At 58.2% G+C, this 54,434-nt stretch carries 62 protein-coding genes, 1 tRNA gene and 1 riboswitch (2 of these 64 cut by a window edge); of the genes, 42 read left to right on the top strand and 21 right to left on the bottom strand.

The annotated features are described in order from the left end of the window. Positions 1-36: the 3' portion of an NYN domain-containing protein gene (locus BM316_RS02070; RefSeq protein WP_090203367.1), read on the top strand. Its footprint begins 462 nt before the window's first position; 36 of the gene's 498 nt are visible here — the last part of the coding sequence; its start codon lies beyond the left edge, outside the window; the stop codon is at positions 34-36. Here the strand turns inward: BM316_RS02070 and BM316_RS02075 are convergent. From BM316_RS02075 to uvrB, 3 genes are all read right to left on the bottom strand, one after another. After that, positions 31-495 (bottom strand): pyridoxamine 5'-phosphate oxidase family protein, encoded by a 465-nt coding sequence (locus BM316_RS02075; protein ID WP_090203370.1) that lies wholly within the window; start codon positions 493-495, stop codon positions 31-33. The genes BM316_RS02070 and BM316_RS02075 overlap by 6 nt on opposite strands. A gap of 11 nt (positions 496-506) precedes the next feature. Next, positions 507-935 carry an excinuclease ABC subunit B gene (locus tag BM316_RS02080; RefSeq protein WP_090203373.1) on the bottom strand — a complete coding sequence of 143 codons (429 nt, stop codon included), beginning with the start codon at positions 933-935 and terminating at the stop codon, positions 507-509. A gap of 82 nt (positions 936-1,017) precedes the next feature. Further along, the gene (gene uvrB, locus BM316_RS02085; protein ID WP_090203374.1) at positions 1,018-3,222 is read right to left on the bottom strand and encodes an excinuclease ABC subunit UvrB; all 2,205 of its coding nucleotides are present in this window, start codon (positions 3,220-3,222) and stop codon (positions 1,018-1,020) included. Between the two features lie 133 nt (positions 3,223-3,355). Between uvrB and BM316_RS02090 the strand changes: the two genes are divergently transcribed. The 6 genes from BM316_RS02090 to BM316_RS02115 all read left to right on the top strand — a co-directional run bounded on the left by BM316_RS02090 (position 3,356) and on the right by BM316_RS02115 (position 8,288). Then, positions 3,356-3,808, top strand: a complete 453-nt coding sequence (locus BM316_RS02090; protein WP_090203377.1) for a DUF6636 domain-containing protein — start codon at positions 3,356-3,358, stop codon at positions 3,806-3,808. Positions 3,809-4,030: 222 nt separating this feature from the next. After that, on the top strand, positions 4,031-5,614 hold the full coding sequence (locus tag BM316_RS02095) for a phosphate ABC transporter substrate-binding/OmpA family protein (RefSeq protein ID WP_165606525.1): 1,584 nt from the start codon (positions 4,031-4,033) through the stop codon (positions 5,612-5,614). Between the two features lie 127 nt (positions 5,615-5,741). Then, positions 5,742-6,977, top strand: coding sequence for an aminopeptidase (locus BM316_RS02100; RefSeq protein ID WP_090203382.1), 1,236 nt, complete (start codon positions 5,742-5,744; stop codon positions 6,975-6,977). Between the two features lie 126 nt (positions 6,978-7,103). Beyond that, a complete protein-coding gene (locus tag BM316_RS02105; protein ID WP_090203385.1) occupies positions 7,104-7,415 on the top strand; it encodes an ETC complex I subunit in 312 nt (103 codons plus the stop codon). Positions 7,416-7,463: 48 nt separating this feature from the next. Beyond that, positions 7,464-7,540: transfer RNA gene (locus tag BM316_RS02110), tRNA-Arg, on the top strand. 100 nt (positions 7,541-7,640) lie between these two features. After that, positions 7,641-8,288, top strand: coding sequence for a sugar transferase (locus BM316_RS02115; RefSeq protein WP_242649714.1), 648 nt, complete (start codon positions 7,641-7,643; stop codon positions 8,286-8,288). On the opposite strand, the gene BM316_RS02120 is transcribed toward BM316_RS02115, so the two are convergent. Further along, positions 8,285-9,019, bottom strand: a complete 735-nt coding sequence (locus BM316_RS02120) for a metallophosphoesterase (RefSeq protein ID WP_090203388.1) — start codon at positions 9,017-9,019, stop codon at positions 8,285-8,287. The two genes, BM316_RS02115 and BM316_RS02120, sit on opposite strands and share 4 nt — an antisense overlap. 130 nt (positions 9,020-9,149) lie before the next feature. On the opposite strand from BM316_RS02120, the gene BM316_RS02125 reads away from it, so the two are divergent. Both BM316_RS02125 and BM316_RS02130 read left to right on the top strand, forming a co-directional pair. Next, on the top strand, positions 9,150-9,407 hold the full coding sequence (locus BM316_RS02125; RefSeq protein ID WP_090203390.1) for a spike base protein, RCAP_Rcc01079 family: 258 nt from the start codon (positions 9,150-9,152) through the stop codon (positions 9,405-9,407). A 3-nt stretch (positions 9,408-9,410) separates the two neighbouring features. Further along, entirely contained in the window at positions 9,411-10,997 is a 1,587-nt protein-coding gene (locus BM316_RS02130; protein ID WP_090203394.1) for a hypothetical protein, read from the top strand. Here BM316_RS02130 and BM316_RS02135 read toward each other — a convergent pair. Then, on the bottom strand, positions 10,978-12,771 hold the full coding sequence (locus tag BM316_RS02135; RefSeq protein ID WP_165606526.1) for a GumC family protein: 1,794 nt from the start codon (positions 12,769-12,771) through the stop codon (positions 10,978-10,980). The two genes, BM316_RS02130 and BM316_RS02135, sit on opposite strands and share 20 nt — an antisense overlap. Before the next feature lie 106 nt (positions 12,772-12,877). Here BM316_RS02135 and BM316_RS02140 point away from each other — a divergent pair, with 106 nt between their 5' ends. Genes BM316_RS02140 through BM316_RS02170 form a run of 7 tightly spaced genes read left to right on the top strand, consistent with a single transcriptional unit; the run spans position 12,878 to position 19,302 of the window. Beyond that, the gene (locus tag BM316_RS02140; RefSeq protein ID WP_090203400.1) at positions 12,878-14,122 is read left to right on the top strand and encodes a lipopolysaccharide biosynthesis protein; all 1,245 of its coding nucleotides are present in this window, start codon (positions 12,878-12,880) and stop codon (positions 14,120-14,122) included. Then, on the top strand, positions 14,107-15,438 hold the full coding sequence (locus BM316_RS02145) for an oligosaccharide repeat unit polymerase (protein ID WP_090203402.1): 1,332 nt from the start codon (positions 14,107-14,109) through the stop codon (positions 15,436-15,438). The genes BM316_RS02140 and BM316_RS02145 overlap by 16 nt, the downstream gene beginning before the upstream one ends. Continuing rightward, a complete protein-coding gene (locus BM316_RS02150; RefSeq protein ID WP_090203405.1) occupies positions 15,428-15,991 on the top strand; it encodes an acyltransferase in 564 nt (187 codons plus the stop codon). The genes BM316_RS02145 and BM316_RS02150 overlap by 11 nt, the downstream gene beginning before the upstream one ends. After that, positions 15,988-17,121: a glycosyltransferase gene (locus BM316_RS02155; RefSeq protein WP_090203407.1), complete on the top strand. Its 1,134-nt coding sequence runs from the start codon at positions 15,988-15,990 to the stop codon at positions 17,119-17,121. Before BM316_RS02150 ends, BM316_RS02155 begins: the two co-directional genes overlap by 4 nt. After that, on the top strand, positions 17,118-17,660 hold the full coding sequence (locus BM316_RS02160) for an LbetaH domain-containing protein (protein ID WP_090203410.1): 543 nt from the start codon (positions 17,118-17,120) through the stop codon (positions 17,658-17,660). The genes BM316_RS02155 and BM316_RS02160 overlap by 4 nt, the downstream gene beginning before the upstream one ends. Continuing rightward, positions 17,657-18,544, top strand: coding sequence for a glycosyltransferase family 2 protein (locus tag BM316_RS02165; RefSeq protein WP_090203412.1), 888 nt, complete (start codon positions 17,657-17,659; stop codon positions 18,542-18,544). Before BM316_RS02160 ends, BM316_RS02165 begins: the two co-directional genes overlap by 4 nt. Further along, a complete protein-coding gene (locus BM316_RS02170; protein WP_090203415.1) occupies positions 18,541-19,302 on the top strand; it encodes a glycosyltransferase family 2 protein in 762 nt (253 codons plus the stop codon). The genes BM316_RS02165 and BM316_RS02170 overlap by 4 nt, the downstream gene beginning before the upstream one ends. 42 nt (positions 19,303-19,344) lie before the next feature. Here the strand turns inward: BM316_RS02170 and BM316_RS02175 are convergent, their stop codons facing one another. The 3 genes from BM316_RS02175 to BM316_RS02185 all read right to left on the bottom strand — a co-directional run bounded on the left by BM316_RS02175 (position 19,345) and on the right by BM316_RS02185 (position 22,259). After that, entirely contained in the window at positions 19,345-20,286 is a 942-nt protein-coding gene (locus tag BM316_RS02175; RefSeq protein WP_090203417.1) for a phosphatidate cytidylyltransferase, read from the bottom strand. After that, positions 20,283-20,927 (bottom strand): lysophospholipid acyltransferase family protein, encoded by a 645-nt coding sequence (locus BM316_RS02180; protein WP_090203420.1) that lies wholly within the window; start codon positions 20,925-20,927, stop codon positions 20,283-20,285. Before BM316_RS02180 ends, BM316_RS02175 begins: the two co-directional genes overlap by 4 nt. A gap of 90 nt (positions 20,928-21,017) precedes the next feature. Beyond that, positions 21,018-22,259, bottom strand: a complete 1,242-nt coding sequence (locus tag BM316_RS02185) for a mandelate racemase/muconate lactonizing enzyme family protein (protein WP_090203423.1) — start codon at positions 22,257-22,259, stop codon at positions 21,018-21,020. A gap of 25 nt (positions 22,260-22,284) precedes the next feature. Here BM316_RS02185 and BM316_RS02190 point away from each other — a divergent pair, with 25 nt between their 5' ends. Then, a complete protein-coding gene (locus BM316_RS02190) occupies positions 22,285-22,725 on the top strand; it encodes a GNAT family N-acetyltransferase (RefSeq protein ID WP_165606527.1) in 441 nt (146 codons plus the stop codon). 97 nt (positions 22,726-22,822) lie between these two features. Here the strand turns inward: BM316_RS02190 and BM316_RS02195 are convergent, their stop codons facing one another. Further along, a complete protein-coding gene (locus tag BM316_RS02195) occupies positions 22,823-23,746 on the bottom strand; it encodes an NAD(P)/FAD-dependent oxidoreductase (protein ID WP_090203428.1) in 924 nt (307 codons plus the stop codon). 45 nt (positions 23,747-23,791) lie between these two features. Between BM316_RS02195 and BM316_RS02200 the strand changes: the two genes are divergently transcribed. Beyond that, positions 23,792-24,211 carry an Rrf2 family transcriptional regulator gene (locus tag BM316_RS02200; RefSeq protein WP_090203431.1) on the top strand — a complete coding sequence of 140 codons (420 nt, stop codon included), beginning with the start codon at positions 23,792-23,794 and terminating at the stop codon, positions 24,209-24,211. 107 nt (positions 24,212-24,318) lie between these two features. On the opposite strand, the gene BM316_RS02205 is transcribed toward BM316_RS02200, so the two are convergent. The 6 genes from BM316_RS02205 to BM316_RS02230 form a co-directional block, all read right to left on the bottom strand. Then, positions 24,319-25,398 (bottom strand): zinc-binding dehydrogenase, encoded by a 1,080-nt coding sequence (locus tag BM316_RS02205; RefSeq protein ID WP_090203434.1) that lies wholly within the window; start codon positions 25,396-25,398, stop codon positions 24,319-24,321. A 75-nt stretch (positions 25,399-25,473) separates the two neighbouring features. Next, on the bottom strand, positions 25,474-26,691 hold the full coding sequence (locus tag BM316_RS02210; RefSeq protein WP_090203436.1) for a TCR/Tet family MFS transporter: 1,218 nt from the start codon (positions 26,689-26,691) through the stop codon (positions 25,474-25,476). Positions 26,692-26,763: 72 nt separating this feature from the next. Then, a complete protein-coding gene (pcaD, locus tag BM316_RS02215) occupies positions 26,764-27,573 on the bottom strand; it encodes a 3-oxoadipate enol-lactonase (protein WP_090203439.1) in 810 nt (269 codons plus the stop codon). Then, on the bottom strand, positions 27,570-28,544 hold the full coding sequence (locus BM316_RS02220) for a threonine ammonia-lyase (protein ID WP_090203442.1): 975 nt from the start codon (positions 28,542-28,544) through the stop codon (positions 27,570-27,572). The genes pcaD and BM316_RS02220 overlap by 4 nt, the downstream gene beginning before the upstream one ends. Continuing rightward, complete coding sequence (locus BM316_RS02225) at positions 28,541-29,359, bottom strand: alpha/beta fold hydrolase (protein WP_090203445.1); 819 nt, start codon at positions 29,357-29,359, stop codon at positions 28,541-28,543. The genes BM316_RS02220 and BM316_RS02225 overlap by 4 nt, the downstream gene beginning before the upstream one ends. After that, complete coding sequence (locus BM316_RS02230) at positions 29,359-30,036, bottom strand: haloacid dehalogenase type II (protein ID WP_090207385.1); 678 nt, start codon at positions 30,034-30,036, stop codon at positions 29,359-29,361. Before BM316_RS02230 ends, BM316_RS02225 begins: the two co-directional genes overlap by 1 nt. Before the next feature lie 128 nt (positions 30,037-30,164). On the opposite strand from BM316_RS02230, the gene BM316_RS02235 reads away from it, so the two are divergent. Next, positions 30,165-30,599, top strand: coding sequence for an FKBP-type peptidyl-prolyl cis-trans isomerase (locus BM316_RS02235; RefSeq protein WP_090207387.1), 435 nt, complete (start codon positions 30,165-30,167; stop codon positions 30,597-30,599). A 36-nt stretch (positions 30,600-30,635) separates the two neighbouring features. On the opposite strand, the gene BM316_RS02240 is transcribed toward BM316_RS02235, so the two are convergent. Next, entirely contained in the window at positions 30,636-30,929 is a 294-nt protein-coding gene (locus BM316_RS02240; RefSeq protein ID WP_090207389.1) for an HNH endonuclease, read from the bottom strand. 135 nt (positions 30,930-31,064) lie between these two features. On the opposite strand from BM316_RS02240, the gene BM316_RS02245 reads away from it, so the two are divergent. Further along, a complete protein-coding gene (locus BM316_RS02245; protein WP_090203446.1) occupies positions 31,065-31,430 on the top strand; it encodes a cupin domain-containing protein in 366 nt (121 codons plus the stop codon). A 132-nt stretch (positions 31,431-31,562) separates the two neighbouring features. On the opposite strand, the gene BM316_RS02250 is transcribed toward BM316_RS02245, so the two are convergent. From BM316_RS02250 to fabA, 3 genes are read right to left on the bottom strand one after another with little or no spacing between them, the layout of a single operon-like run. Beyond that, positions 31,563-32,354: an enoyl-ACP reductase FabI gene (locus BM316_RS02250; RefSeq protein ID WP_090203449.1), complete on the bottom strand. Its 792-nt coding sequence runs from the start codon at positions 32,352-32,354 to the stop codon at positions 31,563-31,565. Between the two features lie 4 nt (positions 32,355-32,358). Beyond that, on the bottom strand, positions 32,359-33,588 hold the full coding sequence (locus tag BM316_RS02255; protein WP_090203451.1) for a beta-ketoacyl synthase N-terminal-like domain-containing protein: 1,230 nt from the start codon (positions 33,586-33,588) through the stop codon (positions 32,359-32,361). Between the two features lie 30 nt (positions 33,589-33,618). Further along, on the bottom strand, positions 33,619-34,128 hold the full coding sequence (gene fabA, locus BM316_RS02260) for a bifunctional 3-hydroxydecanoyl-ACP dehydratase/trans-2-decenoyl-ACP isomerase (protein ID WP_090203454.1): 510 nt from the start codon (positions 34,126-34,128) through the stop codon (positions 33,619-33,621). A gap of 150 nt (positions 34,129-34,278) precedes the next feature. Between fabA and irrA the strand changes: the two genes are divergently transcribed. Both irrA and BM316_RS02270 read left to right on the top strand, forming a co-directional pair. Further along, positions 34,279-34,695 carry an iron response transcriptional regulator IrrA gene (irrA, locus tag BM316_RS02265; RefSeq protein WP_090203457.1) on the top strand — a complete coding sequence of 139 codons (417 nt, stop codon included), beginning with the start codon at positions 34,279-34,281 and terminating at the stop codon, positions 34,693-34,695. Positions 34,696-34,739: 44 nt separating this feature from the next. Further along, positions 34,740-35,306 carry an REP-associated tyrosine transposase gene (locus tag BM316_RS02270; RefSeq protein ID WP_090203458.1) on the top strand — a complete coding sequence of 189 codons (567 nt, stop codon included), beginning with the start codon at positions 34,740-34,742 and terminating at the stop codon, positions 35,304-35,306. Here BM316_RS02270 and BM316_RS02275 read toward each other — a convergent pair. Beyond that, positions 35,212-36,072: a hypothetical protein gene (locus tag BM316_RS02275; protein WP_090203463.1), complete on the bottom strand. Its 861-nt coding sequence runs from the start codon at positions 36,070-36,072 to the stop codon at positions 35,212-35,214. The two genes, BM316_RS02270 and BM316_RS02275, sit on opposite strands and share 95 nt — an antisense overlap. Positions 36,073-36,187: 115 nt before the next feature. Here BM316_RS02275 and miaB point away from each other — a divergent pair, with 115 nt between their 5' ends. From miaB to BM316_RS02375, 20 genes are all read left to right on the top strand, one after another. Beyond that, positions 36,188-37,495 carry a tRNA (N6-isopentenyl adenosine(37)-C2)-methylthiotransferase MiaB gene (miaB, locus tag BM316_RS02280; protein WP_090203465.1) on the top strand — a complete coding sequence of 436 codons (1,308 nt, stop codon included), beginning with the start codon at positions 36,188-36,190 and terminating at the stop codon, positions 37,493-37,495. Positions 37,496-37,667: 172 nt separating this feature from the next. After that, positions 37,668-38,684, top strand: a complete 1,017-nt coding sequence (locus BM316_RS02285; RefSeq protein WP_090203468.1) for a PhoH family protein — start codon at positions 37,668-37,670, stop codon at positions 38,682-38,684. A gap of 6 nt (positions 38,685-38,690) precedes the next feature. Next, positions 38,691-39,188 carry an rRNA maturation RNase YbeY gene (gene ybeY, locus BM316_RS02290; RefSeq protein WP_090203470.1) on the top strand — a complete coding sequence of 166 codons (498 nt, stop codon included), beginning with the start codon at positions 38,691-38,693 and terminating at the stop codon, positions 39,186-39,188. 24 nt (positions 39,189-39,212) lie between these two features. Beyond that, positions 39,213-40,097 carry a transporter associated domain-containing protein gene (locus BM316_RS02295; RefSeq protein ID WP_090207391.1) on the top strand — a complete coding sequence of 295 codons (885 nt, stop codon included), beginning with the start codon at positions 39,213-39,215 and terminating at the stop codon, positions 40,095-40,097. Beyond that, a complete protein-coding gene (lnt, locus tag BM316_RS02300; RefSeq protein WP_090203473.1) occupies positions 40,090-41,580 on the top strand; it encodes an apolipoprotein N-acyltransferase in 1,491 nt (496 codons plus the stop codon). The genes BM316_RS02295 and lnt overlap by 8 nt, the downstream gene beginning before the upstream one ends. A 32-nt stretch (positions 41,581-41,612) precedes the next feature. Beyond that, a riboswitch (SAM-SAH riboswitch) is annotated at positions 41,613-41,661 on the top strand. A gap of 10 nt (positions 41,662-41,671) precedes the next feature. After that, entirely contained in the window at positions 41,672-42,853 is a 1,182-nt protein-coding gene (metK, locus tag BM316_RS02305) for a methionine adenosyltransferase (RefSeq protein ID WP_090203475.1), read from the top strand. A 53-nt stretch (positions 42,854-42,906) separates the two neighbouring features. Further along, complete coding sequence (trmB, locus tag BM316_RS02310; RefSeq protein WP_090203478.1) at positions 42,907-43,620, top strand: tRNA (guanosine(46)-N7)-methyltransferase TrmB; 714 nt, start codon at positions 42,907-42,909, stop codon at positions 43,618-43,620. A 106-nt stretch (positions 43,621-43,726) separates the two neighbouring features. Continuing rightward, positions 43,727-45,079, top strand: a complete 1,353-nt coding sequence (aroA, locus tag BM316_RS02315) for a 3-phosphoshikimate 1-carboxyvinyltransferase (RefSeq protein ID WP_090203480.1) — start codon at positions 43,727-43,729, stop codon at positions 45,077-45,079. Further along, positions 45,076-45,684, top strand: coding sequence for a (d)CMP kinase (cmk, locus tag BM316_RS02320; protein WP_090203483.1), 609 nt, complete (start codon positions 45,076-45,078; stop codon positions 45,682-45,684). Before aroA ends, cmk begins: the two co-directional genes overlap by 4 nt. Before the next feature lie 46 nt (positions 45,685-45,730). Further along, on the top strand, positions 45,731-46,357 hold the full coding sequence (locus BM316_RS02325; protein ID WP_090203486.1) for a chloramphenicol acetyltransferase: 627 nt from the start codon (positions 45,731-45,733) through the stop codon (positions 46,355-46,357). 42 nt (positions 46,358-46,399) lie between these two features. Then, on the top strand, positions 46,400-46,747 hold the full coding sequence (locus BM316_RS02330) for an ArsR/SmtB family transcription factor (RefSeq protein WP_090203489.1): 348 nt from the start codon (positions 46,400-46,402) through the stop codon (positions 46,745-46,747). After that, the gene (locus BM316_RS02335; RefSeq protein WP_090207394.1) at positions 46,740-47,213 is read left to right on the top strand and encodes an SRPBCC family protein; all 474 of its coding nucleotides are present in this window, start codon (positions 46,740-46,742) and stop codon (positions 47,211-47,213) included. The genes BM316_RS02330 and BM316_RS02335 overlap by 8 nt, the downstream gene beginning before the upstream one ends. 239 nt (positions 47,214-47,452) lie before the next feature. Continuing rightward, a complete protein-coding gene (gene rpsA / locus BM316_RS02340; RefSeq protein ID WP_090203492.1) occupies positions 47,453-49,126 on the top strand; it encodes a 30S ribosomal protein S1 in 1,674 nt (557 codons plus the stop codon). Between the two features lie 124 nt (positions 49,127-49,250). Beyond that, positions 49,251-50,027: an NAD(P)H-dependent oxidoreductase gene (locus tag BM316_RS02345; RefSeq protein ID WP_090203495.1), complete on the top strand. Its 777-nt coding sequence runs from the start codon at positions 49,251-49,253 to the stop codon at positions 50,025-50,027. A 225-nt stretch (positions 50,028-50,252) separates the two neighbouring features. Continuing rightward, a complete protein-coding gene (ihfB, locus tag BM316_RS02350; RefSeq protein WP_090203497.1) occupies positions 50,253-50,534 on the top strand; it encodes an integration host factor subunit beta in 282 nt (93 codons plus the stop codon). Positions 50,535-50,631: 97 nt separating this feature from the next. After that, positions 50,632-50,988 (top strand): lipopolysaccharide assembly protein LapA domain-containing protein, encoded by a 357-nt coding sequence (locus tag BM316_RS02355; protein WP_090203500.1) that lies wholly within the window; start codon positions 50,632-50,634, stop codon positions 50,986-50,988. Then, positions 50,985-51,635 (top strand): phosphoribosylanthranilate isomerase, encoded by a 651-nt coding sequence (locus BM316_RS02360; protein WP_090203502.1) that lies wholly within the window; start codon positions 50,985-50,987, stop codon positions 51,633-51,635. The genes BM316_RS02355 and BM316_RS02360 overlap by 4 nt, the downstream gene beginning before the upstream one ends. A 190-nt stretch (positions 51,636-51,825) precedes the next feature. Continuing rightward, positions 51,826-53,052 (top strand): tryptophan synthase subunit beta, encoded by a 1,227-nt coding sequence (trpB, locus tag BM316_RS02365; protein WP_090203505.1) that lies wholly within the window; start codon positions 51,826-51,828, stop codon positions 53,050-53,052. Between the two features lie 120 nt (positions 53,053-53,172). Further along, positions 53,173-53,694: a PepSY domain-containing protein gene (locus tag BM316_RS16640; protein WP_207493605.1), complete on the top strand. Its 522-nt coding sequence runs from the start codon at positions 53,173-53,175 to the stop codon at positions 53,692-53,694. A 30-nt stretch (positions 53,695-53,724) separates the two neighbouring features. Next, positions 53,725-54,198, top strand: coding sequence for a helix-turn-helix transcriptional regulator (locus BM316_RS02375; RefSeq protein ID WP_090203507.1), 474 nt, complete (start codon positions 53,725-53,727; stop codon positions 54,196-54,198). Here BM316_RS02375 and BM316_RS02380 read toward each other — a convergent pair. After that, positions 54,195-54,434, bottom strand: partial view of a DUF2237 family protein gene (locus BM316_RS02380; RefSeq protein WP_090203510.1) — the 3' portion only. The gene runs 141 nt beyond the window's last position; the window shows 240 of its 381 coding nt (coding positions 142-381); its start codon lies off the right edge, out of view; the stop codon is at positions 54,195-54,197. The genes BM316_RS02375 and BM316_RS02380 overlap by 4 nt on opposite strands.

Here is a 54,434-nt window from a genome sequence, read left to right on the forward strand (position 1 = left end):
AACGAGGGATCGGTCGTCTGGCGGGGCGCGCTATAAATCGTCAGGCGTCAACCGGTAGGCCTTGCCGAAGCCCCCATTGAGATCAACCGAAACGGTTTTCAGACGGAACAGCCGGAAGTCGGTGAAATCATAGTAGAGTTGCGCCTTCGGGATAGCCGTGAGCCACGCATTTTTCATGGCGGTCTTATCGACCTCTTGTGCGACCGCATTGACGGTCATGCGCGGGTGCGTCAGTGGATCGCCCTTGTCACCGGGTTCACCGACAAGGACCGCGCAGGCCGGGTTTTCCAGCAGTCCTTGTGTGTGCGTTGAAAGCGTCGAGATAAGCGTATGGATCGCCCGATCCGTCCAGATCAGGGCGACGCGTGCGACATAAGGGTTTGCTGTCTCCGGATGCGACACCGCAAGTGCACCAAAGCGCGCCTGCTCCAGGATGCCTTGTGCCAAGGCGCGGGCTTCATCGTTCGTTGCATTGATCGGGTCGCGTCTGGTCATGCCCGCCAGTGTCAGGTCATATTGACGGCAGGGCAATCCCTGAAGGCGGCCATCGCTGGCGCAATGCCCTCAAGGTCGAAACCCACTGTCACATCGTCTGCAATGGCATAGGCGCGGGTGTTGAACTCCAACCCGTTGAGCACATTGCCGAACCCCCGATCCCTGACCGTCAGTGTTCGCCCATCGCCCGAGATGATGTGGCGGTTGGTCCCGATACTCAGCGCGTCACCACCAGCAAAAGCCATGCCGAAGGTGAGCGCGTCAGGCCAAGTGGTGTCCGCCAGCGTGATGGTGATGGCGTATTCGGGCAGGGACGCATCATACGTGACCGTCATGGTCCCCTCGTCAGTTGTCTCCGTGAGTGTGCAAACCGGCAAGGGCGTGAACTCCCACGCATAGGCGGGGGTAGTGAGGAGGAGAAGGGCGATGAGGGTGCGCATGAAGGGGATGTAGGTGCGGCGCGAAATGGGGCAAGGTTTGGGGGGCGTAGCAGGTGATTGCGGAACCCCGTGTGAGATTAGTTTACCGTTTCCCCCGTCGCTTCACCCCACCTCGCTGACCCGGTCTCCCTGCTGTGCTCCGCCCCGCCGCTTTCTGCGCGTCACCGACTGCCTTCTCGACTGCCTGTTGTCGCGCCAGAGGATCGTCGCTGACGACCAGATCGACCGTCTCCAGCCGTTTGATCTCATCCCGTAGTCGTGCGGCTTCTTCGAATTCGAGGTTCTCGGCTGCTTTCCGCATGTCGTCGCGCAATCCGTCGAGGACGGTTTGGAGATTTGCGCCCGCTGCCTGTTTGTCGACCTTTGCGGTGACACGGTTCATGTCCACGTCGCCTTTGTAGAGACCTGCGAGGATATCCTCGACGTTCTTCTTGACCGTCTGCGGGGTGATCCCGTGTTCCTCGTTATAGGCCATCTGCTTGGCCCGCCGCCGTTCAGTTTCGCGCATGGCGCGCTCCATCGAACCCGTCACACGGTCGGCGTACATGATCACGCGGCCTTCGGCGTTGCGGGCCGCGCGGCCGACGGTTTGCACGAGGGAGGTTTCCGACCGCAGGAAGCCTTCCTTATCCGCGTCCAAGATCGCCACCAGACCGCATTCGGGGATGTCGAGCCCCTCGCGCAGCAGGTTGATGCCAATCAGCACGTCGAATGCGCCAAGGCGGAGGTCGCGCAGAATCTCGATCCGCTCGATCGTGTCGATGTCGCTGTGCATGTAGCGGACCTTGATGCCCTGTTCGTGCATATATTCGGTCAGGTCCTCCGCCATGCGTTTGGTCAGTGTGGTGACCAGCGTGCGGTAGCCGTTGGCGGCAACCTTGCGCACCTCGTCCAGCAAGTCGTCCACCTGCATGTCCACAGGCCGGATTTCGATCTCGGGGTCGATGAGGCCGGTGGGGCGGATGATCTGTTCGGTGAACACGCCGCCGGCCTGTTCCAGCTCCCATGCGGCGGGGGTGGCCGATACAAAGACCGATTGCGGGCGCATTGCGTCCCATTCCTCGAACTTCAGAGGCCGGTTGTCCATGCAGGAGGGCAGGCGGAACCCGTGTTCGGCCAGCGTGAATTTGCGGCGGTAGTCGCCTTTATACATCCCGCCGATCTGCGGCACCGACACGTGGCTTTCGTCGGCGAAGACGATGGCGTGGTCGGGGATGAATTCGAAAAGCGTAGGCGGCGGTTCGCCCGGTGCGCGGCCCGTCAGATAGCGGGAGTAGTTTTCAATCCCGTTGCAGACGCCTGTCGCTTCGAGCATTTCCAGATCGAAGTTGGTGCGCTGCTCGAGCCGCTGCGCTTCGAGCAGCTTGCCCTCGGCCACCAGCTGATCAAGACGGATGCGGAGTTCCTTTTTGATGCCTTGGATGGCCTGCTGCATCGTGGGCTTGGGCGTCACATAGTGGCTGTTGGCATAGACGCGAATCTTGTCGAAGCTGTCAGTCTTCTCGCCAGTGAGCGGGTCGAATTCTGTGATGTTTTCCAGTTCTTCCCCGAAGAACGACAGCTTCCATGCGCGATCATCAAGGTGGGCGGGCCAGATTTCCAGACTGTCGCCGCGCACGCGGAAGGTGCCGCGCTGGAACGCCTGGTCATTGCGGCGGTACTGCTGGGCGATCAGATCGGCCATGATCTGCCGCTGGTCATAGTCGCGGCCCACATGGATGTCCTGTGTCATCGCGCCGTAGGTTTCGACCGAGCCGATACCGTAGATGCAAGAAACCGAGGCCACGATGATCACATCGTCCCTTTCCAAGAGCGCCCGCGTGGCGGAGTGGCGCATCCGATCGATCTGTTCGTTGATCTGGGATTCTTTCTCGATATAGGTGTCCGACCGCGCGACATAGGCCTCGGGCTGGTAATAGTCGTAGTAACTGACGAAGTATTCGACCGCATTGTCAGGAAAGAAGCCTTTGAACTCGCCGTAAAGCTGGGCCGCGAGCGTCTTATTGGGGGCGAGGATAATCGCGGGGCGCTGGGTTTGCTCGATGATCTTGGCCATCGTGAAGGTCTTGCCGGTCCCCGTCGCGCCAAGAAGGACCTGGCTGCGCTCGCCATCCCGCACGCCTTGCGACAATTCCGCAATCGCCGTGGGTTGGTCGCCCGCTGGGTCGAAGTCTGTGGACAGGACGAATTGTTTGCCACCCTCAAGCTTTTCGCGGGTCTTCACATCGGGGGCAGGGTTGGCAAGAAATTGGTCAGCATCAGACCGGTCGGTTTGCGCGTATGGCATCGGATATCCTTTGGGGGTTGTTCCATAGTTGTGTTGTTTGACAGAGGGATCAAGGGGGCTGCTGACAGGTGATGTCAGGAGGGTGTCGGGAGGTGGCCTCACGGCCCTGTGTCTTTCCCTCAAACCCCGCGTTGTGATAATTCTGGAACCAGTCATCACACCGGAGCCGCCATTGCCGCGCTATCTTTCGATCGTCTTTCTCGTCTCTTGCTTGATTGCGCCGCCTGCTTTCGCGGAGGCGCTGCATTTTCAGTCGCCTTCTGGAAATATCCGTTGCGTGATCGCAGATGGCGACGGAGCATTCGTGCGATGTGATCTGGGGGTAGATGAGCAGACTTACACTGCGCGTCCGGCAGCCTGCGATGGGCAATGGGGCACATCGTTCGGACTTACGATGACAGGTGACGGCTTTTTGAATTGTGTCACGGTTCCCATTGATCCCGATGCGACACCGATTGTGCTCCCCTATGGCACCGGACTGGAGGCCGCAGGGATCACCTGCCAGTCGGAGGTGACGGGCATAACATGCACGAACAACGAAGGCGGTGGGTTTGCCGTGCGTCGGGCTGAGCAGCGCGTGTTCTAAATTTAGGGATGTGGCTTTTGCGGTTTGACGTCAGAGATTGCCCGATTTCAGAACAACTAAATTGAACACGGTTAAGTTTCAGTCTTGCCTTAATTGCAGCACAATTCGCAGTCATCCGTTTTTGCGTCACCGGGGTGTGTTCTCGGTGGGTGTTTGGAAGAAAGTACGAGTATGACGTGTTACCAATCTGCGCTTGGCAGGCGCTTAACTGCCGCATTTTGCGTGTCCGCCGCTTTGCTCAATGTCGTTGCCACACCGGCAACAGCACAGCAAACAGCGATGATCCAGCTTGAATCAATCGACAATTCGACCTCCATTACTGGTCAGCTGATCAGCTATGAAAACGGTCTTTACACTGTCGATGCCGAAGGCTTGGGCATGCTCCAGATCCAAGCAAGTGCTGTGACCTGTACCGGGATCGTCTGCCCGGTACAGGCGCCGGCCCCTATGGATTACGGGCCGGAGTTCGGCATTTACGGATCGCGCACTGTCGGCACAACTTTGATCCCCAACCTGCTGCGCGGTTACGCGGCATCGGTTGGCGCAACCTTCGAGATTGTGGCGACCGATGATGCTGCTGAACGGATCGTCCGTCTGATCAATGCCGACGGCAGTCTGCGTGCTGAAATCGATTTGCAGACGCGCGGTTCCGGTAGCGCCTTTCCAGCACTGGCCGACGGTGTTGCAGCGATCGGCGTTGCTGATCGTCGCATGAAGGACAGCGACGTGGCGAAACTCGCTCTGGGCGGCATTTCTGACCTGCGGGATACGGCCAATGAGACGGTCCTCGGGGTTGATGGCATCGTGATGATCACGCATCCGGACAATCCGGTGCGCAATCTTACCTCATTGGAGGTCGCGCGCATCTGGTCAGGTGAGATCACGAATTGGCGCGAGTTGGGTGGCGGGGATTATCCCATCACGATCAACTCGTTTAGTGAAAGCTCTGGCGATCGCGCTGTCATGATGGACGCCTTGGTACGTCCCAACGGGCGCGATGAGACTGACGATGTCACGCGCTGGAAGGCCTATCAGGATATGGTGGATGCTGTAATGGCCGACCGTGGCGGTATCGGTTTTGTCGGCCGCTGGCTGGCACGCAAAAATGACGTCAACCTGCTGGACATTCGCGAGGAGTGCGGGCTGCTGTCCCCACCGACAGATTTCCGCATGAAGATGGAAGGCTACGCACTGTCCCGTCGCCTTTATGCCTATACAGCACCGGGCGAGATGCACCCAGAAGCGCGCGCATTCCTTGACTGGACGCTGACGGCTGAAGCGCAGCCGTACATCAAGGAAAGCAACTTCATCGACCGCGATCTGGAAAGAATGCGCCTCGAGGACATGGGTATGATGCTGGTCCATACAGCAGCGGTCGAACCCGACTTCAGCGGTGCGCAATATTCCGACATGATGCAACAGCTGCGCGGTGCAGACAGGTTGAGCGTCTCTTTCCGCTTCAACACAGGCTCCAGCTTGCTTGACGTTGAATCCGTGCGCAACATTCAGGAAATCGCCGATCGGATGCAGGCGGGTGAGTTTGACGGTTTCGAAGTTTTTTTGGTTGGTTTTGCAGACTCGGTAGGAACCCGTGAATGCAACACCAGTCTTGCGCAGAGCCGCGCCAACGCTGTCCGCAATGTCCTCGCGCAGTCTGTGTCGGACGCTGATGCCGAACGCTTGCTTGCGGTCAGCTATGGCGAACTTCTGCCTCTGTCGTGCAATGACACCGAAGTGGGACGCGAGCGCAATCGCCGTGTCGAAATCTGGTTGCGTTTGCCCAACTCACGCTCTGATCTGCGCTGACAATGGGAGACATCTGAATGCGAAGAGCGCCAGCGCAATGCTGGCGCCTTTTGTCGTTTGCGCATCTGGTTGACGATGCCACCAAAGATCATAGTGTCAGCGCAAACAGAAAAAGAGGGTAGCTTTCATGTCTGACCATATCGATCCCGCCAAACTGGACCGCCTTGCCGAAGTTGCTGTGCGCACTGGCGTCAATCTGCAACCGGGACAGGATCTGGTCATCACGGCACCGCTGGCCGCGATTGATCTGGTGCGCCGCATCGCTGTGCATGCCTATAAGGCTGGTGGCGGGATCGTGACCCCGTTCTTCAGCGACGATGCGATCACGCTGGCCAGATACGAACATGCCCCCGACGAGAGCTTCAACCGCGCGCCGGAGTGGCTTTACGAAGGCATGGCGGCGGCGTTCAAGTCGGGTGCCGCGCGTATGGCGATTACAGGCGATGATCCGATGCTTCTGGCAGAACAGGACCCTGCAAAGGTCGCCCGCCTCAGCAAAGCCACGTCAATTGCAGCCAAACCTGCGATGAATCCGATTGTCGGGTTCGAGGTAAACTGGAACGTCGTCGCCTATCCCGGTGCCGCATGGGCATCGCGGGTGTTCCCCGACCTTCCCGTGGAAGAAGCGCAGGGCAAATTGATGGATGCAATCTATGACGCCTCGCGGCTTGGTGGTGATGATCCTGTCGCCAACTGGGAGGCGCACTCCAAAAACCTGCGTGAGCGGGTAGACTGGCTCAATGCGCAGAACTTTGCTGCACTGCATTATACGGGGCCGGGCACCGATCTGCACCTTGGGCTTGCGGAAGGGCATATCTGGAAAGGCGGTGCGTCACTGGCGCTCAACGGCGTGGTGTGCCAGCCCAACATCCCGACCGAGGAGGTGTTTACCTGCCCGCACGCCTATAAGGTCGAAGGAACAGTGTCTGCGACCAAGCCGCTTGCCCATCAGGGGAAAGTCATCGAAGACATTCAGGTGCGTTTTGAGGCCGGCAAGATCGTGGAAGCGAAGGCATCAAAAGGGGAAGATATCCTCAATCAGCTTTTGAACACAGACGACGGGGCCAGCAGAATTGGCGAGGTTGCGCTTGTGCCCCATTCCAGCCCGATCAGCCAATCAGGTGTCTTGTTCTACAACACGCTGTTTGATGAAAATGCGTCCTGTCATATCGCGCTTGGTCAATGTTACGCGGATACGATTGAGGGCGGATCGGAGTTGAGCCCAGAGCAACTAAAGCAAAAGGGCGGCAACCAGAGCATCATCCACGTAGACTGGATGATGGGATCGGATGCGGTTGATATCGACGGGATCACAAAAATGGGCGAGCGTGTGCCTGTCATGCGTGGCGGAGAGTGGGCCTAACCTCCAGATGTATGCCTGTTTGTGTCTGACGCACCATCCCCGCGAGAATTGGTGACAGTTACCGCTGCAGACTTGCTTCAGCGCGCGAATTTGCACATATAGGCAGCAGCCAAAAAGGGAACTGCAATGCGTGCACGAATCTACAAACCAGCCAAGACCGCCATGTCCTCAGGCACGGCGAAAACAAAACATTGGGTGCTTGAGTACGTGAACGAAACCGCGCGCGAAGTTGACCCGCTGATGGGCTGGACGTCATCGACCGATACACAGGCTCAGGTCAAGCTCACGTTTGACAGCAAGGAAGCGGCGCTGGATTACGCGAAAGAACACGGCATCGATGCGGTGGTTCGTGAACCAAAACCCCGCCGCGCCAACATTCGCGCCGGCGGTTATGGTGAAAACTTTGCGACCAACCGCCGTGGGGCGTGGACACACTAGTCTTTGGACTTGCAAAGACCGGCAACCTCGCGCCATACCACAGCCAGCGGTCCGATAGCTCAACTGGATAGAGCAGCTGACTTCTAATCAGCAGGTTGAGGGTTCGAGTCCTTCTCGGATCGCCATTTGGTGCCAGTTAGGGTATTCTCCCTCCGGTTGTTAATGCCTCGTTAAGTGTGTATTTGATACGAAGTCTGTTCAGGTGACTGGGCGCTTGGGGGCGCGATGATGTCAGAAACAACCGGCGACGAAACTTTCGTATCAGTCCGGCGCGGCACAGCGCGCTTGGGCCATCCTTACCGGGTCAAACCCGTTCTGGATTATATTCTGGCCGTCTTGTTGCTGCCTGTCTTTGCTGCGGTGTCACTAGCGCTTTTCGTGCTCAATCCGGTGTTCAACCGTGGACCGGTTTTCTTTCGGCAGGTCCGGATGGGGTATCGGGGGGCACCATTTGTCGCCCTGAAATTCCGGTCCATGACAGTTGTCACGCAGACTTCGCGAGGCGCATTCGATGCCCTTGAAGAAGACCGGATCACCACACTCGGCCGCATTCTCAGGGCGAGTCGCATCGACGAACTTCCGCAGATTATCAATGTTTTACGCGGTGAAATGAGCATGATCGGCCCGCGTCCTGACGCCTATGACCATGCTTGCGACTACGAAAAGATGTTCCCAGATTACTTGTGCCGTTATGACGTGAAACCGGGTATTTCGGGTTACGCGCAGACCGAGGTGGGCTACGTCGATACGATGGCTGATGTACGCCGCAAAATTGATGCCGATCTCGTTTACCTGTCCAAAGCGTCTTTCCGTTTCGACTTGTGGATTGTCTGGCGCACGCTCGCTGTCGTTTTCGGGCGTCAGGGGCGCTAGAATAGTTCGATCAAACCAGGCTGCACCCGCACCGCCGAAAGCTGACCGGTGCGATACGCTTGGGTGTCGAGTGCGATTCGCCGTGATTTCACTGTGATGGATTCGACCGGATCATGGCCATGGATGACCCAATGGCCGTCTGAACGCGCTTTCTTCCGGAAAAATGGGTGCCCCCAACAGAATGAGGGTGCGAATTGATCCTCTATTGGTGTCGACGGATCGGCACCTGCATGAAGTGCGATGACATTTCCGGTCTGATGCACATACGGCAGGTTTTTGAGCCAATCTTCCAGTGTTCCGAGTTTTTCGCGCAATTCATTGCGCATACGTGACATTTCACGCGGGCCCGGCACTGGCATCGTCCGTGTGATCCCGTAGCTCGCAAGCGTTGCCTCACCCCCCAGAGCAAAGAAACGCTGGGTCAGCACGCGCGGCTGCACAAGATAGCGCAACAGGAAGTCTTCGTGGTTTCCGCGCAAGGCAATCACCTTGCCGGTCTGTGTGGCCTGATGAACCAGATCGAGCACGCTTGCGCTGTCCGGGCCGTGGTCGATGTAGTCCCCCAAAAGGACGACAGACTCGTTAAAGCTCAGCGCCCGATCGAGGAGGGGAGCGAGCAGGTCGTAGCGGCCATGAACGTCACCAATCGCGATGAATGGCGTAGCCGGTGCGAGATCGGGTGCAGAATACGACCGTTGATCGCCAAATCGGAATGTTGCCTTGAGCGCCATGTGCTGAGTTTACCGCGCAAGGAGCGCGGAGCGCCAGACTAGGTGTTGCGTTCGCACCGTACGGTACTGTGTGAATTTGCCAATCAGTCTTCTGTAGAACTGCTTTCGATAACCTTGATTGGAGAGCTGCATGTCCGACCCGTTCGATACCGACTATGTCAATCTGACCTCACCCGCTGTTTCGCATTACCTTGTCAGTCCGAATGACACCGAGGACCTGCCAGTCAGGCCGCGCGCAATTTACGTCAATTCAGGCGGCACGGCAGTGTTGCAGGACGCGAATGGTGTTGCTGTGACCTATGATGTGCTTGCGGGCTCAACGCTATCGCTTCGGCCTAAGCGGGTCCTTGCATCCGGGACGACCGCGCAACTTGTTGCGTGGTATTGAGTAATGCTTGGATTTTCGCTTTCGCCTGCCCGACAGGTTCCGGCGGCCGATTCGGTCGCCCCGTTTTTTGCCAATGGTGGAGGGGCTGAAGTTGCGATCGGCCAAGGTCCGCAAGGGGCGCTGTCGCTCTGGAGCACAATAGGTGACGGCTATGCTGCTTGGCTGTCACTGGATAATGATGACCCTACGCTGCGGTTGTCGTGGCGCGAGACTGCTGTTGCCAAGCTGCGGAATGTCTATCCGATTGGTGCTTTCAGCCTTTCAGGGTCGTGGAACCAGTTGCAGTCTTCCGGCTCCGGCCTTGCTTCAAGCTATACTGGAAATCGTGCGATTAGCAGTGGCTCGACCAGTGCGACAGCCACGGTGACGGTCAGTCGCGCTGACCCCTATGACGTATGGGTCCACTACACCGGGCGGACCAGTGGAGGTTATGTGCGGGTCCGTATCGATGGTTCGGACGAACTGGTCAACGAGATCGGCGATCCGGCTGCATTGGGCTTCAAGGCGTTCTACTCCTATTCTGAGACAGATCTTGAGCGACGTCAGGTTGTGCGGGTGGCCAGTGGTCTGATCGGGTCTCATACCGTTGAACTGTCTTATGGCGCGGCTGCAAACCCGGGTGGGACAGCCATCTTGCTTGAGGCTGTGTCGATCAGTGCCGATTTGTCCGGCCCACGGATCTTACCGCCGCTTTGGCAACCCCAGACCAGCTATGCCATGGGCGACGAAGTGCAGTGGGATGGAACATACTATGCCGCGCGCGCCAACGGTCAAAGCGGGCTTGTGCCGCCTTCCCATCTCAACGGGATCGGGTCTGACGGGGCCTTGGATTGGCGGGCGGATTACCGGCCTACCTATCCGGAGTTCGTGGCAATTGATTATGCCTCCGAGCGTGAGTATGCGGCGCGTTTCCAAATCGCAGGTGACGAAACTGAAGTTGGCGGCCAGACCCACGGACATGAACCTTTGGTGTCTCGACAGATTGCGATTGACGGGGTGCCATGGACCGCGGAGACATCAGGCAATGGCCTAAGTGTCGGCAACGAGATTGCCATTTCAGAGCAGACAAATTGGCAAACCACCGCAGGCGCATCCATTGCTGATTGCACTTTGCAACGCGTTATTGGGCCGGGTGAGATCAGCCATGATGTGACCCTTGATATGACCGGCAATGTGACTGATGTGGCCTGGTTTTATGCTGGCATGTTGCCTTTCGTTCATTGGGACGGTGAAAGCGAGACTGAAGTTGTGCAGCGTCTCCAGGCACCACGTGAAAGTGTCACCCTTTCTGACTACAGTGGCGGCGTTCCTGCCAATGTCACATTCGCTCCGGCATCACGGCTTGGGCTTGCGGCGCAGATTGGCGTCACCGAGTTGCGCTATGGTCTGGAGGCGGAGCTTTCGAGCAATGGGGTAGCTCAGGACCTGACGGCGTTCCTGCGACCCAACCTTGAGGGTCGGACGGCGAATGGCAACCTTGATTGGCCCTGCAAGGCCTACATCGCTGCCGATGTTGCGAACGGGTTTGGTATCTCTGCCGGCGACAATCTGCGGATCACGAGCCGCCACGTTATGTCGGCGCGGGAGTGACCGGATAGCTGAGAGAGAACTGGCGCATTTTGCGCCGGTTCACACCGGTGAGCACCGGAAGCAGTGGGGCGTCGCTCTCGTGCTTGAGTGCTTTGGCCCGGTCCATGATCATCGCCATCGGCGTAGCGGCCCATGCGATCACGATGAGACTGGCATCGACCTTTGATACGAGAGGGGTGCTCATAAATTCTGCAGGGGCCGCGCTGGCATCTATGAAGACGTGAGACGACATTTGCTGCCAATGCTTGAGGTGCCTCGCAAGAGCCTCTGCATTGAGCAGGTCGGTGGTGGGGACGTTGATTTGGGAAAGGCGATGATCAGTCTCGTTCGTCTGCGTCTGCGTGCCGTCCAATCTGACCAGCAATGTGTCATCATGTACGGCATAGGCTTTTGCAAGCGTCAGGGCAACGTCCATGGTTTCGTGATGGTCTGCCGCTACGATCAGTGTGGTTGTTGTTGGTTTGCCTTGGGTTGCAACCTTGAGAGCGTGTGTCAGGTTAACAATTGATTGCGTGTCGGGTGAGAAGACCGTTTCTTGACCTCCAAAGAGGATCGCGTTTCCCTTGAAAATTGGTTTGAGCATCGCGGGATGCAGAATACCGCGTCTTGAGAGGTGCCGCACTATGACGGCGAGCACACCAACTAGGAAGCCTAAGAACGCTGATGCTTTCAGCATTAAAACGCGGCTGGTTCCAGCGAATGTCCCAATGGTTGCAGGTGCCAACAGGCGGGCATCGGGGGCGTCGAGTCCCCTTTGGACTTGTGTTTCCTGCAAGCGTCCGAGGAAGGTTTCATAGAGGACGCGCGTGGCGTCTGCTTCCCTGCGCGCTTGCTGCAGGCTTGCGAGACCAGCTGATTGAGCTGCCAATTGTGTCGTCAGCCGCGTCGTTTCTTCAGTGATGACGGCGAGCCGCACGGAGAGTTGGTCGCGTTCCGCAGCCTGCCGCGCGGTTAAGGTTTCTTGCGTGCTCAGGTGCGCAAGCGCATCGGATGCCGTTGCTTCTTGTTGGTGCGCATTGAGGATCTGGTTTGCAAGGTCATCCAATGCGCTGTCATCGCGAAGCTGGGCCCGGCCACGCAGATCAGAAACGACAGCTTCTTGTGACAGGAGCTGATCGCGCAGTGCGGCGACCCGGTCGTTGAGCCAGTTGATGTTTTCATCCATCGCCATGTCATGCGCGGTGCGCTGGGCGGATATGTAGGCATCTGCAACGGCGTTTGCCAAGCGGGCGGCTTTCACGGGGTCCGCACTTTGCGCAGTAATTTCAAAAAGATACGTGTCCGGCGTGTGTCTTGCCCAGATCGCCAGGCGCAGATTGCGCACGGTCTTTTTGAGGATGCCATTTTGATCCGGCACCGGGTTTGCGGCTCCGGTCATCAATTGTCGCACCCGGTCACGCAGAGAGGCATTGCTGCCTCGTGACAGGTAGCGATTGAACTCCGGATCGTCCAAGAGCGCCAGCTCGAGGACGACCGCTTCAAGAATGTGATCTGCGGTCAGGATTGCGCGTTCTGTGTTGAGGCTAAACGGATCAGTCGAGGGAGGAGGCCAGTGATCCGATACATCGCGCAAGTCCGTCGGTTGGGCATTCAGTCGGAGAGTCGCTGATGCCGCGTAGCGCGCCTCGTTAACGTAAAACGCGTAGAATCCACCCAAGCCGCTACAAAAGATCACTGAGGCCAAGATGAGCCATTTGCCGAACCAGAACACATAAGCCATCCGCCACAGATCATGTGGCGAGGCTGGGGTGGTTGTCTGCTGTGAGGCCAACATTGCGCAGCACCTTTCGTGGTTACTTAAGGCGTAAGCCACCATAGGAGGGTTAACCCTTCGTTAAGCAGATTGAAGCAACTGTGAATCGCTCGACGCGAGGATCGTGATGTTTCAATTCTGGAATCAGCACTGGAAGTTCGGAAAGGCCGCGAGTTTGCTTGCCCTTCGGGCTGGCATCATCGGCATCAATCTGGCCGTGATGGTTTCGTTGGCGTGGTGGCTGGGGCTCGCGAATTTCGGCGAGCTTGTGCATCTCTGGGCGATAGCGCTCATCGGCACAACGATTGTCGGGGCCGGGGCTCCGCTGATCATCTTAAGGATGGCACCAGACGACCTGCATCAGCAGTTTCTGGCTGTCTGTTTTGTGACCCCGGCATTGCTGTGCATCATCGGATGGGTAGTGATGTCATCGCTCTTTCCCAATACCGATTGGGGTGCGGTGCTGACACTGGCGTTTGCGCTACATCTTCTGCAATGCCTTGCTGCGGCGATGCGCGTAACGGGTGATGCCGTTTTCTCAATGGCTTTACGCGATGGCTTGCCGGTTGTTGTCTTGCTGTTTGCTGCACTGCTGAGCGAAAGTGCTGATATCGCGATTTTGTTCACCGCTCTTATGTTGCTGGGGTTCGGCGTATCGGCTTTGTGCGTCGTATATGGCATCCAGGGAGCGAAAGGTGGGTCCTCGGCCGATCGTGACCCCCGATTTCAGCTTTGGCTTTCGTCCGTACTTGGCATGGCCCAAGGGCAGATCGATCTGGTGCTGGCCGGGGCACTGCTGCCGCCAGAGATCTTTGGGGGGTACGCATTGCTGCGGCGTCTTTCCAATGTTGTTGCCCTTCCCGTGAGCGTGGCGACTTGGGCCACGGCACCTCAGGTGGCCGAGGCTTTGCGACAAGGGGACCGGACAGCTTTGCAGTCGGCGAGTTCGACCGGCAGTCAGATTGCCTGGTTTCCGGCGCTTGGGATTTGCCTTCTGTGTCTTTGTGGCCTGGGTCTTGGATGGGCGGCTGATGTCTCGATCCTGACTGATGGTGGTTGGTTGATGGCCTGCGTGATGCTGCTGGGTGCTGTGATGCACTCTTATTGGGCGGCCAGCTACACTGTCGCAAACCTTGCCCCCAGTCCCTCTGACGGTGTGCGCGCTCGTGCGATGTCTTTGGTCATCTACGGCGGCGGAGTTGCTCTTGGCGGAGCGGCGCTGAGCGCCCTCGGCCACGCGGTGGTTTTTGCGGCTGCGACTGGGCTGAGCAGCCTGTTTCTTTGGCACAGACTGAACCGTCTATATGGGGTCGATACATCAGCAGGGGCGCTTTGGGCGCGCAAGAAAGAGATCGCATGGCGGATGTCCTGATCATCCTCATGGCAGGTCTTGCCACCATGACGCCAATTTGGCTGGCCCGTCGTCACGGGATGCTTCCGCTGGTGTCGCCGCTTCACTTTGTTGGGTATTTTTGTGCGGCGGGGTTTCTCGTAAAGGCGCTGGTTTATCCGCATTTCCCTGACTGGGCGTTCTACCGGCGATTTGTTGAAGACCCGGATGCAGGTTTGATCGGGGCTAGCTACCTGACGGCCTTTGTTCTCGCAATCTGTCTGGGATACCGCATTGCCGTGCCGGTTGTGTCAGGTGGGCCATCGCGCCTCGACTCAGAGGATGCCATTACGGCTGTAAAGAACAGGCACCTGCTGTTCGTGATTGCCATCGCCGTGGCTGCCCTGACCTATGTCGCAATTCTGAGGGCGAGGGGCATCGATGCGCTCACGCCTGACCTCTTGCAGCAACTCAACAAGGACAAGCAAATCAACGTCAATGCTGATGGCGTCGGCGCGACGCTTGCTGGCGTAAAGTCATTCTTCGTCATCCCGAAATGCGCGTTTGTTCTGTTGCTCGGCAACGGGTTGATCCGCTCTGACAAGGTGGCTTTGCTGCAAGCTGTGTTCCTGGGGGCGCTGCTTTTGCTGGTGGCGCTGGTATCCGGAGACCGGTTCGAGCTTGTCGAATTGTTCGCCTATGGCACAATTACATACGTTATCGTCGGGGGCCGGGCGCATGGCGCAGCGTGGGCCACGGTTGTGGTCGCGGCGGGTCTTGTATTTGGACTTTCGGCTTACATGACGACCTTGCGCGGCAGCGAGGCGGGGCTTTTGCATCAACTCGTTGGCTCCACCTACTTTCTTGACCTGAATGCGGCTGTTCTGGTCAACGCACATGTGACACCAGACATGCAGCTCTGGGGGCAAAGCTATGGATGGTGGAGCTTTGGCTGGGTGCCGCGTTCCATCTGGCCGGAAAAGCCAGCGATTGACCTCGGTGTCTATTTGAAGCGGGACGTCCTGGGCGTGATGACGGGCGGCGCGTTTAACGTCACTGGACCGGGTGAGGCGTATATCAACTTTGGCTCTTGGGGCGTGCTGGTCGGCGTGGCCCTCGGTGCGCTTTATCGTTGGCTGGAGGTCGCGCTCCTCTCGTTTGGACCACGCGGTGCGCTGACGCAGTTTTTGGTCTACCCGCTCATTTTCTATCCGTTCGTTCAAGCGACGCTCCAGTCCTCAATGAGCGCATATGTGGTTGGGGCTGCAGCGCAGTTGGTCTTGGTGCTTTTGGTAGTCAGGCTCTGCCGACCTTCGCGAAAGGCCTCAGGCCGATGGGGGTTGCAGCATGCTGTTTAGGGCATTGGGATGGGTCGTTTTTCGCGCGGGCCAAATTGTGCGGCTTGTCCTGAACAGCGCAGCGACAAAGCTGCATCACGCCAGACTGGCGCAGGTCGGACGCGGAACGCGCTTTCAACGCGATGTCAGTTTCAGGAATGCTGCTCAGGTGAGGATCGGAACCGGATGCCTGATTTGTCAGGGCGTGAACGCCTCATCCGAGATCGGGCCGGGGCATTTGATGATCGGCAACGGCGTACAGATCAACCGCGACGTCCATCTGGACATGACCGGCGGGCTGTCGATCGCTGACGATGCGCTGATTTCGGAAGGGGTGCTGATCTACACACATGACCACGGTCGTGATCCGCGATCTGAACCACGCTTGCGCCCTTTACGCGTCGGGTCTGGGGTCTGGATCGGCGCACGCGCGATCATTCTGCCAAGCTGTCATAGCATTGGTGCCGGGGCTTTGGTTGGGGCAGGCGCAGTCGTCACCTCTGACGTGCCTGCCGGAGCAGTCGTGGTCGGCAACCCGGCGCGCGTGGTGTCTGTCGAAAGCCGGGCCGCATGAAGATTTTGCATATCACCCCATCGTTTTTTCCAGCCACATTTTGGGGCGGCCCGATTTGGTCCACGAAAGCGATCTGCGATGGTATCGCGCAGACAGAGGGGTTTGACTTGTCGGTCATGTCCTCGGACGCGGCAGGGTTGCGCGTTTCGGATCGGGTTGTTCCGGTCGGCCTGCCGTATCCGGTCCGCTACTTTCGACGAGTGGCTGGACATGCCTTTGCCCCTGCGATGTTTGCATCGCTTCCCGGTGCGATTGCGGCGGCAGATGTCGTGCATATCACAGGTGTTTTCAGCGCCCCGACGTTGCCCACGCTGGCGCTTTGCAAGGTTTTCGGTAAACCGCTGATCTGGTCGCCACGCGGTGCAATTCAGGCCACTGAAGCATGGGGGGACTGCCCAAGACGTGGGCAGAAGCGCGCGTTTTTGCAATTGGCTCGAATGCTCATGCCGGCGGCTGTCGTGTTGCATGCGACAAGTGCTTCAGAAGCAGAGGCCAACACTGCTGTTTTCCGTCATGCGAGTTCGTGCACGATCCCGAATGCCGTAACTCTTCCGCCTGCTGTGCCGCGTCACGCTGAACAAGATGCATTGCGACTGATGTTTCTTGGCCGCCTGCATCCCAAGAAGGGTCTCGATCTCTTGATCAAGGCGATGGACGCGCTGCCGCGATCAGTCTCCTTGGATATTTATGGTGATGGCAGCCCGGATGATCTTGCCGCACTCCAAACACTCGCAGGCCGGGTGGGTCAGAGAGTGCGGTTTCATGGTCACGTGGAGGGACAGGCGAAGTGGGACGCTTTTGCCCGCGCCGATCTGTTCGTGCTGCCGTCGCATTCAGAAAACTTCGGGATCGCCATCGCCGAGGCGCTGGCTCATTGCGTTCCGGTTCTTACCACTGATGCGACCCCGTGGCAGGACTTGGACCGCCACGGTTGCGGTCGGGCAATCTCGCTACAAACTGATGATCTGGCGACGGTGATCCTGCAGATGGGTCAAGAAGACCTTCCAGCGATGGGACAGCGGGGGAGGGCGTGGATGCAACGCGACTTTGCACCAGAGGCGATGGTCGCACGGTTCGCAGATCTCTATCGCGGTCTCTCACGCCTTGCTTTGGCGGGGCAAGCGGCATGACGGCACGGTTGGATATCAAGGCCAATCGCACGCTCCGCAAGTGGAGCCACCGCGTGCAGGTGGGTCGGGTTCTCTGGGCGCTCGCGACGCCACTGTTCCGGTTCAGTCCCAGACCTTGCTGGGGCTGGCGGCGAGGTCTTTTGCGGTGCTTCGGGGCGCAGGTCGGTCTGGGTGTGCAAATCCATCCCAGCGTGCGGATCACGATGCCATGGAACCTGGAAATCGGACCTGAGGCCGGCATTGGCGACCGGGTCATCCTCTATGCGTTGGGCAGGATAAACATTGGTCCCAGAACCACGATTTCGCAACACGCCCATCTTTGTGCGGGCAGTCATGACTTGGCGCTCGCGTCGCGGCCATTAGTCAAATCACCGATTACCATTGGTGCAGATGCTTGGGTTTGCGCAGATGCATTTGTGGGTCCCGGTGTGCGGATCGGCGATCAGGCTGTTCTTGGCGCGCGCGCGGTGGCCATGAAAGACGTACCAGCGGCCCATCTGGGCGTTGGCAACCCCATCCAACTCCGGAGGCTGCAATGACGACGATCACCGTAATCATCCTGACCCGCGATGAAGCGCTGCACATCAAACGTGCAATTGCCTCGGTCGCGGGGTTTGCGAGCCGCATTGTCGTGGTGGACAGTGGGTCCGCTGACGACACGGTCGCGCAAGCCAGAGCTGCAGGCGCAGAGGTGCTGGAGCATCCATGGCGCAACTATGCCGACCAGTTCAACTGGGCGCTTGATCAGATCGCAGGTTGCGGGGGATGGGTGCTGCGCCTTGATGCGGATGAGATCGTGGAGCCTGATCTGGCCGGTGCGATCCGGGCGGGGTTGCCTGATGTTGCTGGCCTGATCGTGACACGCAGGATCACATTTCAGGGTCAGCCGGTCAGGTTCGGCGGTGTCGGCGCAGTGCCAAGTCTGCGGCTTTTTCGCGAAGGGCAGGGGCGTTGTGAAAACCGCTGGATGGACGAGCATATCGAGGTGACAGGCCGCGTCGCCGCCTTGCATGGATCTATCTGCGATGACAACCGCAAGGGCCTTGATTGGTGGATGGCCAAGCATGTCGGCTATGCCAACCGCGAGGTTGTGGACCTGATGGCGCGTGCGAGCGAGGGATCAGGGCTCTCAGGCAGGCCCGCAGTTGTGCGGTGGATCAAACAGCATTTCTACCGCAAGCTCCCCTCGGGATGGCGTGCCGGTGTCTATTTCGTTTACCGCTATGTGTTGCGTGGCGGGTTTCTCGACCGCGCCGAGGCGCGCCACTTCCACGTGCTGCAAGGCTTTTGGTACCGCTATCTCGTCGATACGAAAATGGCCGAAGTTGTCCGATACATGAAGGAAACCGGGGCACCACGCAGGCGAGCGATCCGCGAAGTGCTCGGCATTGACATCGGCAGTGACCGGGAGGCGCGGCCATGAAGATTTCAGTGATAACGGCTGTGCTGAATGGCGAGGCGACGCTACCCGAGATGCTCGATAGTCTGGCAGTTCAAACTCACACCGACATTGAACATATCGTTCAGGACGGTGCCTCGCAGGACGGCACGATCGCCGTCGTGAAGCAGAAATGCGTCTTTCAAACGCGGATCGCGTCAGCGCCGGACAGCGGTATTTATCAGGCGATCAACCGTGGCATTCAACGGGCAACCGGCGATGTTGTGGGGCTGCTGCATTCTGATGATGTGCTAGCGGATCGTGACGTCCTGTCAGAGGTTGCGACTGCGCTGGCCGATAGCGATTACGACGGGATTTATGGCGATATTGAATATGTCTCGCGCAGCGACCCATCCCGTGTCATCCGCCGCTGGCGGGCAGGTGTTTACAACACTCTGGCTCTGCGTCGTGGCTGGATGCCGCCACATCCGACACTCTACCTGCGGCGCGAGGTGTTTGAGCGTGCGGGTCTGTATGACACGAGCTATCGTATCTCGGGCGACTACGATGCGGTGTTGCGGTTCTTGACCTCTGGTCAGCTCCGCCTTGCCTATTTGCCACGTGTTATGGTGCGCATGAAGATGGGTGGCGTCAGCAACCGATCTTTGGGACATATGCTGCGCAAAAGCCGCGAAGACTACCGCGCCATCAAGCGGCACAGGGTTGGCGGCATCGGAACACTTGTCGCCAAGAACGTCTCAAAGATCGGACAGTTTAGGCCGGCAGCGGGCGACGGTCACTAGCACTGGGTATAGTGACGGATCGGGTCGCAGCGCCGACGTTTTTTAGCCGTAGAAGAACTTTGTCAGCTGATAGAAAACAGGGGCTGCAAAGATCACGCTATCAAGCTGATCGACGAACCCACCCTGACCAGGGATCAGGTGGGACCAGTCTTTCACTCCACGATCACGTTTGATCGCGGCAACGACCAGATTGCCGAACATCCCGACAGCAGAGGCCGCACCGGCCATCAGCGCCGCGCCGAGCGCGCCAAATGGTGTGATCCAATGCAAAACGGCTCCGATTGCCATCGCGCAGACAATCCCGCAAACCATGCCTTCCCATGTTTTCGGGGAAAGCCCCTTGGCGATGCGGTGGCGCCCGAAGCGTCGCCCGAAAAAGAAATCAAGAAGATCGCCGAATTGGACGACCATCACCAGGAAGGCAACCAGCAAAAGCGAGCGGTCTCCGTAGCCTGCGATGTCGATATTCATCAATGCTGGTACGAGGCTCACGCAATAGACGGCGATCATCAGTGCCCATTGGGTCTCAGCCACACGGATCAGAAACCGTTGCGGGTTTCCCCGCAAGGCGCTGACCATTGGCAGAAAGAGAAACGCATAGACAGGAATGAAAACGATGTAGAGCCCCGTCCAACCCAGACCGACAAAAAGATATTGCAGTGGCAAGATCACAAAGAATGCCGTTGCAAGGGCCAGATGATCCGCCTGCGATTTCGTGGTGAGTGTCAGGATTTCGCGCAAGGCGGCAAACGACGCGAAAGCAAAAAGGACCATGACGCCGATTTTGCCCAAAAGCAGGGCGATCCCGACAAAGGCAACCATGCCCCACCAGCTTTGAACGCGGGTCATATACGTGTCGAGGACGGGATTGGGCTCATGGACCGGTTGCCGCGCCCGCAGGATTTCACCCAGAACCGTCAGACCGATCAGGATTCCGAAACTGCCGAACGCGAGCAGGAGAATATCAGCCGTCGTACTGGTCATGTCTTGCGCCCCTCGGGGCGGCAGGCCAGCAGCGCGTCGGCAGCGCGACGCAGGAACGCGTCTTTGCTTTCGCCTTCGGACACATGGATCGGCTCACCGAAAGTCACCGTGCAAATCAATGGCAGTGGGATGACTTCGCCTTTCGGCATAATCTCGGTCAGGTTTGCAACCCATGTGGGCACCAGATCGACGTCAGGTCTGGCCAGACCCATGTTGTAAAGCCCTGCTTTGAACGGCAACAACGGATCGTCTGTCATGTTCCGGTTGCCTTCCGGAAAGATGATCAGGGACGCCCCCTCGTCGAGGGCTTCGATGATCCGGTCAAGTGGTTTGTCGTCCACCTCGGGTCTGCGGTCGATGAGAACGCAATTGAAAACCTCAGGGCCAACAAATGCGCGCAACTTGTTTTTCAGCCAGTAATCTGCCGCGGCCACCGGACGGACGGTCCGCCGCAAGGCTGGGGGCAGAACCGACCAGATCATCGGCATGTCTGCATTGCTGACGTGATTGGCAAAATAGACCCGCTGTTTCGGAACCGGTTCAATCCCTTTCCATTCGGCACGCACGGCGGTGATGGCGCGTGCAAAGATGCGGATGGATTGGCCAACGATACGGGCCGCGAACTGACGCAGAAACTTCATAGGCTGACTTTGGCCAAAGCTTTGGTTTTTGAAAAGGGAAAACCTGCCCATGCGTCAAGTCAGGATGCCGCTGTCTAGACCGCGCGAGATTCAGGTGTCACCATCGCGTTTTACCGGCGCCCCGCCTGCAAAATTGTTGACCCCGTGATAGCTGATCGGGTCCTCTTGCATTTGCAGGTGCAACCCGTCGCCACTGAAAGGATGCGCGCGGGCGAGGTCTTCGTCCACCTCGATCCCCAGACCGGGGGCGGTAGGCACGGGGATGTAGCCGTTCTCAACCGTGATGCTGCGTTTGATCAGGTCAAAATGGAACGGGGTCTCGATAGTCTCGGCCAGAAGGATGTTCGGGATCGCGGCGGCCAGTTGGATGTTCGCCGCCCATTCGATGGGACCGGCATAAAGATGGGGTGCCATCTGTGCATTGAAGACTTCGGCAATCGCGGCGATCTTCTTGGTTTCCCAAATGCCGCCTGACCGCCCGAGTGCCGGTTGCAGGATTGTCGCCGCTCTTGTGCGCAGGACTTCAGCAAATTCGGCCTTTGTTGTCAGTCGCTCACCGGTCGCTACGGGGATGCTGGTTGCATGGGCAACCTTGGCCATCTCAGCCGCATTATCCGGCGGGATCGGCTCTTCGTACCAGAGTGGCGCATAGGGTTCCAAAGCTTGCGCCAGACGGATCGCACCACCCGTACTGAATTGCCCGTGCGTCCCGAAAAGCAAATCGGCGCGATCACCCACAGCGTCGCGAATTGCGCGGCAGAAGGCGACCGAGAGGCTGATGTCATGCATCGACGGCATGTGGCCGCCACGGATCGTGTAGGGGCCTGCGGGATCGAATTTGATCGCCGTGTAGCCCTTTTCGACCATATCCAGGGCGACCTCTGCCGCCATCTCGGGACTAGCCCAGAATTCGGGCAGGGGGTGGCTGTCGCGCGGATAGAGGTAGGTATAGGCCCGGATGCGGTCATTCATCCGCCCGCCGATCAGCGCATGCACGGGGCGGTCGCGGTCCTTGCCGACCATGTCCCAACAGGCCATTTCAAGCCCCGACCACGCGCCGATGACGGTCAGATCGGGCCTTTGGGTGAAGCCTGCGGAATAGACGCGGCGGAACATCAGTTCGATATTCTCGGGGTTCTCACCAGCCATATGGCGTGCGAAAACATCAGTGATCACAGCTTTCATCGCCTCTGGCCCGACAGAGGAAGCATAGCACTCGCCCCAACCGACAACACCGGTGTCCGAGGTCACCTTGACCAGCAGCCAATAGCGCCCGCCCCAACCGGGCGGCGGCGGGGCCGTGACAATGATGTCGAGATCGGCGAGTTTCATAAAGAGATACTCCGAGGGGTTTGCTTTGCCCGACACAATCACGCTTCACCTGATGGGTCCAGATGATCTTGAACGGCTCCTCGCCGTTGAAGAGGGTTTGTTCGACCATGCCATCAGGCCCGATCAGGCAGGGGCCTATCTCAACGATCCTTCGCATTTTCTGGTGCTCGCCTATGACGGCGACCAGGCTGTCGGTATGGCGAGCGGCCAGATTTTGCTGCACCCGGACAAAGCGCCTGCTTTCTTCGTCGCTGAGGTGGGTTTGCGTGAGGCTTGGCTAAGACAGGGGATTGCCACGCAGATGTGCGCAAGGCTGATGCAAGAGGCGCGTGAGGCAGGATGTGAAGGCATCTGGGTGGCGACCGAAGGGGATAATATCGCGGCAAGGGCGCTTTATCGGTCGCTCGATGCGCGCGAGACTGCGGACATCGTCGTCTATGATTGGGACGGGGCGATGGATGGGTGAGGGGCTAGTAGTGCGGCGGTGTTGACGATCGGTCGGGGCGCATGGCGGCTTGGAGCCCAAAGTGCTGGATGCTGCACACTGCGCAATGTCCGCTCCTTTACGCCGCAGGTTTGTGATAGGGGTTGCGTTGACTTAACAGTGACTGATGGCAGAACGCGCCTGCCGCTGATCCGTCAGCCGCCGCCCAGACTGACTGATGTATCGGCCGAGCGATGTCTCCGGCGGCAAAGACACCGGGAATACTCGTCTCTTGCAGGTTGTCCACGCGAATGTATGGCCCGAATGGCCCTTCCTCGAAGGCACACCCCAATTGGCCCGCAAGGTCCGAAGAGTGATGGGTTTTGGTAATGACGAACAAGCCATCAAGGTCGTGGTTGTGTTCCTGCAAGATGATACGTCTCATCCAGCCTTCCTCTAGTTCGAGCCCGATGACACGGTCCGCGACAATCACAACACCTCTGCTTTCGACCGCAGCAATAGCATCGCGATTTATCGCTTGGCCGTTGGTGAACAGCGTCACATCGGCACTCCAATCGGGGATGATCTTGGCCTGATGCAGTGACGCCTCCGACGTGTAGAGCACCCCCAATTTTCGGTCGCGCACCTCATATCCATGACAATAGGGGCACTGCATCACGTTGCGCCCCCACGCCTCGTTAAGCCCCTCAATCATTGGGAGTTCGTCGCGGAGCCCGTAAGCTAGAACGAGGCAACTTGCTTTGATGGGGGCACTGCCTTCCGGATGCACAATGAACCCTTCACCTTCTTGCGCGGCGGTCGCAACGCGCGCTTCCACGACTTCGACGGTCGGGTATTGAGCAAGATTATCCCGACCAAGCTCTCTGATCTCTGCAGGCGTTCTTCCATCATGCCCCAAGAACCCGTGCGCCGTCGGCGCAAAGCGATTCCTCGGTTTCTTCGTGTCGAACACCTTAACCGATTGGCGTGCGCGACCCAGTTGCAAGGCGGCCGACATCCCTGCAAAACTGCCTCCAATGACAACAACGTCCACGTGATCCATGCCCACCACCTTTCCAAATGATCATATTGTAACTATGATAGTTACATGAAAAGGAATAGCAAGCTTTCAATTGCGCTGCATGTCCTGGGGCATATGGCGGTGAAGCCAGAAGAGCCGTTCACGTCTGAGCAGATGGCAGCTTTCGCTGCGACGAACCCAGTGGTGATCCGCAGAACGCTCGGGCAACTTCGGGGTGCTGGGCTCGTTACATCAGAACGAGGCAAATTGGGCGGATGGAAGCTGTCCAAGGCGCCGGACGCTATCTCTATTGCCGATGTCTATCGGGCACTGGATGAGCGTTTGTACGTCGGGAACAAGGGCGGGGATGAAAACCCCCCGCAGTGCGCCATTGAAATCGGCCTTGCCGGCGCAATTAATCAAGGGCTTGAGCGGGCTGAAAATGCGTTTCAACACTCCATTGAGAGCACCACGCTTGAGGACTTGGCAGCAGCGCTTCGTCAATAGGAACAAGGAGGCGGCCAAGTAAGGCAGACCTTTGCGCTCGACAATCGCGTGGCCGCTCTGTCCGCAAAGCGGGCGAGCGCGCCAACATCACGTTGCAAAGCAACCCCTCACCCAAACACAATCACATTCCGCTTGGCGCTGCCTGACTTGGTGTCCTCTATTGCCTCGTTGATCTGCTCGAGGCTCCAGCGGCCCGAGATCAGTTCGTCCAGCTTCAGCCGTCCCTGCTCGTAGAGGTCCACCATCCAGGGGATATCCCTTGCGATGACCACGTCACCCATTTTCGAGCCGATCATGCCTTGGCCGGTTGCGGCGAGCATCACGGGTTCGTAGCTCGACATGGCACCAGAATGCGGCATCCCGACCATGATGACTTTGCCCTTGTTGGCGAGGTATTTGGGGGCAGTGTCATAGGCCGGTATTGCACCTACCGTGACCAAGACCGCATCCGCGCCGCGGCCCATTGCCGCTTTAGCTGCCCGCCAGGGTTTGTCATCAGTGGCCAGCACACCATCAGTTGCGCCGAAAGACTTGGCAATTTCCAGCTTTTCCGGGCTCATATCCACCGCAACAATCCGGCGGGCACCGGCAATGCGTGCCCCTTGGATCGCGTTCAGGCCCACACCACCTGCACCGATGACAACGACATCCTGCCCGGCACGAAGCTCTGCGGCATTGATCACAGCGCCGACGCCGGTAATGACCCCGCAGGCCAGCAGCGCCGCCGAGTCCATCGGGATGTTAGCTGACAGCTTGACCACCTGACTTTGGCTGACAACCACCCTTTCGGCAAAACCGCCCGTGTGCATCGCTTGCAGGACCGGCGCACCTGAGGCATCGGTGATGGGACTAGTGGCCATGTCGTTTTCACATGCAACGGGCATCCCACCAGCGCATGAGGGACACGTGCCGCAGGACCTGATCAATGTGACCACGACAGGATCACCGACGGACACGCCGCGCACTCCGCTGCCGACAGCGCTGACGCGGCCTGCAGCCTCATGTCCGTATATTGCGGGCAAGACACCGCCCCAACCGCCGCCCATGTAGGTGATGTCCGAATGGCAGATCGCGCAGGCTTCCAGTGTGACCTCGACTTCGCCATGATCCGGCGCGGAAAGTGTGACCGTTTCGATGGTCAGCGGGGCGCCGAATTCACGGCAGACGGCGGCTTTGATCTGAGACATGGGATGGCCCTTGCTTATCGGTGTTTCAGGCGACCCTGCTGTGCCACTCGACACCTTGCAAGCCCAAAGACGACACTAGGTGGCAGGGACCCGCTTGGGGCGGGGTGTTTGCATGAAAACAATGATGCAGCCAATCGTCAGCACCGCTGATAAAAGAAACGGCGCACCCGGCGCGTAGATCGGCGCAGAGCCGCTGGTGAAGAACCAGAAGGTCTGTGTCACCAAAAGTGGGGCGAGGATTGTCGCGACGGCATTGATTGACGTCACAGTCCCCTGCAACTCGCCTTGCTGGTCGTCTGATGCGGTGCGCGACATGATCCCCTGCAACGCCGGGCCTGCGATGGAGCCAAGCGCTGTGAGCGGCGTCATCGCCAGCGCGATCCAACCTTCGGTCACAAAGCCGAGTGCGACGAACGCCACGACATCAACGGAGAGCCCTAGAATGACCGCCCGCCGTTCGCCGATCCGCTTCAGAATGGGCCGGATCAAGACCCCTTGAACAATCGCGATCCCGATCCCGAAGATGCCCAGAGACAGGCCGATCATGCCGGGACCCCAGTCGAAACGCTCCGCGCCGAAATAGGCCCACACACCGGGATAGACGAAGAAGGCGATGGTATAGACGAAAGTAATCAGCAGCTGCCGTTTCAGGCCCGGCAGTGATCCGATATTCTTGAACGCGCCAAGGGGATTGGCGCGCCGCCACTCAAATGGACGCCTGATCTTGTCGGTGACAGTCTCTGGTAGAACGAAGTAGCCAAAGAGCGCGTTTGCCGCAGCTAGAAAAGCTGCGGCCCAAAACGGGGCGCGGGTGCCGTATTCGGCAAGCGCTCCACCGACCATTGGTCCCAGAACAAAGCCGACCCCGAACGCCGCACCGATCAGGCCAAAGTTCGCTGCTTTTTCTTCGGGATTTGAGATATCGGCCATATAGGCCGCTGAGGTGGCTTGGGTCGCGGCCGTGATCCCACCGACGATCCGCGCCACGATCAGGAAAGTGATCGTGGATGCAAGCGCCATGACCACATAATCGAGCGCCATCACGACAAGCGACCCGATCAGGATCGGTCGTCTGCCGAAACGGTCAGACAAACTGCCGAGCGTGGGTCCAAAAAGGAACTGCATTGCAGCAAAAATCGTCGCGAGAATTCCGCCCCAGACGGCAGCCGCACCTAAGCCTTCGCCCTCAACCTCCTGAATGAGATCGGGCATGACAGGCATGATCAGGCCGATCCCCATACTGTCGAGCATGACTGAAATAAGGATAAAAGAAATCGCGAGACGTTTATTCATTGCGAAATCGTTAACCCCTTCGGTTGAACATGGAAAGCAAAGAAAGCTTCTACGTGCAATTTCCCTTGGGGCTTACGATGTTTGTCCCGCGTTGAGGTGGCCTGTGTCCGCGATAAAGCGCGACAGCAGCGCGGCATATTCGTCCGGTTTTTCGACGCAAGGGATATGTCCGACCCGTCGGATCAGGGCGAACTGCGACCCCGGGATCAGATCGACAGTCTCGCGCACCAGATCGGGTGGGGTTGAACCATCTTCGCTGCCCGCAATGCCCAACGTGGGGATGCGGAGGCCGCTGGTGGGCGTGTAGAAATCTGTCCCTGCGATCGCCGCGCAGACGCCGCAATACCCTTCTGGAGAGGTGGCTTCGAACATCGCCTTCAGGGGCGCCATCGCCGGTGTGCCGTAGAAATCGCGACCAAACCATCGCTGCATCACGGCATCCGACGCACCTGCCATACCTTGTTCGCGGATCATCGCGATCCGGTCCGTCCACATACCTTGGTTGCCGATCTTGGCGGCTGTGTTTGAAAGAACAAACGCGCGGATCATCTCGGGGCGCTTCACCGCCAGCCCTTGCGCGATCATGCCACCGACAGAAAGGCCGATAAAGAGCGCGTCGCGCACGCCAAATACCTCACAAACGGCCTCCGCGTCGCTGACAAGCTGGCCCATGGTGTAAGGGCCCTCCGGTACGTCTGAGCGTCCATGCCCTCGCAGGTCGAAGCGAATGATCCGCAGTCCCTCAGGCAGCAACGGAAGGATCGCATCCCAAACCGCAAGTGTGCTGCCGAGCGAGTTTGCAAAGATAATCACAGGACTGTCGTCAGGGCCTTCGGATTGCGCATGGATGCGCGTGCCGTCGCGGGAGATGACATCTGTCATGCCGGGAGCGTCGCCAGAGCTTTTTGAAAAACAGTCGCGTCAACATTGCCGCCGGTAGCGACCGCGATGACGGCGTCGCCTTGGAACTCCTGCGGATGAAACAGTACGGCTGCAAGGGCCGCTGCGCCACCGGGTTCAACCACGACTCGGAGACGTTCAAAGGCCAAGCCTACGGCGCGCAAAGCCTCTTCTTCGGTTACCACGATGCCAGGCCCGCAAAGGCGTTGCATCAGCGGAAAGGTGATATTGCCTGGCTGGGGTGTGATGATTGCGTCCATCAACGAGCCTGACAGGCGCTCATTGCGTTTGATTTCGCCCGCCGCCAGTGAGCGGGTGACGTCATCGAAGTTTTCAGGCTCTGCAGGCCGGACGCGCAGAGTTGGGGCCTCGGCCTCCAGCGCAAGCGCGATACCCGAAGTCAGGCCGCCACCACCGCAACAGACCACAACGTCGGCGTTTTCCACCCCAAGCGCATTCATGTCCTCTGCGATTTCAAGCCCTGTGGTGCCTTGCCCTGCGATGACCAGCGGTTCGTCGAATGGCTTGATCAGGGTAAGGCCGCGCTCGGCACTGAGCTTTGCGCCGATTTCATCCCGATCTTCCGTCGCGCGGTCATAAAGAACCACCTCTGCCCCGAGCGCGCGCGTGTTGTCAATTTTCACGTGCGGCGCATCGGCCGGCATAACGATGACCGCTGGCGCACTGTGTTCCCGCGCCGCGAGGGCCACGCCTTGGGCATGGTTGCCGCTTGAGAACGCGATGACCCCTGTTTTAAGTTCATTGTCTGACAACGAAGATACCGCAGACCAGCCACCCCGAAATTTGAACGAACCGGTATGTTGCAGGCACTCTGCCTTCACATACACCTTGCGACCGGCAATTTCGTCAAGGAATGGGGAGGTCAGGATCGGCGTGCGTCGTGCGTGCCCTTTCAAGCGTTCAGCGGCAGCGCGGATCATTTCGATGTTCATTGCATTTGCTCCAGCCAGGCATTGAGGGTCGCGATTGCGTCCGGTTCATCCAGAAAGGGGACATGCCCGCGGCCCGCGATATCGGCGCGCAACATATCGGGGCGGCGACGGGCCATCTCGTCAGCCGTTGCCTTGCTGAGCAAGTCAGAGTTTGCTCCTCGGATCAGCGCCAGTGGCAGACCGCCAAGTGCATCAAAAAGCGGCCAGAGATCCGGCGCAGGTTGAGCGCCTGCCGCCAGCACCGCATCGCGCAACTTCGGGTCATAGCGGATCACCAGCTTGCCGTCTTTCTCTTCGTAGTGCGCTTCGACTTCTTCCCGCCAGCGGGACATCGGCACGTCCTTGAAATGGCTCCACAGCTTCGCGCGTGCTTCGGCTGCCTCCTCATACGTCTTTTGCGCAGGATTGCGTCCGATGTAGTCCTTGATCACGTCGAGGCCGCGATCTTCGATCACCGGCCCGATGTCATTGAGTGCGACACCGGTCAAACGATCCTTCACTGTCGCCGCAAGCACCATCGCAATCAGACCCCCGCGTGAGGTGCCAAGGATTGCGGCCTTCTCAAACCCCAGATGATCCATCAGCGCCACAACATCCGCTGCCTCTTGCGGGATCGTATAGGTTGCGGGATCGGCCCATTCAGACCGCCCACGCCCCCGGTAGTCTGGCCGGATCAGCCGCACAGGCAGATGTGGCGCGACATGATCAAAGTCCGCTCGGTTGCGGGTCAACCCTGCCAGGGCAATCACTGGAAGACCGTCGCCCTCGTCGCTGTAGTAGAGCTTTGTGCTGTCATTGGCCGTGTATTGCGGCATCAGGTGATCTCCGGAATTGTGGTCAGGTCTTGCAGGATATGGTGAGGGCGGGCGTAGAGCCTGTCCACAGGATCGCCCGCGTGGTTCACCCAAGCCGTATGAAAGCCGTAGCCTGACGCGCCAGCGATGTCCCAGCCGTTGGATGAGACAAAGAGGACCTCATCCCGGGCGCAGCCGAAGCGGTTTTGCACCATATCATAAACCTGCGCGTGAGGTTTGAAGACACCGATGGTCTCAACACTGAGCACCGCGTCTAACTGTTCGCTTATTCCTGCTGACTGAACCGCTGCCTCCAGCATGGCAGGCGACCCGTTAGACAGGATTGCCGTCTGCTTGCCGGAGGCCTTGAGCGCCGCCAGCATGGCAGGCACTTCCGCGTAGGCAGCCAGTTCCCAATAAAGCTCAAGCAAGCGTTCGCGGGTCGCGGGGTCATCCAGTCCTTGTGCTTCAAGCGCCCAGTCCAGACCGTCCTCGGTCACTGTCCAGAAATCGCAGTGACGGTTCGCCACGGCACGCAGCCATGTGTATTCCAACTGCTTGCGCCGCCAGTCAAACGCGAGCTTGGGCCAGACCGCCTGCAATGCTGCGTGGTCCGGTTCGGCAGCAGCGGCCTCGGCAGCGGCGTTCACATCGAACAAAGTGCCGTAGGCATCAAAGACATAAGTGGTGAAAGTCATCGTTCCCCCTTGCTTCGCGAGCATGGTGTCACGCGCGTTGGACGACGAAAAGAGGCAATCGGTTTGCAACTTTGGTGCAGGACCAATAGGGTCCGCCCCTCATGCCACGACAAAGGAAAGCAGAAAAAATGACACAAGCCAAAGCAGGCGACACCGTACGGATCCACTACACGGGCACACTCGACAACGGCGACCAGTTCGACAGCTCCGCAGGACGTGACCCGCTGGAGTTCGTGGTTGGCTCGGGTCAGATCATTCCCGGCCTCGACGCCGCCATTCCCGGCATGGCCGTCGGTGACAAGAAAGACGTCAACGTGCCAGCCGCCCAAGCCTATGGCGAGCACAACCCTGACAACCAGCAGGCTGTGCCGCGCGAACAGATCCCTGCGGAGATTCCGCTTGAGGTCGGCACACAGCTACAGATGCAGACACCACAGGGTCAGGTGATCCCTGTTGTTGTGGCCGATGTGACAGAGAGCGAAGTCACGCTCGACGCCAACCACCCGTTGGCAGGCAAGGATTTGAATTTCGCCATCGAGATGATGGAGATCAAGGCCGCCTGATCAACCTGATGAACGAACGACCGAAGGGGGAGCGTGTCACGAGCGTTTCCGCTTCGGGACGCGGCTCATGAAGTCGGGCGGACGCTTGGCGACCCAAGCAAAGAATTTGGCCAACCTGGGATGGGCGCGCAACGCGTCCGTACTGGCATAGTCGCGGGCCAGCTCTGCCTCCGACAGGGTCGCGTGAATTTCCTTATGACAGATGTGGTGGACGAGGATCGTCGGACCACCCTTCCCACCTTTCAGCTTTGGGATCAGATGATGCTGGCTCTGCGGCACATCCGGCGGGATCGGGCGGAGGCAAAGCGGGCATATGGGGTCGGTTGGCATGAGGGGAAGGTAGGGTGACAGGGGAGGGGTGTCGAGGAGGACAGCGGCAGCTCTGAGCCCAGACTTGCGCTTTTCTGCATCGCGGCCCATAGTCCGCTATCGGTAGTTGGCTGGCCATGTGGAAGGGGCACCACGGTGAAATTCAAAAAGTTGTATTCGGATCCCCAAGGTGAAAGCCATTGGTCAGACATCGAAGTTGAACTCGAGGAACAAACGTTCGCGCCACCAGCGAAAGCAATCGAGATTTCAAAGCCAGAGGCCGTCACGCAAACCATGTTCTTGAGGCTCAAAAAGGGCTGGGATGAACCAATTCATCCTACGCCTGTCGCTCAAAAGCTCATTTGTCTTTCTGGTTCGGTACGTGTGACTGCGAGCGATGGAGACTTCAGGGATATTGGACCGGGCGATGTCTGGCATATGGAAGACAAGCACGGCAAGGGTCACCATACCGTTGTAACAAGCGACGAAGACTTTCTTTCCGTGATCGTCCAGTACGAGTAACAGAGATCGCACTCGCCTCCATGGTAAAGCTGAAGTTCAACATCGCCCTGCACAGGTCCGCTCTGTCCGCAAAGCAGTCATCCCCAACAAACCCTTGCGGCAACGCGGGCACTCCCGGCGGGGAAGGTCTGTCTAGCCCAGATTCTCGATCTGCGGCAGGCCCAGCACGTGGTATCCGCCATCCACGCGGATAATCTCGCCTGTCGTAAAGGCCCCCGCATCCGATGCCAGATAGACCGCGGTGCCGCCCACGGCCTCAAGTGTTGCATTGCTACGCAGCGGGGCGTTTTGTTCAGTATGCCGATACGTGCGGCGTGCGCCGCCGATGGCCGCTCCGGCTAGCGTTTTCATTGGACCCGGGCTGACCGCGTTGACGCGGATGCCCTGCGGGCCGAGGTCGTTGGCGAGGTAGCGTGTCGCTGACTCAAGTGCTGCTTTGGCAACGCCCATGACGTTGTAGTAAGGGGTCACGCGGTTCGAGCCTTGGTAGGTCACCGTGATCAGCGACCCGCCATCGGGCATCATTTCCGACGCGCGTTTGGCGACATCGATGAAGGAATAACACGAGATCACCAGCGAGTTTTCGAAGTTCCCGCGTGACGTGTCGATGATCCGGCCCGTCAATTCGTTCTTGTCAGAATAGGCGATGGCGTGGACAAGGAAATCCATCGTGCCCCAGCGCTCTTTCAGCGTGGCAAAGGCTGCGTCCATGCTGGCCGTATCTGTGACGTCCACATCGACCATGATGTCTGAGCCGACCGATTGCGCGAGTGGCTCAAGCCGCTTGCCGAAAGCCTCCCCCTGATAGGTGAAAGCCAGTTCGGCACCTGCTTCGGCCAACGCCTTGGCGATCCCCCAGGCGATCGAGCGTTCATTCGCGACGCCCATAACGAGACCGCGTTTGCCTTGCATCGAATGTGTCATCGCATCAGTCCTTGAACTTGGACAGCAGCATCGAACCGTTCGTGCCACCGAACCCGAAAGAGTTGGTCATCACTGTATCAAGGCCTGCGTTCTCGACCAAGCTGGTCGCGATCTCGTCAGCATTCAGCGCCTGATCGAGTGTTTCGACGTTGATCGATGGCGCGATGAAGTCATGCTCAAGCATCAGCAGGCAGTAGACGGCTTCCTGTGCTCCTGTCGCCCCCTGACTGTGACCTGTCATGGATTTGGTCGAACTGATCGGCGGGGTAGAGCCTTCACCAAAGACGCGGCGCACAGCCTGAACCTCGCCCACGTCGCCCACTGGTGTGGAAGTGCCGTGTGCGTTGATGTAGCTGACGCTGCGGCCTTCTGGCAGCGTTTTTAGCGCGCCGCGCATCGCCCGCTCGCCGCCTTCGCCGGATGGGGCGACCATGTCGGCCCCGTCGGATGTGGCAGAGAAGCCCGTGACTTCGGCATAGATCTTGGCACCCCGCGCCTGTGCGCTTTCAAGGCTTTCCAGCACGACCATCGCACCGCCGCCTGCGATCACGAAACCGTCGCGGCCAGCGTCGAATGCACGGCTGGCACGCTCTGGCGTGTCGTTATACTTCGACGACATCGCGCCCATCGCGTCAAAGAGGCACGACAGCGTCCAGTCGAGTTCTTCGCCACCACCGGCAAACATGATGTCCTGCTGACCCAGTGCGATCTGCTGGGCGGCCATGCCGATGCAGTGCAGCGAGGTCGAGCAGGCCGATGTAATCGAAAAGTTCATACCCTTGATCTGGTATGCGGTCGCAAGGTTCGCGCTGACCGTCGAGGACATACACTTTGGTACCGCAAATGGACCGATCCGTTTGGTGGCACCGGTGTTCTTGACGACTTCATGCGCCGCCAGCATCGCTGAGGTCGATGGACCGCCAGATCCTGCAATCACGCCTGTCATCGGGTTAACGACTTGCTCTTCTGACAGCCCTGCGTCGGCAATTGCCTGACCCATCGCGATATGGGCGTAAGCGGCACCTGGCCCCATGAACCGTAATGTGCGTTTGTCGACGTGCTCGGTGACGTCGATCTTCAGGGTGCCAGCGACCTGAGAGCGAAACCCGTGTTCCGCCATTTCCGGACTGGCTTCGATCCCTGACTTGCCAGCTTTCAGCGCGGCAGTAACCTCTTCGGCATTGTTGCCGATAGGCGAAACGATCCCGAGACCTGTGACAACGACACGGCGCATGAACACCCTCCCTCTTAATTCTTTGTTGGATCAGCTCTCGGAGAGCGCGACCTTCATGTCGGTGACCTGATAAATCACCTCACCGTCTGCCTCAACAATCCCGTTGGCCACACCCATGGTCAGGCGGCGTGTCTGGATTGCTTTGGTGAAGTCGACTTTATAGGTGAGCATCTTTCGGTCAGGACGCACCATACCTGTCAGTTTCACCTCGCCCACGCCCAAGGCATAGCCGCGTCCCTGCCATCCGCGCCAGCCGAGGTTGAAACCTGTCAACTGCCACAAGCCATCAAGGCCAAGGCACCCAGGCATGATCGGGTTGCCGGGAAAATGACATTCAAAGAACCACAGGTCCGGTGTGATATCGAATTCCGCCACCACATGACCCTTGCCGTGCGCGCCACCATCGCCGGAGATATCCGTGATGCGGTCCATCATCAGCATCGGTGGTGCTGGCAATTGCGCGTTTCCGGGGCCGAAAAGTTCGCCGCGTGCGCATTTCAGCAGGTCGTCTTTGTCAAAACTTGTGGGGAAATCCGCCATGTAATCCGGTCTCGTCCTTGTTGGCTACGTCTGACGACCTCTATCACTCAGGAGTTTGAAAGGGCAAGGCAGCAGTTTTCCGAGTGTTTTTGTTTGAACATGGACGCAAACTGACCATATATTGAGAATAGTTATCAAAAAGAGCGACCCATGACCGATATTGCGACAGAGCGGAGTGCCAATTGGTTGGCCGGAGCAGGGCTGCGTCCGACGCGGCAGCGCATGACACTTGCCAGTCTGCTGGTTGGTGACGGTCAGGACAGACACGTCACGGCCGAAAGCCTTTTTGAAGCGGCATCGAATTCTGATGAGAAAGTGTCTCTGGCCACAGTCTACAATACCTTGCGTGCATTCTGTGACGCCGGGCTGATGCGTGAGATCACAGTCGATGGATCGAAAAGCTATTTCGATACGAATATGACCGATCACCCGCACTTCTACTGGGAAGATACCGCAAAGCTGACCGATGCGCCTGCTGAGCAGTTGGAAATCAAACATCTGCCAGATGCACCCGAGGGTGCCGAGATCGCGTCAGTCGACGTGGTGATCCGCCTGCGGCGGAAGTAGCGCGCCTCAATAATTCATTAACCAAACAGGACGAGGCTGGCTGCATGACGCAGGAACAGCCTCTTTTTGTGCCGGGTGGTACGTATTTGTTTACCGTGCGACTGCAGGACGCCCGGGAGGATTTGCTGGTGAAGCATATCGATGTGCTGCGCGATGCGACGCGGCTTTGCCGCAAACGCTGGCCCTTTGGCATTCCAGCAGCCGTGATCTTGCCCAATCAACTACACATGATCTGGTCGCTGCCAGAAGGGGACGCCGACATCGGTAAACGCTGGCGTCTGATCAAAACCGGTTTTTCGCGCCATGTGCCTGCCCCGGACTATGTACAGCCCAGCCATGCGCGGCGCGGTGACAAGGGCATCTGGCAACGTGGTTTCTGGGAACATCTCATCCGCAATCAGCAGGATTTCGACCGCCATACCCATGTTATCAGCACGGCACCGGTGCAGGCAGGGCTGGTGAGGCGGGCAAGCGATTGGCCCTATTCATCGCTGCACCATCAACGCCGGCGGCGTGTCAGAACCATTGGCCTGGCTCCATTAGGCCCAGATCAAGCAGTTGATGTGAGGTCCAGGCAAACCGCTCTGACTGGGACCAGTGAAATGCACTGATGGCATCGCGGCTTCCGGGATTGCGCCGAAGTGCCTTTGCTGTCCGAAACGAAGGAATGGCGACAGTCAGGTTGTTATGCCAAGGACAGGCGTAGGTGTTGAACTCAGGGATGTTGAAGCTGCGGTCCGCCTGCATCTCAAGCCCCGGAACCGCCCGAATGAACGAAACACGGTCCGTGCGCTGGCGATGCGGCGGAATATGTTCCTCAAACCTCCAGCGCAAACCGCCGGCGACGGCAATCTGGCGGTCCAAAGGTTCGCCTGCGGAATCGCGAAGCGCCAGCGCGTAATAGCCCGACTTGTCAAACCAAGCATCGCCAGGATTGACTCCATCTGGATCGGCTTCAAGGTCGCGCGCATAGAGATCGATCACGTAACCCATCACACTGTCGCGCCGTTCCTCTGTCATAAAGGTCAGCATCTCGACGACATTGCGTGTCTCGCAAAAAGGGTAATGCAGGTATTCGCCATTATAGCAGTAGAACAACCACGTCCCCGGCAGGGCTTTGATGGTGCCGTTGATGATCTTCTGCAATGCGCCATCTTCCGACGTATCAAATGTGACCTGTGTCACGCCCTTGGGGGCAGCGGCAGGGTCGACGGGCTCACCCGAAAAAATGACAACATCTGTGAAACCGAGCTTGGTCAGATGCGTCACCGTGCCTGCCAACTCGACCGAGTCTTCAGCAATCACCAGCGCAACCGGTCCGCCGGACATGTGCTTGCGTGCATCAGCCAAGAAGCTTGCCAGGTTGGGAAATTGCATAGACGGAGGTCCCTCGGGTCTGAACGCGCGCAAGTTCTGCGAAATCGCATCGCATTGCAAGGCGCGACCTGACCCGCTAGAAGGCCCGAATTATCCCATCAGCACGAGCGATCCGATGTCAGCGCCCAAGAAGCTCTATATCAAGACTTATGGTTGTCAGATGAACGTCTATGACAGCGAACGCATGGCCGAAGCGCTGGGCGGCAAGGGCTATGTCGAGACCAAGACGCCTGACGATGCGGATATGATTCTGCTCAACACCTGCCACATCCGCGAAAAGGCGGCCGAGAAGGTCTATTCGGAGCTGGGCCGCTTCAAACACCTCAAGGCCGAGAAGCCGGATTTGAAGATCGGCGTGGCGGGCTGTGTCGCGCAGGCGGAAGGTGAAGAGATCATCAAACGCCAGCCGATGGTTGATCTTGTGGTGGGCCCGCAAAGCTATCACCGCTTGCCCGCGATGGAAGACGCTGTCCGCAGCGGGGCTAAGGCGCTGGACACTGATTTTCCTGAGGACGACAAATTTGACACGCTGAAGACACGTGCCAAAGGCAAGCGCGGTCCGACGGCATTCCTGACCGTCCAGGAGGGCTGCGACAAATTCTGCGCCTTCTGCGTGGTCCCCTATACACGAGGCGCCGAGGTTTCGCGCCCTGCCGACCGTGTCATCCGCGAGGCGCAGGAACTTGTTGAAGCGGGTGTGAAAGAAATCACGCTTCTGGGTCAGAATGTGAATGCCTATCACGGGCACGCGCGCGGTCTGGCGGGTCTGATCTGGGAGCTCGACAAGATCGACGGGCTGGAGCGCATCCGCTTTACAACCTCGCACCCCAACGACATGGACGACGCCCTGATCGAAGCCCACGGCACATGTGACAAGCTGATGCCATACCTTCATTTGCCGGTGCAGTCAGGCTCGGATCGTATTCTGAAGGCGATGAACCGTAAGCACAGCGGCGAAAGCTATATCCGCCTTATTGAACGTATCCGCGCCGCGCGGCCCGACCTGCTGCTGTCCGGTGATTTCATCGTCGGTTTCCCCGGCGAGACCGAGGAAGACTTCGAGGACACGATGAGCCTGATCCGCGAGGTCCACTATGGACAGGCTTATTCGTTCAAATATTCCACGCGTCCGGGCACACCGGCGGCGGAAAAGCCGCAACTGCCCGAAGATGTCATGAACGACCGCTTGCAGCGTCTGCAAGCTCTGTTGCGCGAGCAACAGCAACAGACACAGGCCGCAATGGTCGGCCGCGAGGTCAAAGTCCTGTTTGAAAAGGCAGGCCGTGAGACGGGCCAGATGATCGGCAAATCAGAATACCTGCATGCAGTCTATGCCGAAGCTCCCGCTGACGTGTTGGGGCAGGTGCGCGCCGTCCGCATCGTTGAGGACAGCCCGAACTCGCTCAAGGGCGTCCTGCTTTAGAGCGTGCAGCCTATCATTTTGCCAAAAATACTCCCGCCGGAGGCATCAGAGGGTGCAATCAGACCCGATTGTCGATCAAACACTGCGAATTTACGAGGAACCGCGCGTGATGCCTTGCGCGTTGCGGTCTGACCCGCCACGATAGCTATATATAGACTCAAAGGAGAGCTGATTGGCTTTAGGTGAACTCACCCCGACCTCCGAGACGCTGGCAGAAACGCTGCTGGAGTTTCCTGACAACTTCCTGCTGATCGACCTTTGCGGCGAATATGACCGCAACCTTACCACCATCGAAAATGCCTTGGGCGTCCAGATTGTCCGGCGCGGCAATCATCTTGCCGTGCATGGCGACGAAGACTCCCGCAAGGATGCTGAAAATGTGCTTCGTGCGTTGTATCAACGCCTTGAAGCGGGGCGGTCGCTTGAACCGGGTGATCTGGATCGCGAATTGCGGATGGGACCTGAAGAGGTGCGCGACGGCGCGCGCGACGGCGATCAGATTGAACTCTTCAAAGGCGAAACCGCACGGGTTGAAATCAAGACCCGCAAGAAGCTTATCGAGCCCCGCACGGATGCGCAAAAAGCCTACGTGAAAGCGCTCTTTGAGAACGAATTGGCGTTTGGCATCGGGCCGGCGGGCACAGGCAAGACCTATCTGGCGGTAGCCGTCGGCGTGAACATGCTGATCAGCGGCCATGTGGACAAGATCATCCTCTCGCGGCCAGCCGTGGAAGCGGGCGAGAAACTTGGCTATTTGCCAGGCGATATGAAAGATAAAGTCGATCCTTACATGCAACCGCTCTATGATGCGTTGAACGATTTCCTGCCTGGCAAGCAATCAGCGAAGATGATCGAAGAAAAGGTGATCGAGATTGCACCGCTTGCCTTTATGCGCGGGCGCACCTTGTCGAACGCATTTGTTGTGCTGGATGAGGCGCAAAACGCCACAACGATGCAGATGAAGATGTTTCTGACCCGTCTGGGCGAAGGTTCGCGCATGGTGATCACAGGCGACCGCACTCAAATTGACTTGCCACGTGGTGTCAGTTCGGGGCTTTGGGATGCGGAGCGGTTGCTGAAAGGTATTCCCAAGATCAGCTTCAATTACTTCACGGCCAAAGATGTGGTGCGCCATCCACTGGTTGCCGCGATCATCGAGGCCTACGACAAGGATCAGGAAGCCTCCTGATATCGCATGGCGGTTGATTGCATCATCGAAGATGACCGTTGGGCCGAGATCGAAGCCTTGGCGGAGATTGCGACCAATGCTGCGCTAGAAAGGCTGGGGCTCGAACCTTCGGTTTTTGAAATCAGTGTCTTGGCTTGTGACGACGCACGAATCACGGCACTGAATGGCGATTTCAGGGACAAGCCGACATCAACAAACGTGTTGAGTTGGCCTTCGCAAGAGCGCGGTGCGGTTGTTGCTGGCGAAATGCCAATCTTGCCCCAAGTCGGCCCAGATAGTGAATTGGGTGATATCGCCATCGCATATGACACTTGCGCGCGTGAGGCAGTCGCCGCCGGCAAGTCGATGCGGCAGCATACCGTCCACCTTCTGGTGCATGGCACATTGCATCTTTTGGGCTTTGACCACATCCGTGATGAAGATGCCGCGCTCATGGAAGGCTTGGAGACAGAAATTCTTGGCAAATTAGGAATTCCTGACCCATATATGGATGAAACGGGCTGAATGGCTCTCTCAGGTAAGGACACAATGGGCGACAACGGCGAAGGTCCATCTAGCGCAGCGCAAAGCGCGCCTCAGGACGAAACGGAAGGGTCACCGGGAATTTGGACCCGATTGCGGCAGGCCATGAGCCCTGCGCAAGAAACAGAGACGGATGAAAAAGCGCCGCATGAAAACCCTCGTGCATCGGGGTCCGTGTTGGGAATGCTCAACTTGCGCCGGATGCGGGTCGAAGATGTATCGATCCCGAAACCTGACATTGTTGCAGTACCGGTTTCGATTACAAAGGATGAGCTGGTTGAGGTCTTTCGCGAAAGCGGTCTGACGCGTGTGCCGGTTTATGATGGCACCCTCGATACGCCGATCGGGGCCGCAAACCTGAAGGATTTTGCGCTCAAACACGGATTTAACGGTGATACACCGCTTGACCTGCGCGAGATGGTGCGCCCCTTGATCTACGTCCCACCATCAATGCCGCTGGGTGTCCTGCTACAAAAGATGCAAGCTGAGCGTATCCATATGGCGCTGGTAATTGACGAATATGGTGGGACAGATGGCCTTGTGACGATTGAGGATGTCATTGAACAGGTCGTCGGCGAAATCGAAGACGAACATGACATTGAGGAAGCTAAAAGCTGGGTGATGGAAAAGCCTGGCTGTTATCTGGCTCAGGCACGGACCGATCTGGAGGATTTCGAAGCCGAAATTGGCATGGCACTCACCGACCATGACGAAATCGACGAGGAAGAAATTGATACCCTCGGTGGGCTTGTCACTATGCTGGCCGGTCATCTGCCTGCACGCGGAGAGGTGATCGTCCATCCTGATGGCCCCGAGTTTGAAGTCGTTGACGCCGATCCGCGTCGCGTGAAACGGCTGCGCGTCAGGATCGCTTCCAAAACGAATGGCTGACATCAAGGCATGGTATGAAGCGCGCGGCACTGCTGCGCGTCTGGTTTTGATTGCTGCCTTGGGCGCAATTGCCGGGACAGGGCAAGCGCCGACCGATTTCTGGCCATTGTCCATCACCGCAATCGCGATCCTGTTCCTGATTTGGTCGGATTCATGGACGCCACGAAAGGCCGGGCTGATGATCTGGCTGTTCGGTATTGGCTACTTTGCCGTTTCGCTGCGCTGGATCGTCGAGCCCTTTTTGGTCGATGTCACGCGACATGGCTGGATGGCACCTTTTGCGATGGTCTTGATGGCGGCAGGCGCTGGGCTATTCTGGGCGCTCGCCGGATGGTTGGCGGCGTGGTTGCGCGGCGGTGTTTTCGGACTGGCGCTTGGATTGGTGTTTGCCGAATTCGCGCGCGCCTACGTGTTGACGGGTTTTCCTTGGGCACTTCTGGGTCATATCTGGATCGACACGCCTCTGGCGCAAGTTGCAAGCCTCGGTGGCCCTCACCTCCTGACGTTGCTCACCGTGACAGCGGCAATGGCGGTCGCCTCATTGATCGGCCGTTGGCGCTTGGTTGGCTTGGTCTGGATCGGGCTGTTGATCGCCATTGCCTTTGTGCTGCGGCCGCCGCCACTTTCGCAAACCGACGGTCCACTGGTGCGGCTGGTCCAGCCCAACGCGCCGCAATCGCAAAAGTGGGATCCGGCCTATCGCGATGTTTTTTTGAACCGGCTGATGAGACTGACCTCCGAAGGGGATAGACCCGACCTTGTTGTCTGGCCTGAAACGGCTGTGCCTTATCTGCTTAATCAACTGGACGAAGAGCTCATGCTGTTTTCGGACGCTGCAAGAGGCGCGCCATTGGTCTTTGGCATCCAGCGCTATGATGAGGATTTCCGATACTACAACAGCCTCGTGGTGATGGGGCAGGGGGGCGTGGTCACGAGCATATACGACAAACAGCATCTGGTGCCCTTCGGTGAATATATTCCCGGGGCGCGGCTGCTCAGTGATATCGGCATGCCGGGACTCGCGGGCAATCTTGGTCTTGGATTCACGCCCGGCAGCACGCCGGGGCCTGTGATGTTGCCCGGGATCGGGCCCGCCATTCCGCTCATCTGTTACGAAGGGATTTTTGCGGAAGAGATTACTTCAGGCGCGACGCGCCCACGTCTGCTCTTGCTGATTACAAACGACGCATGGTTTGGCGATGCGGCTGGTCCATCCCAGCATCTCGCGCAGGCCCGTTTGCGCGCCATTGAGCAAGGGCTGCCGATGGTACGGGTTGCCAATACCGGTATCAGCGCGATGATTGATCCTTATGGTCGTGTGGTCGCTCAGCTTCCGCTTGGCGTTGAGGGTGCGATTAATGCGCCATTGCCGGCCGCGCGCGAGGCGACACCTTACAGCAGGTTCTCTGATCTACCGGCGATCGTTCTTTTGTCGATTCTGCTGCTCGGTGCATTTGTGACCGGGCGTCGCGAATACGATTGACCTTCGGAGGTGCGGCCCATATTGCGAGGGGACTGCTGTCACAACGGCTTCCTGACGTGGCAGCGAATTTCTATCGGAGCAAGACACCCCTATGACGCGGCAAAACTACATTTTCACCTCGGAATCCGTTTCCGAGGGTCACCCTGATAAGGTTTGTGACCGAATCTCGGACGCAATTCTCGACGCATTCCTCAGCGAAGAACCAGAAGCAAGGGTCGCTTGCGAAACCTTCGCCACGACCAATCGGGTTGTCATCGGTGGTGAGGTCGGTTTGTCCGACAAGGGAAAACTCGCCGATTACATGGGCCGCGTCGAAGATATCGCGCGGGCCTGCATTCAGGACATTGGCTATGAGCAGGATGAATTCCATCACGCCACCTGCGAAATCACCAACCTGCTGCATCAGCAGTCTGCCCATATCGCGCAAGGCGTTGATGCCGCCGAAGGCAAAGACGAAGGTGCCGGTGACCAGGGGATCATGTTCGGCTATGCCACGAATGAGACCGAAGCCCTTATGCCTGCGCCGATCCAGTATGCGCACGCAATCCTGCGTCGTTTGGCCAAGGCGCGTAAATCCGGCGCTGAACCAAGCCTGCGACCTGACGCAAAGAGCCAGATTTCCTTGCGCTACGAAAACGGACAACCTGTCGAAGCGACATCAATCGTGCTTTCCACGCAGCACGCGGATGAAAGCCAGACCAGCGCTGATATCCGTGCCATCGTCGAGCCCTATATTCTTGAGGTGCTGCCAGAGGGCCTGATCACGCAAAACACGGAATGGTGGGTCAATCCAACCGGGACGTTTGTAATTGGCGGCCCTGACGGGGATGCCGGCCTGACAGGCCGCAAGATTATCGTCGATACATACGGCGGTGCCGCGCCACATGGTGGGGGCGCATTCTCCGGGAAGGACCCGACCAAGGTTGACCGGTCGGCGGCCTATGCAGCCCGCTATCTGGCCAAGAATGTGGTTGCCGCCGGGATGGCTGAGAGATGCACTATCCAGCTTTCTTACGCGATCGGTGTGGCGAAACCGCTTTCGATCTATGCTGATACGCACGGCACGGGTGACGTTGATCCCGCAGCGATCGAAAAGGCAATTGCGCGGGTCATGGATCTGACGCCGCGCGGCATCCGACAGCATCTGCAGTTGAACAAGCCTATTTATCAGCGCACGGCAGCCTACGGACATTTTGGCCGTGCACCTGACGCAGATGGCGGGTTTTCTTGGGAGAGAACCGACCTCGTCGATGCGCTCGCAAAAGAGGTCTAGATCACGATGCGCGTGCATTGCCTGCACGCGCGCCACTTGCTAAAGCCGCGCGCATGAGCAAAGACAATCACCCATCGGGCGCGCCATGGCGCAATTTTTACGGCCGTTTTCGTGGCAAAACGATCCGGTCTGCCCAACAGGAATACCTTGATGAGGATCTGGCAGACCTCTCGCCTGGTCCTGTGTCTTGGGAAGAAAATCCTGACCGCAACCCGCTTGATCTGGACGCTCTCTTTGGCGGCAAAGAAGTCTGGCTCGAAATTGGCTTTGGCGGGGGTGAGCATCTGATCCATATGGCCCAGACCTATCCGAGGATCGGTTTGATTGGCTGTGAGCCCTATATCAACGGCGTGGCCATGCTCCTGGGAAAGATCCGCAAGGCAGAAGTCGAGAATCTCGCGGTCCATCCCGGTGATGCCCGCGATCTTTTTGATGTGCTGCCAGCGGAAAGCATCGCAAAGGTATTTCTCAACTACCCCGACCCCTGGCCCAAAAAGCGCCATCACCGTCGGCGCTTTGTGACGCCCGAGCATCTGGAGCCGCTCCATCGCGTGATGAAGCAAGGTGCGGAGTTGCGGGTGGCCACCGATATCCCCGATTACGTCCGCCAGACGCTCGAGCAGGTGCCGCGTCACGGGTTTGAATGGTTGGCTGAAACGCCGAGGGATTGGCGCGAGCCTTGGCGCGACTGGATTTCGACGCGCTATGAGCAGAAGGCGCTTCGGGAAGGCCGTACGCCGCATTATCTGACGTTCCGCAGGGTGTGACTGCCGGAGCCTCCGGCGGGAGTTTTTTGGCCAAGATGAAGGCGGAGCGATGGACCCCGCTTTTGTCCTGCGCTAACAGCTTGGCAAGAGTAAGAGGAAGCGCCCAATGTCCGGTCACGGCACCCCGATCCCAATGACATCCCGCCCGTGTGGTCCATTGAAGGGCACAGCCCATGTGCCGGGTGACAAGTCGATCTCGCATCGCTCGCTGATCCTTGGCGCCATGGCGGTCGGTGAAACCCACATCACCGGGTTGCTGGAAGGCGAGGATGTGCTGGACACAGCGAAGGCCATGCAGGCTTTTGGGGCGATCGTGACGAACCATGGCGGCGGAGAATGGACGGTCTCGGGCGTGGGTGTGGGCGGATTTGCCGAGCCGGAGAACGTGATTGACTGCGGCAATTCCGGGACGGGTGTGCGCCTGATTATGGGGGCGATGGCGACCTCGCCAATCACGGTGACGTTTACAGGCGATGCTTCGCTCAATGGTCGTCCCATGGGGCGCGTGACCGATCCGCTGGCACTGTTCGGGACGCAGGCGGTGGGGCGCCAAGGTGGTCGTTTGCCGATGACACTCGTTGGTGCCGCCGATCCGGTTCCGGTCCGCTATACGGTTCCGGTGCCATCGGCACAGGTGAAATCGGCTGTTTTGCTTGCAGGCCTCAATGCTCCTGGCAAGACGGTTGTGATCGAGAAGGAAGCAACGCGCGATCACACCGAGCGGATGTTACAGGGCTTCGGCGCAACGCTGAGCGTTGAGGACACCGACGAGGGCCGTGTCATCACGCTGGACGGTCAGCCGGAGTTGCAGCCGCAGGCGATCGTCGTCCCGCGCGATCCTTCGTCCGCGGCATTTCCGGTGTGCGCGGCGCTGATCGTGCCGGGGTCAGATGTTCTTGTGCCCAATATCGGCCTCAACCCGACCCGTGCCGGCCTTTTCACCACGCTACGCGAGATGGGGGCTGATCTTACCTATGAGAACGCGCGCGAAGAGGGCGGTGAGCCGGTCGCCGACTTGCGCGCCAAGTTCTCGCCCAATCTCAAGGGGATCGCAGTGCCGCCCGAACGGGCTGCCAGCATGATTGACGAATATCCTGTGCTGTCGGTGGTTGCTGCCTTTGCCGAAGGTGTCACCGACATGCAGGGCGTCAAGGAACTACGCGTCAAGGAAAGCGACCGGATTGATGCGATGGCCAAGGGACTGCGGGCTGCTGGTGTGACAGTGGATGAAGGTGACGACTGGTGGAAGATCACCGGTCTTGGCCACGGCAATGTGCCCGGCGGTGTGACAGTGGCAAGCCAGCTGGATCATCGCATTGCAATGTCCTTCATGGTGATGGGTATGGCCACGCAGAAACCTGTGTCTGTAGATGACGGCAGTCCGATTGCCACCTCGTTCCCGATTTTTGAACAGCTCATGGCTGATCTGGGTGCTCAGCTCGTGCGCAAGAACACATGATCTTTACTGTTGCCATCGACGGGCCTGCCGCTGCGGGCAAGGGGACCATCTCCAAAGCGGTGGCCGCGCATTTCGGTTTTGCACACCTCGACACCGGCCTGCTTTATCGCGCTGTCGGGGCGAAGGTTCTCGCAGGGGCTGATCCGGTTGCGGCGGCTAAAGCGCTTGATCCGGTCGATCTGGAGAATGACAGCTTACGCACGCCGCAGGTCGCAGAGGCGGCAAGCGAGGTCGCTGTGATTCCTGACGTGCGAGCCGCTCTGGTCGCTTTTCAGAAAACATTTGCCCGCCGTGATGGGGGTGCCGTGCTGGACGGGCGCGACATCGGGACGGTGATCTGCCCTGATGCGGAAGTGAAGCTCTTTGTGACCGCAAGCGCGGAATGCCGTGCCGAGCGGCGCTGGCAAGAGCTGCGCGGTAGGGGGATGGCCGTTGAACTGGAAAACGTCATCGCTGATGTAAAAGCGCGGGACGAACGCGATAGCAGCCGCGCAACCGCACCGCTGGTCGCAGCAGCCGACGCGGTGGTGATTGATACCTCTGACCTGAGCATTGATCAGGCTGTCGCCGAGGCGGTTGCCGTCATTTCAGATAAAATGAAGTAACGATCACTGCTGGTAAGCGGCTCCTCGTCCTGTCATCGTTCACACCATGACAGAAGAGCTGATTGATCTCGACACCTGGCCGCGTGCAGCGCAATTTCGCTTCTTTCGGGGCTATGACCGTCCGCATTATGCCACCACCACGCGGATTGATGTCACCCATCTGATGGCGCGTAAGGCCGATGGTGTATCGCCCTATCGGGGATGCCTCTATGCGATAGGCGCCGGCCTTCATGCCGTTCCCGAACTGAAGATGCGGTTCCGCGGTGACGATGTCGTGCTGCATGAGATGATCACACTCTCGATGACTGTGCCAACGGATACGGGCAGTTTTGGCTATGGCTACGTCCCGTTCATAGAGGGTTTCGAGGCATTCGATGCCGAGGCAAAGAGGTTGATTGAAATCGTTGCCGCAGGTGGGTCGCTGGATGCAAATAGCGGTGAAAGGGATGATCTTGCCTATCTGTCCTGCATGCCATGGCTGGATTACACCGCGATCAACAATGCTCTGCCGGGGCCGGACGACTGCATTCCGCGCGTGTCCTGGGGCAAGTTTGTCGATCATGGCGGGCGCTGGGATATGGCCATGACACTTGAGGTCCATCACGCGCTTGTCGATGGCGCACAGGTGGGGGCCTATTTTGAGGCCGTGCAAGAAAGCCTCAATGCAATTTAATAAACCAGTTGATTAATTAACTTATAGGTTTATTAAAGGGTCATGGATCAGACCAGCGACCTCGACGCGGCTTTTGCTGCACTGTCACATCCGGCCCGCCGCGCAATTCTTGCGCGACTGGCGCAGGGTGAGGCGACGGTGAATGAACTGGCGGCACCGTTTGAGATGAGCTTGCCTGCCATTTCCAAACATATCCGTGTTTTGGAAGGCGCGAACCTGATCCGCCGCAGCCGCAAGGCGCAATTCCGGCCATGCCGGATCAATCCAGAGCCATTGGCGGCAATCGTTCAATGGACGCAAGAGTATCGCCACATCTGGGATGCGCGCTTTGACGCGCTCGAAGCGGCACTCAATGACATGACACCCAAAGGAGGGGATGACGATGACTGAATGGGTCAAAATCACGCGCAGCTTTGATGCGCCAATTGCGGATGTCTGGGACATGTGGACGGATCCAGCCAAGTTTCAGTCATGGTATGGGCCGATGGGTTTCTCTGTGCCTGTGGCCGAAATGGATGTGACCGTCGGCGGCACCCGTAAGATCAACATGGCCATGGAAACACCCGAGCGCAAAATGTCGATGTGGTTTACGGGGCTCTACAAGGTGGTCGATGCCCCAAATCGCCTCGTTTACACCGAGAGCATGTGCGACCCCAATGGCAACGTGATCTCGCCCAAAGACATGGGTATGCCTGAAGGAACACCGGAGGTGACCGAGGTCACGGTGGAACTGAGCGAACAGGATGGCAAAACTGTCATGGTGATGACCCATGCAGGCGTGCCCGCAGGCACACCTGGCGAGGGTGGCTGGAACATGGCATTTGATAAGCTCGGCGGGCTGTTGGGCGCTGCCTGATGCAAAGGGGAAGGGCGGTGAAAACCGCCCAAAACCCCTTGCCTTGTTGAAAAATCCCCCCTATACGCCCCCTGTCGAAGCGTCGGGACAGGCGCGGGCAGATGACTTGAGCAGGGTCGGTTTCCACCGGCCCTCTTTGTTTTCTCTCCGCAACGACGTGTTCGTCCAACTGCAATCCAAAGACCGGCGGAGACAACCGCACGGCCCGTATAAACCAAACGTTAGGAAAACGACGCCACATGGCTAACACAATGGAAGAGTTTGAAGCACTCCTGAACGAAAGCTTCGAAATGGACACACCGACTGAAGGTTCGGTTGTCAAAGGCAAGGTCATCTCGATTGAAGCAGGCCAGGCCATCATCGACGTAGGCTACAAGATGGAAGGCCGCGTTGATCTCAAAGAATTCGCAAATCCCGGTGAAGAAGCAGAACTGGCCGTTGGCGACACTGTCGAAGTGTTCCTGCGTCAGGTCGAAAATGCCCGTGGCGAAGCTGTTATCTCCCGCGAGATGGCCCGCCGTGAGGAAGCCTGGGATCGTCTGGAAAAAGCCTATGCTGACGAAGAGCGCGTTGATGGCGCTATCTTCGGCCGTGTCAAAGGTGGTTTCACTGTGGACCTCGGCGGCGCTGTTGCCTTCTTGCCGGGCTCTCAGGTTGATGTCCGCCCAGTGCGCGACGCTGGCCCTTTGATGGGTCTCAAGCAGCCATTCCAGATCCTGAAAATGGACCGTCGCCGTGGCAACATCGTGGTATCCCGCCGTGCGATCCTCGAAGAGTCCCGCGCTGAACAGCGTGCTGAAGTCATCGGCAACCTGTCCGAAGGTCAGGAAGTTGACGGCGTGGTCAAGAACATCACCGAATATGGTGCGTTCGTTGATCTGGGCGGTGTTGACGGCCTGCTGCACGTCACCGACATGGCATGGCGCCGTGTGAACCACCCATCCGAGATTCTGTCGATCGGCGAGACGATCAAGGTACAGGTCATCAAGATCAACAAAGAAACCCACCGCATCAGCCTCGGCATGAAGCAGCTGCAGGCCGATCCATGGGATGCGGTTGAATCCAAGTTCGCTCTGGGTTCCGTCCATCAGGGTCGCGTCACCAACATCACCGACTACGGTGCATTTGTTGAGTTGGAAGCCGGTGTTGAAGGTCTGGTTCACGTCTCCGAAATGTCCTGGACAAAGAAGAACGTACACCCTGGCAAGATCGTTTCGACCTCTCAGGAAGTCGAAGTTATGGTTCTGGAAATCGACTCTGCCAAGCGTCGCGTCTCCCTTGGTCTCAAGCAGACCCAGCGCAACCCATGGGAAGTCTTTGCTGAAACCCACCCTGAGGGCACAGAGGTCGAAGGCGAAGTCAAGAACATCACCGAATTCGGTCTGTTCATTGGCCTCGAAGGCGACATCGACGGCATGGTTCACCTGTCTGACCTGACATGGGAAGGCCGTGGCGAGGACGTGATCGGCGACTTCCGCAAGGGTGACGTTGTCAAAGCCAAGGTCTCTGAAGTTGACGTCGAGAAAGAGCGTATCTCGCTCTCGATCAAGGCGCTCGACGGCGACCCATTTGCAGAAGCCACTGGCGGCGTGAAGCGTGGTTCGGTCATCACTGTTGAAGTGACCAAGATCGAAGATGGCGGCATCGAAGTTGACTATGAAGGTGCAAAATCCTTCATCCGTCGCTCTGACCTGTCCCGTGACCGTGCCGAGCAGCGCCCAGAGCGCTTCCAGGTTGGTGACAAGGTCGACGTCCGTGTCACCAACATCGACAGCAAGACCCGCAAGCTGGGTCTGTCGATCAAGGCACGCGAAATCGCTGAAGAGAAAGAAGCCGTCGAGCAGTATGGCTCGTCTGACTCCGGTGCAAGCTTGGGTGATATCCTCGGCGCAGCGCTGAAGGGCGACGACTAAGTTATCGGGCCGCCTTAAAGGCCAAAAATTACGCCCCGTCGCAGGCAACTGCGGCGGGGTTTTCTTTTGTCGCGCGACCGTGCCAGAATTGTTTTCTGCTGATGGCATCAATGAGCTTTGACAGATGACAACGACCTTGATCGTCCTCGGACATCCAAACCGGCAGTCTTTCACGGGCGCCTGGGCTGATGCCACGGCAAGAGCGGCATCAGATGCAGGCCACGATGTTCTTTGGTCAGACCTCTATGGCATGGGTTTTGATGCTGCAGAACGCGCTGAACACTACAGCGATCAAGGTAAATCTGCTGGCTTTGATCCTCTGAAGGCGCAAGAACATGCAGCCAAAGGCCAACGACTGCCGGCGGATGTTGCGGCAGAGGTTGCCAAGATCGAGCAGGCAGATCGGATCATTTTTCACTTTCCGATCTGGTGGTTTGGACCGCCTGCAATCGTGAAAGGGTGGTGTGACCGGGCGCTGGTTCATGGGGCGCTGCATACCGTAGACGCGCGCTTTGACCGTGGGCGCTGCGTTGGAAAATCTGCGCTATTTTGCGTCTCGACCGGTGCTAACTCGGAGGAATGTGGCCCAGATGGCAAAGAGGGCGACTTGAAGCTTCAGCTCTGGCCGCTTGCATACACTCTTCGTTACCTCGGGTTTTCGGTCTTGGAGCCACGGACTGTTCACGGTGTGCATGGCTACTTCGTCGGTGATGAATCGAGTGCACTTGAGGACCGCCTTTCAGGCATTCTCGGGCAGCAGAAGGACGTTATTGCAGGTTACGACAGTTTGCCTCGCATGCGGTTCAATGCAGATGATGATTTTGATGACCTTGGTCGTTTGCGACATGACAGCGAGAGCTATTCTGCTTTCATCAGGCATCCAGACGCCTGCGATAGATGACGCTGACTCAGCCCGAATCATCATGCCCGGAGATCGGCAACCTGCGCCAGCAACGCGCCGAATCGTGATTCTGGCTCACCAATCAATGCTTTGAAGCCGCTCAGAAGGCCGTTTTTGACGCAAACGGCAGCTTCCGCCTATTTCTTCAAAGAGCCGATTTGCATATAGTCTTTGGAAAAGCAGGGAAAACCTGCCATTGGTATCTAGGTGTTGGGAGGCTTAACTATGATCCGGTCTGAATTGATTCAGAAACTTGCCGACGAAAACCCGCATCTTTACCAACGTGACGTCGAACGGATCGTCAACACCATCTTTGAAGAGATCATTGAAGCGATGGCCCGTGGTGACCGTGTTGAGCTGCGGGGCTTCGGGGCTTTCTCTGTCAAAAAGCGTGACAGCCGTGTTGGACGCAACCCGCGAACAGGCGAGTCAGTCGAAGTCGAAGAAAAGCACGTGCCGTTCTTCAAGACGGGAAAGTTGCTGCGTGACCGTCTAAACGGGAATTGACGCCAAGGGCGGTTGCGCTCACCCCCTGTTGTCCTATCTGATAGTCGTAAGAAGCCGGTGACTCGCTTGCGCCGCATTTCTGCTGAAGGGGCTGATTATGAAAACCATTCGCTACACCTTCTGGGCTATCGTTGGCCTTTGCCTCATTTTGATCGGGCTCTCTAACCGGGAAATGGTGACCGTGCGCGCCATGCCCGAAGCGATGGGAGAACTCATGGGCATGTCGCCTGATATCCAGCTACCGCTGTTTGTGGTGATCTTTTTGGGTGTGGGTGCCGGTTTGATGATTGGCTTTTTGTGGGAATGGGTTCGGGAACATCGCATTCGCGCCGAAGCACGCGGCAAAGCGCGTGAAGTAGAAAGCCTCAAGCGTGAGGTCGCGCAACTGCGCGGCGGCACAGGCGAAAGTGCGGCTGCCGACGACGTATTGGCATTGTTGAACCGCCCCAAATGACGTCCCAGCAGACGCGCGTCAAAATCTGCGGCCTCAAAACCGCAGATGATATCGCCGCGGCCGTTAATGCGGGCGCATCCTACGTCGGTTTCGTCTTCTTTCCGAAATCCCCCCGCAATATCGCAATAGAGGATGCCCGCGCCCTGGCTGCCGAAGTGCCGGTTGGTGTCGCTAAGGTTGCGTTGGTGGTCAACGCTGATGATGCAATGCTTGATGCCATCACGTCTGCGGTGCCTCTGGATATCCTGCAGCTTCACGGGTCAGAGAGCCCCGAGCGCGTTTTGGAAATCAAGGCGCGCTATGGTTTGCCTGTCATGAAAGCCGTCGGTGTGGCCCAAGCCGACGATCTGGACGATCTTGCGCGCTATGGGCAGGTGGCTGACCAGCTTCTTGTTGATGCAAAACCCCCCAAGGGGGCAGAGCTGCCTGGTGGAAATGGTCTTGCTTTTGATTGGCAACTCATCGCAGGGCGCAAATGGCCCGTGCCGTGGATGCTGGCCGGTGGTCTGGACGCCGGCAATGTTGCCGAAGCGATCAGATTGACCGGTGCTCGGCAGGTGGATGTCTCCTCTGGTGTTGAGGTTGCGCCGGGGCAAAAGGATGTCGCGAAAATCGCGGCCTTCTGCGCAGCCTCTCTGAACAGCTAAGCACTCTTTCAACAGATTTACGGTTATCGGGCGGTTCATCCCTTCGGGTGAACGTTCTGAAGCGTTCAATCCGTCACTGTTTTTCACAATGATCCGGTTCGATTTTTCCGCCGCTCTGCGGCTTTTGTCGCCCTTTACCTTGGCTTGACGACTCGCTACTTCTCTGCGGTGCGAAACAGGTAGGTGTCTTATGGCGAACGATCTCTTCAACAGCTTCATGACCGGCCCCGATGACAAGGGACGCTTTGGCAAATTCGGTGGACGGTTTGTCTCTGAAACGCTGATGCCGTTGATCCTTGAGCTTGAAGAGCAATACGAACACGCCAAAACCGATCCTACGTTCTGGGCGGAGATGCATGATCTCTGGACCCACTACGTCGGACGTCCCAGCCCGCTTTACCACGCTGAGCGTCTGACCGACCATCTTGGCGGGGCCAAGATCTACATGAAACGGGATGAGCTGAACCATACCGGCGCGCATAAGATCAACAACGTGCTTGGTCAGATCATTCTGGCCCGCCGCATGGGTAAAACGCGGATTATCGCAGAAACAGGCGCTGGCCAGCACGGTGTCGCCACGGCGACAGTCTGTGCCAAATTCGGCCTGAAGTGCGTTGTCTACATGGGTGCACACGACGTGGAGCGTCAGGCCCCGAACGTGTTCCGTATGAAGCTGTTGGGGGCAGAAGTGGTCGCCGTCACATCTGGCCGCGGTACGCTCAAGGATGCTATGAACGATGCGCTGCGCGATTGGGTGACTAACGTGCGCGACACTTTCTACTGCATTGGCACTGTAGCAGGCCCGCACCCTTATCCGGCAATGGTGCGCGATTTTCAGGCCATTATCGGCAAAGAAACCAAGGAACAGATGCATGCCGCAGAAGGGCGGCTGCCTGACACAGTGATTGCCGCTATCGGTGGCGGGTCAAACGCGATGGGTCTGTTTTACCCGTTCCTCGACGATAAAGACGTACGGATCATCGGTGTCGAAGCAGGCGGCAAGGGCGTCAATGAAAAGATGGAGCACTGCGCCTCTCTGACCGGCGGGCGTCCCGGCGTCCTGCATGGCAACCGCACATATCTGCTGCAAGATGACGTGGGCCAAATTCTGGAGGGGTATTCGATCTCCGCGGGCCTCGATTACCCCGGTATCGGCCCTGAACATAGCTGGCTGCACGATATCGGACGTGCAGAGTATGTCTCGATTACCGACAAGGAAGCCCTGGAGGCCTTCCAGCTTTGCTGCGCTCAGGAAGGGATCATTCCAGCGCTGGAGCCATCTCATGCGCTCGCTCATGTGATGAAGATCGCGCCTGAACTTCCCAAGGACCACTTGTTGGTGATGAACATGTGCGGACGCGGTGACAAGGACATCTTCACGGTCGCCAAGCATCTTGGATTTGACATGGAAACCTGAACAACAGGCCTAAACTTCGGTTTAGGCCTCATGTTGACCCGTTTACAGCACGCGCGAGAGTCATGATATGGTGCAGGTAGAGAGACACTGTGCCGGCAACATGGCGCGAGGGGTGGGTCCATGATCAAGAAAATTGCACTTTGCATTGCACTGATGGGTGTCCCTCATCTGGCGTCTGCACAATCGATCCAGGACCAGATCATTTCTCAGCTTGCTGATCAGGGCTTTGGAGAAATGCAGCTCAGCCGCACGTGGCTTGGACGTGTCCAGATCATTGCGTACCGTGGCGATCTTCGGCGTGAATTGGTCTTTCATCCGCAAACCGGCGAAATCCTCCGCGACTTCTGGGAAGTGGATGAGGATGATCGCGCCCCGTCGCTGTTTAATCCGCGCAGGAGCGATGAGGACGATGAAGGCCGCGACAACGACGACGATGATCGCGATGATGATGGGTCCGATCGCGATGATGACCGCGATGGCCATCGTGATGATGATCGCGATGATGATGATCGCGATGATGATGATCGCGATGATGATGATCGCGACGATGATCGTGACGACGATGATGATGACGACGACGAGAAGGACGACCGCGACGACCGCCGCGACGACAAGCGCGAGAATGATCGTGACGACGACTAGATCATCTGTCTGACGGGAAGAGACCTTCCAATGAATTCCAAGGCGGTCTTTGCGGTTGTTGCGTTACAGGTCTTTTGTGCTGCTCTTTTTACCTTCCAAATTGCCTCTTCGGTGTTCGGATTTGCCCCATACGGTTGGCAGCTATATGAATTGATCGAGATCGGCGCGGCCCTTGGACTGATCATCGGGTCTGCGCTTGGTTGGGTGGTGTTGCGGCGCACCGTACAGCGCAACTCTATCGTTGAAGACCAGCTTCGCTTGGCGTCAGGCGCATTTATGGACGTGCTTGAAGAACGCTTCACCGATTGGGATCTGACACCTGCGGAGCGCGATGTGGCGCTCTTTGCAATCAAGGGGATGTCCACGCAAGAAATCGCGGGTCTGCGCGGCGTCAGTGAAGGAACCGTCAAAGCACAGACAAACGCGATCTATCGCAAAGCTGGCGTAAGCGGGCGCACCCAGCTTCTTAGCCTTTTCATCGACGAGTTGATGGTGGCTGACTAGCTTTCGGCATCGACTGCGTGCTCGCGCAGCACATCAATCGGCACAATATCCAGCGCGCGGACATGCGTTGACTGCAGGGTGACTTGAGGTGCGCAGCCTTCCTCATGTGCTTGCAAGAAGCGACTGGCGCATAGGCACCAGCCATCTCCGGGTTTCAGACCTGCAAACCCATACTCTGGCCGCGGCGTGCTCAGGTCGTTGCCGACATACTTCGAGAAAGCCAGAAACTCTGCCGT

Source organism: Yoonia litorea (assembly GCF_900114675.1).
Lineage (GTDB): Bacteria > Pseudomonadota > Alphaproteobacteria > Rhodobacterales > Rhodobacteraceae > Yoonia > Yoonia litorea.

Excerpts from the sequence above, each read along its gene's own strand:
- BM316_RS02075 (WP_090203370.1), bottom strand. The coding sequence starts at position 495 with ATGACCAGACGCGACCCGATCAATGCAACGAACGATGAAGCCCGCGCC.
- BM316_RS02080 (WP_090203373.1), bottom strand. The coding sequence starts at position 935 with ATGCGCACCCTCATCGCCCTTCTCCTCCTCACTACCCCCGCCTATGCG.
- uvrB (WP_090203374.1), bottom strand. The coding sequence starts at position 3,222 with ATGCCATACGCGCAAACCGACCGGTCTGATGCTGACCAATTTCTTGCC.
- BM316_RS02100 (WP_090203382.1), top strand. The coding sequence starts at position 5,742 with ATGTCTGACCATATCGATCCCGCCAAACTGGACCGCCTTGCCGAAGTT.
- BM316_RS02105 (WP_090203385.1), top strand. The coding sequence starts at position 7,104 with ATGCGTGCACGAATCTACAAACCAGCCAAGACCGCCATGTCCTCAGGC.
- BM316_RS02115 (WP_242649714.1), top strand. The coding sequence starts at position 7,641 with ATGATGTCAGAAACAACCGGCGACGAAACTTTCGTATCAGTCCGGCGC.
- BM316_RS02120 (WP_090203388.1), bottom strand. The coding sequence starts at position 9,019 with ATGGCGCTCAAGGCAACATTCCGATTTGGCGATCAACGGTCGTATTCT.
- BM316_RS02125 (WP_090203390.1), top strand. The coding sequence starts at position 9,150 with ATGTCCGACCCGTTCGATACCGACTATGTCAATCTGACCTCACCCGCT.
- BM316_RS02130 (WP_090203394.1), top strand. The coding sequence starts at position 9,411 with ATGCTTGGATTTTCGCTTTCGCCTGCCCGACAGGTTCCGGCGGCCGAT.
- BM316_RS02135 (WP_165606526.1), bottom strand. The coding sequence starts at position 12,771 with ATGTTGGCCTCACAGCAGACAACCACCCCAGCCTCGCCACATGATCTG.
- BM316_RS02140 (WP_090203400.1), top strand. The coding sequence starts at position 12,878 with ATGTTTCAATTCTGGAATCAGCACTGGAAGTTCGGAAAGGCCGCGAGT.
- BM316_RS02145 (WP_090203402.1), top strand. The coding sequence starts at position 14,107 with ATGGCGGATGTCCTGATCATCCTCATGGCAGGTCTTGCCACCATGACG.
- BM316_RS02150 (WP_090203405.1), top strand. The coding sequence starts at position 15,428 with ATGCTGTTTAGGGCATTGGGATGGGTCGTTTTTCGCGCGGGCCAAATT.
- BM316_RS02155 (WP_090203407.1), top strand. The coding sequence starts at position 15,988 with ATGAAGATTTTGCATATCACCCCATCGTTTTTTCCAGCCACATTTTGG.
- BM316_RS02160 (WP_090203410.1), top strand. The coding sequence starts at position 17,118 with ATGACGGCACGGTTGGATATCAAGGCCAATCGCACGCTCCGCAAGTGG.
- BM316_RS02165 (WP_090203412.1), top strand. The coding sequence starts at position 17,657 with ATGACGACGATCACCGTAATCATCCTGACCCGCGATGAAGCGCTGCAC.
- BM316_RS02170 (WP_090203415.1), top strand. The coding sequence starts at position 18,541 with ATGAAGATTTCAGTGATAACGGCTGTGCTGAATGGCGAGGCGACGCTA.
- BM316_RS02175 (WP_090203417.1), bottom strand. The coding sequence starts at position 20,286 with ATGACCAGTACGACGGCTGATATTCTCCTGCTCGCGTTCGGCAGTTTC.
- BM316_RS02180 (WP_090203420.1), bottom strand. The coding sequence starts at position 20,927 with ATGAAGTTTCTGCGTCAGTTCGCGGCCCGTATCGTTGGCCAATCCATC.
- BM316_RS02185 (WP_090203423.1), bottom strand. The coding sequence starts at position 22,259 with ATGAAACTCGCCGATCTCGACATCATTGTCACGGCCCCGCCGCCGCCC.
- BM316_RS02195 (WP_090203428.1), bottom strand. The coding sequence starts at position 23,746 with ATGGATCACGTGGACGTTGTTGTCATTGGAGGCAGTTTTGCAGGGATG.
- BM316_RS02200 (WP_090203431.1), top strand. The coding sequence starts at position 23,792 with ATGAAAAGGAATAGCAAGCTTTCAATTGCGCTGCATGTCCTGGGGCAT.
- BM316_RS02205 (WP_090203434.1), bottom strand. The coding sequence starts at position 25,398 with ATGTCTCAGATCAAAGCCGCCGTCTGCCGTGAATTCGGCGCCCCGCTG.
- BM316_RS02210 (WP_090203436.1), bottom strand. The coding sequence starts at position 26,691 with ATGAATAAACGTCTCGCGATTTCTTTTATCCTTATTTCAGTCATGCTC.
- pcaD (WP_090203439.1), bottom strand. The coding sequence starts at position 27,573 with ATGACAGATGTCATCTCCCGCGACGGCACGCGCATCCATGCGCAATCC.
- BM316_RS02220 (WP_090203442.1), bottom strand. The coding sequence starts at position 28,544 with ATGAACATCGAAATGATCCGCGCTGCCGCTGAACGCTTGAAAGGGCAC.
- BM316_RS02225 (WP_090203445.1), bottom strand. The coding sequence starts at position 29,359 with ATGCCGCAATACACGGCCAATGACAGCACAAAGCTCTACTACAGCGAC.
- BM316_RS02230 (WP_090207385.1), bottom strand. The coding sequence starts at position 30,036 with ATGACTTTCACCACTTATGTCTTTGATGCCTACGGCACTTTGTTCGAT.
- BM316_RS02235 (WP_090207387.1), top strand. The coding sequence starts at position 30,165 with ATGACACAAGCCAAAGCAGGCGACACCGTACGGATCCACTACACGGGC.
- BM316_RS02240 (WP_090207389.1), bottom strand. The coding sequence starts at position 30,929 with ATGCCAACCGACCCCATATGCCCGCTTTGCCTCCGCCCGATCCCGCCG.
- BM316_RS02250 (WP_090203449.1), bottom strand. The coding sequence starts at position 32,354 with ATGACACATTCGATGCAAGGCAAACGCGGTCTCGTTATGGGCGTCGCG.
- BM316_RS02255 (WP_090203451.1), bottom strand. The coding sequence starts at position 33,588 with ATGCGCCGTGTCGTTGTCACAGGTCTCGGGATCGTTTCGCCTATCGGC.
- fabA (WP_090203454.1), bottom strand. The coding sequence starts at position 34,128 with ATGGCGGATTTCCCCACAAGTTTTGACAAAGACGACCTGCTGAAATGC.
- irrA (WP_090203457.1), top strand. The coding sequence starts at position 34,279 with ATGACCGATATTGCGACAGAGCGGAGTGCCAATTGGTTGGCCGGAGCA.
- BM316_RS02270 (WP_090203458.1), top strand. The coding sequence starts at position 34,740 with ATGACGCAGGAACAGCCTCTTTTTGTGCCGGGTGGTACGTATTTGTTT.
- BM316_RS02275 (WP_090203463.1), bottom strand. The coding sequence starts at position 36,072 with ATGCAATTTCCCAACCTGGCAAGCTTCTTGGCTGATGCACGCAAGCAC.
- miaB (WP_090203465.1), top strand. The coding sequence starts at position 36,188 with ATGTCAGCGCCCAAGAAGCTCTATATCAAGACTTATGGTTGTCAGATG.
- ybeY (WP_090203470.1), top strand. The coding sequence starts at position 38,691 with ATGGCGGTTGATTGCATCATCGAAGATGACCGTTGGGCCGAGATCGAA.
- BM316_RS02295 (WP_090207391.1), top strand. The coding sequence starts at position 39,213 with ATGGGCGACAACGGCGAAGGTCCATCTAGCGCAGCGCAAAGCGCGCCT.
- lnt (WP_090203473.1), top strand. The coding sequence starts at position 40,090 with ATGGCTGACATCAAGGCATGGTATGAAGCGCGCGGCACTGCTGCGCGT.
- metK (WP_090203475.1), top strand. The coding sequence starts at position 41,672 with ATGACGCGGCAAAACTACATTTTCACCTCGGAATCCGTTTCCGAGGGT.
- trmB (WP_090203478.1), top strand. The coding sequence starts at position 42,907 with ATGAGCAAAGACAATCACCCATCGGGCGCGCCATGGCGCAATTTTTAC.
- aroA (WP_090203480.1), top strand. The coding sequence starts at position 43,727 with ATGTCCGGTCACGGCACCCCGATCCCAATGACATCCCGCCCGTGTGGT.
- cmk (WP_090203483.1), top strand. The coding sequence starts at position 45,076 with ATGATCTTTACTGTTGCCATCGACGGGCCTGCCGCTGCGGGCAAGGGG.
- BM316_RS02325 (WP_090203486.1), top strand. The coding sequence starts at position 45,731 with ATGACAGAAGAGCTGATTGATCTCGACACCTGGCCGCGTGCAGCGCAA.
- BM316_RS02330 (WP_090203489.1), top strand. The coding sequence starts at position 46,400 with ATGGATCAGACCAGCGACCTCGACGCGGCTTTTGCTGCACTGTCACAT.
- BM316_RS02335 (WP_090207394.1), top strand. The coding sequence starts at position 46,740 with ATGACTGAATGGGTCAAAATCACGCGCAGCTTTGATGCGCCAATTGCG.
- rpsA (WP_090203492.1), top strand. The coding sequence starts at position 47,453 with ATGGCTAACACAATGGAAGAGTTTGAAGCACTCCTGAACGAAAGCTTC.
- BM316_RS02345 (WP_090203495.1), top strand. The coding sequence starts at position 49,251 with ATGACAACGACCTTGATCGTCCTCGGACATCCAAACCGGCAGTCTTTC.
- ihfB (WP_090203497.1), top strand. The coding sequence starts at position 50,253 with ATGATCCGGTCTGAATTGATTCAGAAACTTGCCGACGAAAACCCGCAT.
- BM316_RS02355 (WP_090203500.1), top strand. The coding sequence starts at position 50,632 with ATGAAAACCATTCGCTACACCTTCTGGGCTATCGTTGGCCTTTGCCTC.
- BM316_RS02360 (WP_090203502.1), top strand. The coding sequence starts at position 50,985 with ATGACGTCCCAGCAGACGCGCGTCAAAATCTGCGGCCTCAAAACCGCA.
- trpB (WP_090203505.1), top strand. The coding sequence starts at position 51,826 with ATGGCGAACGATCTCTTCAACAGCTTCATGACCGGCCCCGATGACAAG.
- BM316_RS16640 (WP_207493605.1), top strand. The coding sequence starts at position 53,173 with ATGATCAAGAAAATTGCACTTTGCATTGCACTGATGGGTGTCCCTCAT.
- BM316_RS02375 (WP_090203507.1), top strand. The coding sequence starts at position 53,725 with ATGAATTCCAAGGCGGTCTTTGCGGTTGTTGCGTTACAGGTCTTTTGT.